Source organism: Pseudoalteromonas sp. SWYJZ19 (genome assembly GCF_015864375.1).
Taxonomy (GTDB): domain Bacteria; phylum Pseudomonadota; class Gammaproteobacteria; order Enterobacterales; family Alteromonadaceae; genus Pseudoalteromonas; species Pseudoalteromonas arctica.
In genome coordinates this window covers 1-57,671 of sequence record NZ_JADYXI010000014.1, presented here as the reverse complement: position 1 = coordinate 57,671, position 57,671 = coordinate 1, and the positions used below count along the sequence as shown (strand labels likewise).

Sequence of the window (57,671 nt, the reverse complement as noted above, 5' to 3'; positions counted from 1 at the left end):
AGCATTGTGTAGCTGTCTTTGCCGCCAGAAAGACATACCATTATACGGTCACCCTCTTCAATCATATTGAAGTCCATAACGGCTTGACCAGTTTGGCGACGTAAACGCTTTTGCAGCTTATTTAAGTTAAATTGAGCTTTAGCTTGATCTGAGTGTGACAATTACGCCCCCTAGTAAAACAATACAGCAAAGTTATTTGCTAAAAATAAAGGGGCGTATTATACCCAAACCACCTGAATATGCGAGTTTAGGATGTAATTAAAATTGATTTAAACATGCCTTATTAACACGTAAAAATAACTCGCTTATAACTTGCACATAAAGCTTAAAATTAATCCTTTGCCATAGGGCTCACGTAACCATCGGGTTTGAGTGCCAGTACATCACAGTCTAGGCTATCAATTACATGCTCTGCTGTATTACCTACAAGAGCGGCACTTAAGCCCGTGCGGCCTACAGTACCAATAACAACTAATTCGCTATTTAACCGCTTCGCTACATCAGGGATTACATCCTCTGGCAGGCCTTCTTCAATAAAACATTGCTCTGGGTTTAAATTAAACTCTGCAGCAAGTGCATTGGTTGATTCATGATGATGCTTTTTAACTGATTCGTTATAAAGTCCTGGGTTAAACTCAGGAATTTCGATGGCAATATTAATAGGAGTTGCAGGGTAGGCATTAACTAAATTAAGTTTTGCGTTGGCAAGTTCACATAAATATTGTGCGTCTTTAATAACGCGTTTATTAAGTGCTACATGTTCTTCGTTTTCACTAACCGCATTTACAGCAGCTAAAATATTACCGTTTGCTGGCCATGCCATTTCTTTTACAAATAATACCGGGGCTGGGCATTTGCGTACTAAGTGCCAATCGGTCGGGGTAAAAATAACTGATTTAAGTGCACCATGTTGATGTGTGCCTTTAATTACTAAATCGTACTTTTCATCAATGACAGTATCGATTATGGCTTCGTAAGGACGATTATGCCAAACCACTTGGGTTTCAATATTTATATCTTTGTAAGGGGACACTAAATCGTTTAGCCATAGCTGGCGATCTTTTAGTACGGCATCGCGCATTGCTTCGCGTTCATCGCCAGATAGCATAGTTGTCATTTCGTAAGAGAAGTCGTAAACCGTCATAAAGGCGGTAATACTTGCGCCAGATTTTTTAGCTAAATCTATTGAACGTGCTAAACCGTGTTGATCATCTTTGGTGGGGTCAATAACCGCAATAATGCGTTTAATAGTGTTCATATGCTACTCCATTTACCTAACGGGTGTACATTTAGTGTAACGTAAATATAAAACAGTTAAAGGGGTAGCATATAAATTGTTGTTCTAAATCAAACTATTTAATTTAGCGAGGCTTAACTATCGCCGCTGTTTTAGCCAAGGCATCATTATCTAAAATTGTAATAAATTTACCCTCTACTTTAATTAAGTCAGCTTTTTGAAAACGACTCAATAAACGACTAATGGTTTCTACTGTTAGGCCTAAGTAATTGCCTATTTCACCGCGAGTCATCGTAAATCTAAATTCCTTACGCGAAAAACCACGCTCACCAAAACGCTCCGACAAGTTATAAATAAAACTAGCTAAGCGTTCCTCTGCTGATTTTTTATTGAGTAATAACAGCATTTCTTGATCGTAAGTAATCTCGCTACTCATTAAACGCATTATTTGTTGGCGAAGTTTTGGTAATTTTCCTGATAGTTCATCAAGAGTATCGAATGGGATTTCGCACACCATTGACGTTTCAAGTGCTTGCGAAAAACTGGGATGAGTCATTTTACTTATTGCGTCAAAACCAACTAGGTCGCCCGCTAAATGAAAGCCGGTAATTTGCTCATCACCTCGCTCCGATAACGTGTACGATTTAAATGAACCAGAACGAACCGCATAAATAGCCTGTAAAGGTGCACCTGATTCAAATAGATAGTCGCCTTTATGGAGTGGTTTTTTTCGCTCAATAATTTCGTCAAGCTTGTCCATTTCTTGGCCATTGAGTGAAAATGGCAAACACAATTGACTAATACTGCAGTTATTACAGCTAATAGCACAATTACCTTTAGCGCGACTTTGAGAGAAATCCATAATTTAATCCGTTTAAATTTTTATACACGACTGCAAAATAACCTTAAAGGTTAATAATGCGAATAGATTAATGTACCAGTTTGTCAGTTGCAATAATCAATAAGTAGATACCATACCAAATTATAACACTGCCTAATACAATTCGGGTCCATGGATGGTTAATAATAGTATTTAGTTTTTGCGCGGTAATGCCTAATGTGATCATCGCGGGAAAAGTACCCAAAGCAAAGCAAAGCATAACTAAGGCACCGTCAAGGGCACTTGGGCTGGTCATCGCCCATGTAAGCGCTGAGTATACAAGCCCACAAGGCAGCCATCCCCACAAAGCACCATAACCTAGGGCTTTAAAAGGAGAGTTAATAGGCATTAAATATTTATTTAGTTTAACAATGTGTTGCCACACCAAGGTTTTACCAATTTTCTCTAACCATTGCAAAGTAGGGCCCAAGCGCATTATATACACGCCAACGAGGAGCATAAAAATAGCTGCAATGAACGAAAGTACTAAAGAGAAGGAGGTGTTTTGCCTTGCAAATTGGCTGCTAATACCAGCAACAAGTGCGCCAGCAGCCATATAGCTTAGTGCACGTCCAATATTATAAGCAAATGAATAGGTAAATGTTTTACGTTTGTCACTTGCTAGTTGTAATGAGCTTGCAATACCGCCACACATAGCAATGCAATGACCGCTACCTATTAGCCCCATTAAAAAAGCGCTGGTATAAAGAGGGTCAATCATTACTTTTTTTATGTTGCTCTTTGTCATCTTCAAACAAAATACTATGACCTTGCTTGTTTAAATCCGAAAACTGCTCGCTTTTCACTGCCCAAAAGAAAACACCAATAGCAATAATGACGAATAAAATGGCGATAGGGATCAAAATGTAAATTATGCTCATAACTTTAATAGCCTTAGTGAATTACTAATCACAATAATTGAGCTGGCAGACATGCCAATAACAGCCATCCAAGGAGCAACTAAGCCCAACGCTGCCAGTGGTAATATTGAAGCATTATACAATAAAGACAGCGCAAGATTTTGCTTAATAATACGTCTGGTTTGTTTTGCTACATTAAGTAAGTGACCAATGGAGGCTAAATCGCTATTAAGAAGCACTACATCGGCGCTATTTTTTGATATGTCTGCACCGGTTTCCATAGCAATAGATAAGTGCGCACTAGCAAATACCGGGCTGTCGTTTACACCATCACCTACCATTGCAACGACTTCATTTTGTGAAGACCATTGCTCAACGGCGGTTTGTTTATCTTGTGGAGAACATCCAAATTGCACACTTTCAAGTTTAAGTTGCTTTGATACTTTTTGCCCAGCATCTGACGCGTCACCGGTTAACATGTGACACGTTAAGTTTTGCGATTGAAGTGAGTCTATAAGCTTTTTAGCATCGCTTTTTACTTTATCAACAAAGTAAAAGCGTGCAACAACTTGCTTATTTATATACAAGCTCGCTTGTGCATTCGATTTTTTGCTATTAAACCAACCACTTTTACCAATTGCGTAATGATTAGTTGCATCTTGTGCGCTAATTCCCAGCCCTGGGTGTACTTCAACGTTATTAAGACTGCGGTGAGCTGGCGTAAACTCATCAAATGCACTGGCGATAGGGTGCTCAGAATAACGCTCTAGCATGGCTGCCATATCTAGCACTTGAGCTTTTGTATACTGTTTATCGATTATATCTACTTCATCAAGGCTAAATTTACCTTGCGTAAGTGTGCCTGTTTTATCAAATGCAAATAAAGTAATTTGTGAGAGCGTTTCGAGCACATGCGCTTGTTTTATTAATACGCCTTTGCGGGTAAGCGTTGCCACTGCACATGTGAGCGCGGTAGGTATGGCTAAACTCAGGGCACACGGGCAGGTAGCAACTAAAACCGAAATAGTGATCCAAAATGCATGTTCTGGGTCAATTTGATACCAGCCAATAGCTGTAAGTGAAGCAAATATAAGCAGGCACGCTATAAACCATTGCGCAACTTTATCTGTAATTTCAACCAGTTTAGGGCGCTTGGTTAAAGCGTTATGTTGCAGGCGTATAATTTGGTTTAAAAGCGTATTTTGACCAATTTTATTAATTTTTATTTCAATAACGCCGTCGTGGTTAACGCAACCAGCATAGACATTGTGACCAATAAATTTAGTGACAGGTTGGTGCTCCCCCGTCATCATTGACTCATCAACCGTGGTTTTGCCTTTAATAAGTTCGCCATCGGCAGGAATCGTTTCACCCGCTTTAATAAGTACTACGTCATTAAGTTTTAGTTTTTTAGCCGCAATTATAAGCTCTTCGCCACTTTCGTTAATGGTACGCGCTGTTAATGGCAGTAGTTTTTGTAAGTTGGCAGTAAATTCGCTCGCTTTTAAACGCGCTCTAAATTCAAGATATTTACCTAATAACAGTAAAAAGGTAAACATACACACAGATTCAAAATAGACCTCGCCCACTTGCATAAATGTGGCGTAACAACTTGCACCGAATGCGCCAAAAATAGCCAGTGATACGGGTAAATCCATATTGAGATGTTTTGCTTTTAAGCCATTTATAGCATTGGTCAGAAAGGGCAGTGCGCTGTATAAAACAACGGGAGATGCAAGTATTAAACTTATCCATCTAAAATACTGTTCAAAATTGCTATCCATACCCGAGAACATGCCAAAGTACATGGCAAATGCAAACATCATAACTTGCATGGTCATTAAACCAGCAACACCTAAGCGGCGAATATAGGCTTTGGCAGTTTGTTGTTTTTGCTGAGCTTCAACATCTGATTGAAACGGGTATGCTTTGTAGCCAATTTTAGCTAGGGAAGTAATAACTTCACTCAATGGAGTGTTGGTTTTATCCCATAGGATCATCGCGCGGTTGGTGGATGTATTTACATCAACCCGTTTTACAGTATTTAAGTTTAAAAGTTGTTTTTCGATAAGCCATGCACAAGCAGCGCAGGTTATACCTTCAACGCTCAGTAATACCTCTGAGATATTATCGTTAGTAGCTATAAATTCGTCTTGAATATCTTCGTTGTCATAACTTTTTATAAATGCGAGTTGCTCAGGTACTAGCTGTTCTACTTTACCGGCACGTACGGTGCGGTATTTATAATAATCGGTCATACCTTGATCAACAATATTTTGCGCAACAGCTTGGCAGCCAATGCAACACATTGGCTGAGCTTTATCGTCAATTATAACGTTTGCGTTAAATCCGTTTGGCACACTTTCAAGGCAATGAAAGCAAGAGTTAGACATAGTTATTACTACTTATAATTAGGAGTAACTAAAACGGTTTGTTCAGTTGGTAACGTTATATTTTCTTTCATTTTCCAACTGCCATCTATTGGCTCAATAAATACTGAGTAGGCGCCTTGTGTATACTCATTAAGTAATGCAGTAAATTCCTGATTGGCATTAGGAGTAAGTGTTGCTTCAAAGTCATGCGCTTTAATGGTGCGATGATAAAACGAGAGCTTTAATACATGCACGTTACTGCTGTCGCCTTTTGTAAACTTAAAGCTTACACGGTCGTTGGTTACATTTAATTCGCCATGTAAATAAAGTGCTTTTGCTTTTTCAAACTTAGTCAGTTCTAAGTTTATTGCTTTACCTTTTTTGTAGTAGTCGTCAACAACCATATCTGGACCGTTACCTATTGCCGTAATAAATAAGCTAATACAGCCAATAATGGCAACTAACGGAAAAAAGATTAAAAACCAAGGCCAAAAATTTTTATACCACGGAGTAGGTTGCATAGTGTCTCTAAAATTAGTTTAGGAAGCGTTATTTTATAGGAATTATACGTAAAAGACTAAAAAAAAGCCTCACAGTGGAGGCTTTTTTGATCTGGATTAATCTATTGAATTAAATAAATTAATTTATAAACATTTTATTAACCGCGTGCTTATTTATCTTGCGATAAACTGTAAACATAGGCAGTTAATAAGTGAATCTTATCTTCACCTAAAATGTCTTTCCATGCAGGCATTACACCGGCACGGCCGTGGTTAAGCGTTTCTTCAACAGCACGTTGAGAACCACCATATAACCAAATGTTATCAGTCAGGTTAGGCGCGCCAAACGGTAGGTTATGTGCAACCGACCCTTTACCGTCAGCACCATGACATGCGGCACACATTGCAAACTTAGCGGCACCTGCGTCTGCGTCTTTTTGGTTAACAGTACGACCAGAAAGGCTCAGCACATGTGCTGTCATTTCTTTAACGCCTTGTTCGCCAAGAGCAGGACCCCAAGCTGGCATTGCTGCAATACGACCATAAAGAAGTGTTTCTTTAATTTTGTCAGGTGTTCCGCCATATAACCAATCTTTATCAGTTAGGTTAGGGAAGCCAGTACCACCACGTGCATCAGAGCCATGACATTGCGCACAGTTTTGTGAGAATAAACGCTGACCAATTTCAATGGCTACTTGGCCATCTGTTTGCTCATGTTTATTATCATTATCAAGTGCTACTTGCTGCGCTGCATCACCTTCAAATTTAGAATTAACTAAATCTAAAACGGGTACTTGTGCAAGTTTATTAAAAATAGGACCAAAGCGCTCTTCTGCAGCTTCGTACTCTTTATCAAGTTTTACAAAGCGACCATCCGCTTTTGCCTCGGCAACTGCTTTTTTAGATTCAGCTAAAGACGTAATACCTTGATTAGAACTAGTCCATTTACCAAAACCTTCCCAGTTACCTAAACCTGGGAAAGCTGCAAGGTAATATACCGACCAAGCAAAAGTTGCGAAAAACATGTAAGTCCACCATTTTGGTAGTGGATTATTTAGCTCTTCAATGCCGTCAAATTCATGTCCACAGCTTTCACCTTCTTCTACGCCTGCATAGTTTTTTAAGTTCCAAACTAATAAGCCAAAGATGATGCATAAGCATGCAAGGGTTAATACAATAACCCAAATACTCCAAAAGCTAGTCATTTTTCAGACTCCTTTTCCTCGTTAGAGAGCGTGTTGTCATGTTTTTTTTCATCTTCAAAAATGGCATTAGCAGCGCTGTCAAAACGAGTTTTGCTTCGCTTGCTATATGCCCATGCAACAATCACAATAAACAATACTAAAATTACCAGAGTTAAAATACCTCTGTATGTTCCGTAATCCATAATTTTTTACTTCAAGTGGGTACCAAGTTGCTGTAAATACGCGATGAGAGCTTGGATTTCTGTTGCGCCTTTGCCATCATTCATAGCATTAACTTTATCAACATCTGCTTGAAGCTCTGCATCATCGCCATAACCTAAACCCGGATGTTTTGGGTTTTCTGGGTTAATAGCAAAAGTATCACGGAAAAGTTGTAGTTTTTTCAGAGTAAGGCTTGTATCAACCGTATTCTCTGCTAACCAAGGAAAGCCTGGCATGTTTGACTCAGGAACCACAGCACGTGGATCAACTAAGTGAGCATAATGCCAATCGTCCGAGTAGCGCTTACCAACACGAGCCAAGTCAGGACCAGTACGTTTAGAACCCCATAAAAACGGATGATCCCATACTGATTCGCCTGCTACAGAGTAGTGACCATAACGCTCAACTTCATCACGAAAAGGACGAATCATTTGTGAGTGACAGTTAGAACAACCTTCACGCACGTAAAGGTCGCGGCCTTCCATTTCTAAAGCGTTAAGAGGGCGTAAACCCTCCACTGGTTTAGTTGTATCGTCTTGAAACATTAGCGGAGTGATCTCAACTAACGCGCCAAAGCTAATAGCAAAAACAGTCAGAATAGCCATAAGGCCAACGTTCTTTTCTACTATTTCATGTTTGTTTTGTGAATTTTTCTTGCTCATCATCTCACTCCGTTATGCTAATTGTGCTTGCGCGTCTAGTTTCAGAGATTCTTTCTCAGCTGAAATAGTGCGGTAAACGTTATAAGCCATAACTAACATACCCGTTACGATGAATACACCGCCTACAAAGCGCATGATATAGAAAGGATGCGACGCTTCTAAAGACTGCACAAAGCTGTACATTAATGTACCGTCAGCATTCACTGCACGCCACATTAGACCTTGCATTACACCAGAAATCCACATTGCAACAATGTATAAAACAACACCTACAGTGTGTAACCAGAAGTGGGTATTAACTAATTTAACGCTATACATACGACCTTGCGCGAATAACGCAGGAATTAAGTGGTAAATAGCACCAATTGAAATCATAGCAACCCAACCTAGTGCACCTGAGTGTACGTGGCCGATTGTCCAATCTGTGTAGTGAGATAACGCATTTACAGATTTAATTGCCATCATTGGACCTTCAAACGTAGACATACCGTAGAAAGACAATGAAACAACTAAAAAGCGTAGTACTGGATCAGTTCGTAGTTTATGCCACGCGCCAGATAGCGTCATAATACCGTTGATCATACCACCCCAAGACGGTACGAATAGGATAATAGACATAACCATACCTAAACTTTGCGTCCAATCAGGAAGCGCTGTGTAGTGAAGGTGATGAGGACCAGCCCAGATATATAATGAAATTAGAGCCCAAAAGTGAACTACCGATAAACGGTATGAGTACACTGGACGACCTGCTTGTTTAGGTACAAAGTAATACATCATACCCAAGAAACCAGCAGTAAGTAGGAAACCTACAGCGTTATGACCGTACCACCACTGAACCATAGCATCTACGGCACCTGCATAGATTGAATATGATTTAGTTAACGACACAGGCACTGCCATGCTGTTTACAATGTGTAGCACTGCAACTGTAATAATAAAGCCAGCATAGAACCAGTTAGCAACATAGATGTGCGACACTTTACGCTTGATTAAAGTACCAAAGAATACAATAGCGTAAACAATCCAAACCACAGCGATTAAAATATCGATTGGCCATTCAAGTTCTGCATATTCTTTTGAGCTAGTAATACCTAACGGTAGCGTTATTACTGCTAATACAATAACGAGCTGCCAGCCCCAAAAAGAAAAGGCGGCGAGTTTGTCTGAGAAAAGACGCGTTTGACAAGTACGTTGTACGACGTAATAAGACGTCGCAAAAAGTGCACTAGTACCAAATGCGAAAATTACTGCGTTCGTGTGTAACGGACGTAGTCGAGAGTAAGTTAACCATGGTGTATCAAAGTTAAGTGCTGGCCAAGCTAATTGGGCAGCAATCAGAACCCCAATACTCATGCCAACGATGCCCCAAATCACTGTCATAATAGCGAATTGGCGTACAACCTTATAGTTATACTCAGTTTGTGATGCTACTGTTTGGCTCATTTTCTGGCTTCCGCTGCAATAAATGCGTTTAGAAATGAATTACCCACCTTTAAAAGTGGGGCCTACTATTTTCCCCAGGCGTGTTATCTAAAACTTTCAATACATGAAAGCTTCAGAAAAAAAACTTGAGAAACCCTTATTTTTTGCGGGTGAAATGATAAATTTTTTGGCCTAAAAAAGATAGGTCAATTACATAAAATTATGACATCAATCAATGTTTGTGAGCTTGTTGTTTATTTTTTGATACAGTTTGTGCCTTATTTGGCCTAATAGTAACACTCGCACTTGTTATTTATAGTCGTGATTATTAGTATTTGCTTTTCTTTAGTGCGAAATTGTTATGCTTATATATAGGTTAAGTTTACTTACTGCGGTGTTTTTTTTATTAACAGCGTGTGATTTTTCTAAAAATACAGATGAAAAATTTCTTAAAAATGGCATATGTGAAGCTAATTTGCCGTGTACTTTTTCAAATGATGTTAAAGTATGGTTAAGCGAGAAAACCCTTTCCCCCGAGACCCCATTTACTATTTTTAGTGATTTACCAGTAAACATTACAATTGAAGATGCCAAGCTTAAAGGCATTACCATGTACATGGGTTACATTCCCCAACAATTTAAAAAACATAATGATCTTTGGCAAAGTAATACTATGGTTGGTATTTGTTCCGAGCAAAATATGCTTTGGAATTTAGAATTAACTGTTAAAGATAATGCCACCTCTGTAATACAAACTCTCAATTATTCTTTTTACGTAACGTATTAAAGTTGCGGCTGCAAACTCTTGCAAACTCTTGCATACATCTTACATTTTTGATGTGAGTTCGTTTTCTTATACATACGATTATTTGAGTGACAAGATCAATAAAATTGCCTTTTTAGGTTTTGATACTGATAAAGCTTCAATGGTGAATGAGTGCTCTAAAAAAGTTCAACTTTAATTGCGACTGAATAAAAAATCTAATCAAAAAACGTCCTAAAGTAGCTAAATCAGACTATTTAATCGCTAAGCATGCATAAATATGGTTAGTAATTAACATTTAGTTTTGCGGTTTTAATAATGCACTGTGATTAACTTGTTAATTTATCTAAATTTGGTACATCATTCGATTAATTACATTTAATTACAAAGTGAGCCAGTTTGGTTTCATCTGTATTGTTTAAGTATCCGGTGGCTCCTAATTATTTGATACCAATGTGTATTTATTTGTTAACAATGAAACAACTTGTAACGTATGTTCCTAATAAAGTTGTTCTATTTTGTTGTAATATATAAAACAAACAGCTGTTAAGTTTTCGTTCAGTTAAAGGCGCCTAAGTTGCCCGTCTGACTCACTATTCTTATAACAAGTGAGCATTACCAATAAAGGTAAATTTTCAACAAGTAGGGTTCTTTCATGAAAAAATCAACTCTTGGCTTAGCTGTAATTACAGCGATACCAATGTTTTCAAGTGTGCAAGTTTTAGCGGCTGAAGAAGCAGTAAAATCAATCGAAAAAATTCAAGTGACGGGTTCTCGTATTAAGCGTTCTGACATGGAAACCGCTAGCCCAGTTACACTAATTGGTGCAGATGAGATCAGAGCTTCTGGCGCTACATCGGTTGATAGTGTTCTTCAGCAAATGACCGCTACTGGCGGCGCAATGACTAATCCAGGCGTTAACAATGGTTCTGGCGGTGGTGCATCAATAGATCTACGTGGTTTAGGTTCACAACGTACATTAGTACTTGTAAACGGCCGTCGTATGATTAACTCAGGTACTGGCGCAGCTTCTACAGTTGATTTAAACACTATCCCAGTTTCTATGATCAAGCAGATAGAAGTACTTAAAGATGGCGCATCTGCTGTTTATGGTACTGATGCTGTTGCTGGTGTTGTGAATATCATTCTAAAAAATGATTTTGAAGGCTTAGATTTAAACGTTAACTCAGCAATGACATCAAAGCACGATGCATCTGAAACATCTATCGACTTTACAGTTGGTACTTCATTCGATAAAGGTAATATTGTATTTGGCGCTCAGTACACTAATCGTGGAGAAGCTAGCCAAGGCGATCGTGGTTTTGCTAACTGTCCTTTATTTGAAGGTGAAAACGGTCTTTTCTGTGGTGGTTCATCATTTAGTGAAGGCGGCCATATCTATAACGTAAACACTACAGGTATTACTAATAGTGAAGGCGAAGTAGAGCAAAAAGGTTTAGCAAACGACAGCGGTTTAAGCAACCGTGGTGGTAGTTTACATCGTTTTACTGATGCAGCAGATGCTTACAACTACGCAGAGCAAAGCTACTTATACACGCCAATGGAACGTTTAAACCTTACTGGTATGGGGACTTATGAGTTAAGCGACGATACTAGCTTTTTCAGTGAGTTTACTTACACTAAACGTTGGTCAGAACAGCAATTAGCTCCACAGCCTATTAATTTTGGTTTTAATTATAACGAAAGTATGGGTAATAGTTTATTAGGCCAAACGTATGATAAACGTCAAGTTGCTAATGGTGCATTTGTAGAAGATGCTAATGGTAATTTTGTAACAACACCAACTAACTACGCTTACAATGACAATATTAGCTACCGTCGCCGTATGACTGAAAGTGGTGCACGTGGTTTATCTCAAACAGTAGATACAGTACGTATTGTTGTTGGTGCTGAAGGTGTGATCAGTGATTACTCTTGGGATTTCTCTGCTAACTTTGGTCGTAATGATTCAGTAGATAAATTAAGTAACCTACATAATGTTTCTGCTATTAATACTGCAATTTCAGCAGGTACATTTAATCCATTAAATGAAGCTGATTGGGCTTTATCTAATGTACAAGACTACATTTACACAGAGCAAAACTCAGGTGGGAGTCAGTTATTCATTTTGGCAGCATCACTTTCAGGTGAAATGTTTGAAATGCCAGCAGGTTATGCAGCGTTTGCTGCAGGCGTTGAGCGCCGTCAAGAAAAAGCGTTTTATACACCTGACTCAATTTCTGCACAAGGCTTAGGTAATGATCCTCGTGTTGATGCAACTAGCGGTGGATTTGATGTAAACGAAGCCTACGTTGAATTTGCAATTCCACTACTTGCTGATGCACCTTTTGCTGACGCAGTTGAGCTTAGTGCAGCTATTCGTGCATTTGATTACAGCACGTTTGGTTCAGACGAAACTTGGAAGCTAGGTTTAACATGGCGTGTAAATGACGAACTAATGCTACGTGGTGTTCGTTCAACAGCATTCCGTGCTCCTACAGTTGATGAGCTTTACTCTGGTAACGCTCCATCTTACGAGCAAGTTAGCTACCCAGGCGCAGATAGCCAAGCTGAAGTAACAGTCGGTGGCAACATCAATTTAACTCCAGAAGAAGCAGATACGCTTACTGTTGGTGTTGTTTACGAGCCAGAATGGTTGGATGGCTTCTCAATGACTGTAGATTACTACGACATTGAAATCGAAAACGCTATTTCTACTTACAATAACCAATATGTTGTTGATCAATGTATCGGTAATGCAAACAGCAGTACTAATGCAATTTGTACAAGTACTTCTGCTGTGTTCCAAGCTGATGGCCGTATTGTTTTCAATAACCAATTACGTAATATTGGTTCTGAGAAAACGTCTGGCATCGATTTAAACCTTACTTATGCGTTTGATGCATTAGGTTTAAGCTGGAAAACAGGCTTAGATACAACTTATTTAGATGAGTATGTTGTTGATACAGGCGCAGTAGTAGATTACTCAGGCTTTATCACTGGTGGTGCTGGCGGTTACGCAGATATTAAATCTAACTTTAACTTAAACGTTAAAGGTGACAACTGGGATGCTACATATGAAGCGCGTTATATTGCTGGAATGGACAGCTTTGCATGTATCGGCGATGATACCTGTTTAGCTCCTGAAACACCTTCAATTGTATATCACGATATTAGTGCTTCTTACATGATCAATGACGTGTTAACTGTTTCTGCAGGCGTTAATAACATGTTTGATAAAGAGCCACCGTACTACTCAGGTAATAATGATTCAAACACTGACCCGTACACTTACGACACATTAGGTCGTCGTTTATTTGCTGGTATCAATATTAAACTATAATATCTAGCACATTAATCGTATTAAGGCTCAGTATTTACTGGGCCTTTTTTATTGAACAAAACAAAGGAGACAAGTAAACTAAAACGATATTTTAGAAGGAGAACTGATTGTTAAAACAAGATGAAAACTTATCTTTTGTCATTGAACCAGAACTAACTCCTCGTTCTGAACAGCGCATAGATCTGTATTTTTCTATCCCTAATGAAATGGGGATTAATCCGCAAACGCTTACCGAAGAATCATATTTTAATAACCACTTCAAATCGCATTTAGCGTATAACGCGAATAATATACACTTGCCTTTAGTGCGAAGCCGCTTTGTGAGTAAAAATAAAGGTGAGCAACAAGATTATCGCCAAAACCTTAATTTATTTTGTTACCAAGTACGTTTAGCCCTTGATGCCGATATAAAAGACGCGTTAAAAATTGACGAAGCCGAAGACTTTTATAAACGTGCTAACGAAGTATATGAACAAAGTGAGGGGCTTTTAAAAAAGCTGCGCCGCTATACTCCAGATGACGAAAAGCTACTGCCATTTTTTACCAATGCTGATAACTATTTAAGTTGGCATGTTGAGCAATCTTTTTTAAAGCTTTTAGATGAAGGCCCCCGTAGTAGCGATTATGCGAAAGAACGTAACGATTTAATGCAGTTTTGTAAAAACGAAAATGCGTACCGGGCCGAAAAAAACTATAATTCTGAAACCACCATGCAAGACGCTAATCGAATAACAAATAAAATGCGCTTGCTACAACGCTTAATTGAGCATGGCGTTATATTACAACGCCAAACGCGGTTTCTTAATAGCTACCTTAAGCGATTAGTTAAGGGCACGGTAACAGCAGTTATAATGGCATTTGTGATGGTTGTAATACTTAATGCTCGCTCAACATTTACTGAAGTCACCGCGACGCTTATTTTAATATTAGGGGTTATTTACGGCCTACGAGAAATATTTAAAGAAGATATTACGCGTATGATTTGGCGAGCTATTGTACAAGGGCGACCCAAGTGGCGATTTAGTTTTAAAAATAGTATTACCAAAGACAAAATCGCGAGTCAGCTAATTTGGCTTGAATACACACGCTTTAAAAAAATCCCTAAAGAAGTAAAATCTATATTTTCAAAACGTCGACAGCAAAATAAACAAGCTGCGCAGTGGTTACATTTTGCAAGTGAAACGCGTGTAAGTGCTAAAGAGTTTTTACCCGGTTACGATACCTTGCAACAAACTCTGCAATTTAGTCTTGCGCCATTTGCGCGTTATTTAAAACGTGGTGAAGGGAAGTTATATCATTTAGACAGTAATAAAATATCTAAACAGGCGGTTGAGCGGCGCTACCAACTTAACATGGTGCTTGTGCTGACTGAGGAAGATAGAACACTTTATCAACGCTATAAAATAACGTTAAATCGCAGTAAAATCGTCAATATTGAGCTTATTTACTCGAAAAAGTAAGCTTATGAATAAAAAAGGGACTGATAAAATCAGTCCCTTTTTTATATTTATTTAGCTAAACCATGTTTGCTGTATAAAGTTACTTTGTTTGATACTAGCGTGATCTCGATATTTTTCGCTTCATCGCCCCACACACAATTAGTATGCAGTGTTTTTTCAACACAGTTATCTGCACTGCCCAAAATGGTTTCAACTTCAGTCTTATCCATACCTACTTTAATTTTTTCGTAGCTTTCAAGGCTTACTTTAGAACAAGCCGCAAGGCTTAATGTAGCTGCGATGATAAGGAGTTTTTTCATTGTTATATCCTACTTAGTATTAATGTTTGAATTTTCTGATTTGGACGATCATGCCCATTCGTGGGTGGTCAAAGTAATGTACTTCACCACTTATTACACGTCTAAACTGAGAAAAGCGGGCTGACTCTATGTCGCCATTTTCTAGCTTTTGGCTAATATCAAAATTAGCTGTAATGTATAAATAATGTCGTAAGTGTATTTTAAATAAACCGTCTAGTTCCCATTCTGCTTTTGATTGGTCTGGGTCGTTAAATAGTTCAGGTTGTGAATTTAATAAACTTACAAAATCAGGATTTGAATAGCTAGGGGTTACGTTGGAATCACTTTTAAGGTGTTTACCTGCTATTAAATGCATACTTGGAGCACGCGATTTACTTGCGCCTTCAAAGCGCCAGCCAGTATGTAGAATAGGTGTTAACCCTTTGCGATCTAGCTGTCGGTACTGCGCTTTAAATTGCAGTTGTTCTGGCGCTAATAAATAAGTTTGCTGCATATCATCTTTAGCGGGTGCTAGAGGTGTTACAGGTAGCTCATCGTAGCTTTGCAGGTAGTTTATACTGTCACCGCATACACCCGATTGCGGGTTTGAATTAACTAAGGAATCGGTGAAAGAGCGTTTTTGAAAACGCTCATCGCCATCTATACAGGCTTGCATTGCTTGCTCTGTGTAAAGTGGCGTCATTAAATCTAGAGAGTTTTTATCCTCAATAGCTTTGTGCTTAAGGGTAAAGTCTTCTTGTAAATATGGAGCAGGGCGCTGTTTAAATACCAGCACCTCAACCTCAAACCAACGCTCTGCAAATGCAGTGCTACTAAATAAGCAGCAGAAAATAACAAGCGATTTTTTTAGCAACATTAATGGCTAACCTTTTTTTCGAAATCTGCAATCATTGCAGTGACCATTTTTAAGCGTTCGCGGGCATTAGCCTCACTAATAGCAAAGCGCAGTTTATTTGCGCCATCCATTTTGTACACCTTAGGCGCACTTTGTATCAAACCTATAATGAAGCTAGGGTTAACCTTAGTATCTTGGCTAAACTCAAAGTAACCGCTTTTTGGATTAGCCTCAATTTTTGTTATACCCAAGTTACTGGCCTGCATTTTAAGCTGTTGTAAGCTAAACAAGTTTTTAGCGGCATCTGGCAGTAAACCAAAACGGTCTATCAACTCAACTTGCAGTTCATCCATGTCATCAAGGTTAGCACAACTTGCAACGCGCTTGTACATACCTAAACGTGCATTTACATCGTGTATGTAATCATCAGGTAATAGTGCAGCTAGTTTTAAATCCACTTCGGTTTGCTTTTTAAGTAGGTTTTCAAGTGTTGGTTCTTTACCTTCACGTAGCGCATTTACAGCTTGCTCGAGCATTTCCATGTACAAGCTAAAACCGATAGTTTGCATTTGACCTGATTGATCGTCGCCAAGTAACTCACCCGCACCACGAATTTCTAAATCGTGTGTTGCTAGGGCAAAACCTGCGCCTAAATCTTCTAACGATTCGATTGCTTGTAAGCGTTTACTCGCATCTTTAGAAAGTGCTTTAGGGTCACCTGTGAGTAAATAGGCATACGCTTGATGATGGCTTCGGCCAACTCGCCCACGTAATTGGTGTAACTGTGCAAGGCCGAGTTTATCTGCTCTATCCATAATAATGGTGTTGGCTGTAGGTACATCGATACCGGTTTCGATAATCGTGGTACATACCAACACGTTGTATTTTTGATGATAAAAGTCAGTCATTATTTGCTCAAGCTCTTGCTCGCGCATTTGACCGTGAGCTGAGGTTACGCTTGCTTCAGGCACCCATTCACTGATCTCTTGTGCAACACGCTCAATAGTTTCTACATTGTTATGTAAAAAGTAAACTTGACCACCGCGTTTAATTTCACGCAGTACCGCTTCGCGTATTAGTTCTACATCGCGTTGGCGTACAAAGGTTTTAACCGCTAAACGTTTAGCAGGCGGGGTCGCGATAATTGATAAATCACGCATGCCACTCATAGCCATATTAAGTGTACGCGGTATTGGTGTTGCAGTGAGTGTAAGTATGTCTACATCGGCACGTAGTGCTTTAATTTTCTCTTTTTGGCGTACACCAAAGCGATGTTCTTCATCAACAATGAGCAAGCCTAAGTCGTTAAACTTAATGTCTTGCTGAATAAGTTTGTGTGTGCCGATAACGATATCGAGCTTACCGTTGGCCATTTTCTCAAGCGTGTCTTTTTGTTCTTTAGTTGAGTTAAAACGCGAAAGTACACCAACTTCAATAGGAAAATCAGCAAAACGGTCTTTAAAGTTTTCAAAGTGTTGTTGAGCCAGCAAAGTGGTAGGCACTAAAATTGCCACTTGTTTATCATCGTTAACCGCTACAAAAGCAGCGCGCATGGCTACTTCTGTTTTACCAAAGCCTACGTCACCACACACTAAGCGATCCATGGCTTGCTTTGATTGCATATCACCTAACACTGCTTCTATGGCGCTTCGCTGATCGTCAGTTTCTTCAAACGGGAAGCTATCGCTAAATTGGCGATATGCAGGGGCGTCTAGAGTAAACTTATTACCGGGTTTTGCTTGGCGCTGTGCATAAATATCAAGTAATTCGGCGGCTACATCGCGGACTTTTTCAGCCGCACGTTTTTTAGCTTTTTCCCATGCATCTGAACCAAGCTTATGCAGCGGGGCACTGGCTTCTTCACCACCCGAGTAACGACTAAGCATATGTAATGCAGATACTGGCACGTACAATTTAGCTTCACTTGCGTAAGTAATCGTTACAAATTCAGTAACTACACCTGCAGCATCAATTGTTTGCAAACCCTGATAACGGCCAACACCATGATCGAGATGCACAACAGGCTGACCCTCCTTAAGCTCGGCTAAATTACGAATGAGCGCATCTTGGCTCGCTTCGTACTTGTGCTTGCGGCGTCTGCGCTGAGAGACTTTAATACCTAGCAGTTCTTGCTCGGTAATAATAGAAAGGCTGGGTTTAGTACCAAGTACTACACTTTGTTCAAGTGGGCTTACTATTAAACCTACATCACTCGCGCTTTTAGTAAATTGTTCGAGTGTTTCAAATTCTTTAAATTTTAAACCGCTTGGTTTTAAAATGCTCAGTAATGACTCGCGACGACCATCGGATTCAACACTGAGTAATATGCGGCCTTTTTTCTTTTTTTGTTCTGCTACATAATTTATAAACGCGGCGTAAGGTTCATGCTGCTTATGATCAATTCGAATAGCAGGCAGCTCGCTAACGCTTAAGTTTTTATTGCCCGCTTTAGTACCAAGCTTTGCAAGAGATAAACGAATACGTGCAAAATTGCCTAAATTAGAAAACAGCTCTTCAATAGGCTGATAAAGCGCATTGGGCTCTAGTAATGGGCGAAGTGGGTCAACTCTGCGGTTTTCATAGCGTACATTTACATCGTGCCAAAAGGTGTCTGCCGCATGCTCTAAATCGCCTAGTTGCATAACAGTTGTTGTATTTGGCAAGTAGTCAAAAATAGTCGCTAGCTTTTCAAAAAACAACGGCATGTAGTATTCGATACCGGCAGGCCAGTTACCTTTACTGACTTGCATGTATACCGAGTCTTGCTGTGAGCTTGCACCAAACTTTTCACGGTAGCTTATTCTAAAACGCTCAATATCGGCTTCATTAGTAGGAAATTCGTGTGCTGGAAGTAGCTCAATTTTATCTACTTTTTCATCAGAACGCTGCGTTTCTACATCAAATAAGCGAATAGTGTCGAGTTCGTCATCAAAAAAGTCGAGTCTAAATGGATGCGGGCTACCCATCGGGTATAAGTCAACAATAGAGCCGCGTATAGCGTATTCGCCGTGCTCCATTACTTGTTGAACATTTAGATAACCGGCTTGCTCTAAATTATCACGAAAGTTATGAGTGTCTAGTTTGTCGCCTACTTTAAAGTTGATTGTTGAACCATAAATAAATGAGGCTGGCGCTGTGCGCAACATTAAGGTAGATACAGGTACAATTAATACACTTTGTTGTTCTTTTTTTAAGGTGTTTAATGTCGCTAATCGCGCTGAAATAATATCTTGATGTGGGGAGAAATGATCGTATGGCAGAGTTTCCCAATCAGGAAATACCATTACTGGGTTATCGGGTAATAAATATTCTAATTCTGTTTCAAGGCGCAGTGCGCTTGGTGTATCAGGCGTAACAATTAAGACTAAGTTATCTTGTTGTTTAACGCCTTCAGCAATGGCAATACTTAAACCACTTCCGCTTAGCTGGCCCCATTGAATTTTATCTTTTTGAGATTTTACCCAAGGCAAGGCTGCCCATTGCTCAAACGCCATTTATTACTCCATTTATAGTTGGCTCTTAGCAAGTAAGAGCCATTATATTTGTGACCCAGAGTTCAGGTTACTTAGTCTCGGTATATTTTTGTTAGGTCTTTGTAGTGATCAATTCGTCGATCACGTAAGAACGGCCAAATACGTCTTACGTTTTCTGAGCGTTTTTGATCAATTTCTACCACTAAAATTTGCTCATCAGTATTATTAGCCTCGGCTAGTAACTCACCTTGTGGGCCTGCAATGAAGGAGTTTCCCCAAAACGCAATACCATCACTTTGTCCGCTTGGGTCACTTTCATGGCCTACGCGATTACAACTAATTACCGGCACACCATTGGCAACAGCGTGAGCACGCTGGGAAATAACCCACGCATCTTTTTGACGAGTTTGCTCAGCAACGTCGTCATTTATATCCCAACCGATAGCAGTAGGGTAAATTAATACCTCAGCGCCTGCCATTGCCATTAAACGAGCTGCTTCAGGGAACCATTGATCCCAACATACTAGCACGCCTAATTTACCTACCGAGGTTTGAATCGGCTCAAACCCGATATCACCAGGGGTAAAGTAAAATTTTTCGTAAAAGCCAGGATCATCAGGAATATGCATTTTGCGATATTTACCGGCAATGCTACCGTCTTGCTCTAATACAACCGCAGTATTGTGATAAAGACCCGTTGCGCGTTTTTCAAATAAAGAGGCCACAATTACAATGCTTAGCTCTTTAGCAAGCTCACCTAAGGCATTACTGCTAGGGCCTGGAATGGTTTCGGCTAAATCAAATACGTCAACATTTTCGGTTTGGCAAAAATAGAGGCTTCGGTGTAGCTCTTGGAGTACAACTAGTTTTGCACCTTTTTGAGCGGCTTCACGAATGGCATTGATTGATTTTGCCATATTTTGTTCAGCACTATCGTTGTTGCTTTGTTGCACTAATGCAACGGTTAATTTTGCAGGGCTTGTCATTGTGCTGCTCCAGCTAAAAATCCACGAGGTAATTGCATTGTAATACAGTGCAGGCTGCCAAATTGTTCAATTATTGGCTGGCAATTAACGCCAATAATAATGTGTTGTGGGTATGCTATTTGAACTTGCGCTAGAGCACGTTCATCATTGGCATCATTATACGTTGGCACAAGCACCGCATTATTAATAATTAAGTAGTTAGCGTAGGTAGCCGGTAAGCGTGTTTGCTCATCGTCATAAGCGGCTTTTGGCCACGGTAACTTAATTAAGTTATATGGGGTGTTATCGGCTGTTTTAAAGGTTTTTAGTTGTTTTTCCATCGCATCAAGTGCGCTGTAGTGCTCATCAGTTTCATCGTCGCACTTTACATATACAAGGGTATTATTTGGTGCAAAGCGCACTAAGGTATCAATGTGGCTGTCGGTGTCATCGCCCGCTAAATAGCCATGATCAACCCATAAAAAGCTCGTTGCGCCTAAGTGCTCTTTTAAAAGTACTTCTATGTCAGCTGGGTTTAAATCTGGGTTACGATTTTTATTGAGTAAACATTCGCTGGTTGTTAGCAACACACCATGCTCGTTTATTTCAATACCGCCACCTTCAAGCACCATATCGAGCGCTTGATATTGATTTTTTTTGCTACTTAGCTCTTTTACCAATGTACGATTAATTTGATTGTCTAATGCACTTTCAAACTTGTTGCCCCAACCATTAAAAGTAAAATCATAAATTTTTAATTGCTCTGGTGAGTCAATGGCGGCGCAAGTAAGCGGACCATGATCGCGTGCCCACGTATCGTTAGTAGGCGTTACTACAAAATGAACACGATTAAGAGAGATGCTAGCGCTATTTAGCAATGCTGTAATATGCATTTTTAAGGCACTGTTATGCGCCACAATAACAAGCTGTTGCTGCGTTGTTATATGTTTAGCAAGCTCAACATACACAGGTTCTACACGTGCTAAATTATCAGCCCAATCGGTGTCTTTATGAGGCCACGTAAGCATAACAGCGTCTTGCTGGGCCCATTCTGGTAAAAGTCTAAAGTTCATGAATTTTATATACTAATTAAGATGACACTAGTTTAGCATTTTACAAAAAGATGTCAGCTAATTATCGTTGTTTGAATCATCTTGGGCTAGTTCTAATTCTTGACGTTTTTTAAGTTGGCGGGTTTGAGCATGTAAACTCGCTCTAACAATTAGTTCTTGGTCAGTGGTTCTAATAGCGGTGAAAAGCAGGGTGTATTGATAATGTTCGCTATCTTGCTTTTCTACTGCCACAACTTCGGTGTAACAGTACACAGCAGAGGCTTCGTGGTGCAAAAATAGCTTAGTTCTGAATGATTGGCCAATTGAGTGTACTTCAGGAGAAGTAAAGCGAATACCACCGCCACCATAACTATCACATTGAATTGCGTTATCTTGGGCTTGTTCTGAGGCCAAAATATGGCTCATTATTAAATCTATTTTACGTGACTGCGCTTGTAAAAATGCAGCTAGCTCTTGTGCTATATCGCCTAAGTTACGCAGTGGGCGTAACGAGCTTTGCTCAAGCTCACTTACTTCATTAGCTAATCTAAATAATGGGGGGATGTCGTCTTCAAGCTCAAGCTGCGATTTAGGGACTTGTTCGTTCGATACGGCGAATAAATTCACTCTTATACTTTCATTAATTTGAAAGTACTGCTCAAACTCACCTAATCTTTCACTATTCATTATATTCTCCACCACGTATTTATTTAATAGTAGCGTTGTGAGTACTAAATTGCTAGCAGATAAAATAACTCATAACAGGCTAAATACTTTGTTTACATTCAATTTTTTAAGATTTGAATCTGCCAGATACTAATTATGAAAATAACCCACTAAAATTCTAAATAATTTTAACGGCCATAAAAAAGCGGCCAATGTCATCCTAACATTGGCCGCTTGGGTATTGATTCATCAGCGCATACTTATTTAAGTAGAGCGGCTAATTCATGTAAATCTTTCACAACGTGATCTGGCTTTTTAGCTAATGGGTAAAGTGCTTTACCTGGGCGAGCAATAAACGTAGTTTGTAAGCCAGCTTCTTTTGCGCCAGCAACATCCCAACCGTGCGCTGCTACCATCATTGCTTCATCAGGTGCTACGTTTAACTTTTTAAGTACCCACTCATAAGCACGTAAATCAGGTTTATAAATTTTAATATCTTCAATGCTGTAACGTGCGTCAAAGTAAGACATTAAACCTGCGCTTTCAAACTGTGCCTTTACACCCTTGTTTGAAGAATTTGTAAGGCTTACTAATTTATAGCCCTGTGCTCTAAGTTTTGCCAGTCCTTCTTTAACATCGCTGTGTGGAGGAAGCGTTAAAAGAGGCGTAACAATAGCTGTTTTAGCTTGTTCACTAGTAATATCAATATTGTTGTTTTGAGCAACCATAAGGAGTGACGCCACCCCGATTTGCCCAAAGTCGTGATAACTACCGCTTACTGTATCTACTAATGAATGGTGCAGCATAGTCGAAAACCACAGTGGTAATAAATCTTCACGCCCGCCTAGTGCTTTACCAATAGAGGTACGCATTGACGTTAAATCAAGTAGGGTTTCGTTTACATCAAAAATAAGCACTTTGGGCTTTGTTTGTTCTTTTGGTTCATCAGCGACTGCATAACCTGACACAAGGCTTGTGCCAACAAGTAGTGAAAGAGTAAGTGTTTTTAACGATTTTAAAATAGACATTAGTTATTCTCCGATTCAAGTGCTGCCATAACATCAGTAGGTTCTGCGCGTAGGGTGTAGTCTTCGTTTAAAAATGCGTATGTAATAATACCTTCTTGGTTTATCACATAAGTAGCCGGTAGCGGCAATTTAAAGCTTTTATCGCCGTAGTAGTGTTCAAAATCAATACCAAATTGTGTGTATAACGCTTGAATACGCTCATCGAGTGTAAACAATAAACCAAATTGCTCAGCTACTTTATTACTAACATCTGAAAGCACATCAAACTCAAGGTCGTTTTTTTGTGCAGTTGAGAGAGTTTCATCAGGCAGTTGTGGTGATATTGCGACTAACTGAGCATTTTGAGTTTTAAATTGCGGTAAGTAGTCATTAAGTGCTTTTAGCTCTAAATTACAATATGGGCACCAGCCACCACGATAAAAGCTAATAATTACCGGGCCTTTTTTTAATAAATCCGCAAGCTCAATCTTTTCGCCTTTATGATTGGCTAGGCTGAAGTTTTCTACTTTTTGACCAATTTGCAACGCATTGTCTTTAATATGCTGTGCAATAAGCTCTTCGTTTGTAGTGTTCATTAATGCTAAAACGTCAGCCGGTAACTTGGCATCTTTTTGTACGTTATAGGCATCTATTTGCGCTTTTAAACTCATGATTGAACCTCAATAATTAGACTATTTGCAATTATAGTGTTTTACATATTTAAATAAACATTGCAAAACTGAAAGCTTCATTCGAAAATGTTAAACATTAAAAAGTGCACAATGGCATCTTTATGTATAATTTAAGCGACCTAGAAACATTTATAGCAGTAGTTGAAAATAAAGGGGTGCTTGCTGCTGCGCGTGAGCAGCGTTTATCGCCTGCAACGGTAAGCCATCGCTTAAGTAAATTAGAACGTGAGCTTGCAACAGTACTTGTTTTTAGAGATAGCCGACGAGTACGGTTATCTCCCGCAGGTGAAATATTTTATACGCGAGTTGGCGCTATAATGGAGGCGCTGCACGACGCTGAGCATAGTATTGGTGCGCGTAGTTCATCTGTGAGTGGTTTATTACGCGTGACTATGCCCCCTTGGATTTTTTCAAAATACGTAATGCCAAGACTCAATGAGTTAGAGCAGGCCTATCCTGAACTAAAACTTGATTTTTTAATTACTGATCATTTTGTAAATGTGGTTGATGACGCACAAGATGTGGCAATTCGTGTAGGACAATTAAATGATTCCGGTTTACTGTCACGGAAAATAGTAAACAACAAACGTATACTTTGCGCAGCTCCTAGTTACATAAAAAAATATGGCATGCCTAAAAGCTTAGCTCAATTGAGCGAACACTATTGGGTTTGCCTGCCGTGGCAGCGCCAATTAAAGCTTTTTGATGAACAAGGTAAAACACATACTTTTAATGCAAGAACACGCTTTACTATTTCTAATTCCGACAATATGACTCAAGCAGCCATTGCAGGTCATGGCATTGCAATTAAATCAATGATAGCTATTCATGAAGATATTAAAAATGGCATTTTAGTTGAAGTTATGCCCGGTGTAATGGCACAAGATGATGCACCAGTTTGGTTTTTGCGTCCGCAAAATAGCTTAACTACCCGCAAAACCGATGTATTTTATGACTTTATGAAATCACTATTTTTGAGCTGCGAATAAGCGTTTAAATGAGCGTTTTACTCCAGTTAAAAACAAATAACCAGTAAGCTCGGCAAGTAAGGCAACTATAATAGCTGCAACAATGGCGGCTATAATAGAGTCTTTTTTTAAAATGATTTGACCTTCAAAGCGTTGCCACACTTGTTGCTTTACATCGCTCATGCCACTGATCATAGTAAAAATATATGGAGATTGCGCAAACCTATTTACAGCGATTTGTAAGTCTTGTTGTCGTGTGTAAAGTGTACTGATATTACTTGCACCTTTATTCACAATCCCATCATCAATATTTTTATAGTGTTTAATTAGCTTATTTAAATCATTATTAAAATACTTAGCTGCATCGTTTTTAAAAGGTGCAATGGCACTATTAGCTTCAATTAATTGGGCTGATAATGCTTGGCCAAAATCGCTTATAAATGCAGGGATTTGCACTCCAAGTAGTAAACCGAATGCAAAGAAACTAAGTCGGATATAATCTAAAAATTTACTCATTTATCTTCCTATCCATTTAAATAACCCAGAATTAACATTTGAGCTTGTTTTTATATCAAAAACTCGTAATCTAATGGGGCGTGTTGACCTTTGTGGATTGAAATTTGTTCAATCTAGGTACGATTTAATCGCGGCGCGAGGTTTGTAACCTAGCGGGCTAAGTCAAAACCGAGCAACAAAGAGTTAATCGTCCCTAGAAAGAACCCAACGGGCAGCGCATGTTTGGCATTTATGCTGCGTTATCACCTATTTATGGGGAATAACCACACTACATAGGCTCTGCCTTGCCTAAATACCAAACGTACTGCTGCAAATTCAACCACGAAAGGCCAACACGCCCTAATAATAAAAATAACAACAGGTGGATGTTAAGGATGACGAAAAAAGTAAAATTCACGTCAACATTTGTTGATATATCTAAACAGCTCAAACGTTTTGTATCGCGCATTGTTCAACCCGACGATGTAGAAGATATTGTGCAAGAAACTTTTGTAAAAAGCTACGAAGCTGATTTAAAGCAAGATATACAGTTTACCCGCAGTTACATGCTTAAAACAGCAAAACACCTAGCACTTAACCATATAGCTAAGTGGGACAACAAATTTAATGATTCGTTAGAAAACGATAACGAATTACCCGTATTACTCAAATCAATGAAGCTTGAGGATGAATACACATCTAAAGAGCGCTTTTTACTTTTTTGTAGAGCTACTGAGCAACTAAGCTCATCGATTCGTAAATGCTTTATATTAAAAAAAGTTTACGGCATGAGCCAAAAAGAGATCGCAGACCAAATGCAGTTAAGCCAAAGCACTGTTGAAAAACACATTGCCAAAGGATTGTTACAAACCATGTTGTACATGCGTGAACATGAGCAAAGCCCTCAAACAAACCCTAAAGCTCAAGCACACCCTATATCAGTTAAGAGGGTCGCAGAATGAGTAATGTTCATCAATTTAATTCAAAAGATTTAATTTTAGAAAAGTCATGTGATTGGATAAGCGCGATTGATCGTGGTTTAACTGATGATGAAAAAGAGCAATTTAAATTATGGATGATGCAAAGCACCGCCCATCAAGACTCTATATACGAGCTTGCTCAGCTTTGGGATGAGCTTTCGGTGTTAAATGAATTAAGTCATTTATTTCCTCAGCGTAACAATACTAAAGCATCAAAAAATAAGTGGATGTTTTCTTACTCAATTGCAGCGAGTTTATTTGCAGCACTAATGGTATGCAGCTACTTATTAATTAATTTAGAAAACGGCTATAACCAAGAGCTTGCAAAAGTTAACTACACTAAAATTTACAAAACAAAAGTAGGCGAGCAAGCAACGTATGTATTGCCAGACGGCACTATAGTGCAGCTTAATACTAATAGCTTACTAGAAGTTGCTTATAGCAAAGGCCGCAGGCAGTTGTTACTTAGTCGAGGAGAAGGGCGTTTTAATGTAGCAAAAGATGCCACGCGTCCGTTTAGTGTAATGGCCGGCGACAAAAGCTTTACCGCACTCGGTACCGTGTTTAATGTACAGCGTAATACCTCATCAGATTTAGAGCTTGTTGTTACCGAAGGCAAAGTGATGATCACCGACCCTAGTGTAGCGGTTGACGCAAATGACTTTAAAGATTATCAGCTTGCAGATAACAGCACGCAAAAAATTCGTCAAATTAATGCCAATATTGTTACCTCAGGCGAAAAGGTAGTTATAAAGCAGAGTGTTACAAAGCCAATTACCCAGCTTTCAATGAACGACGTACAACGCGATTTGGCATGGCAAAATGGCATGCTTATTTTTAATGGAGAAGAGTTAAGCGATGCTTTAAATGAAGTAAGTCGCTATACCGCAACACGTTTTGAACTTTCATCAGCCGAGCTTGCCAGTATTAAAGTAGCTGGGGTATTTAAAGCGGGTGACGTTGAAGGTTTACTAGAAAGTTTACAAACTAATTTTTCGATTGATCATGAGCGTTTAGGTGAGCATGTAGTAACGCTAAAACACCATACAGAATCATAAGTAGACATTATGCAAATCAAACTAATGTTAGATAAAGTTGCATCAATAAAGATTGAACGTAAAAAAAACATTAAAAAAAAGAAACAAAACCATAGAGGATTTTTGTTTGTCAGCTGTTTATATAAGTTGCGCAGTAACCAAACGCATTTATTGAGTGGATTTAGTGTGCTTGTACCGGCTATTTTTAGCTTGAGTGTACAAGCAGCAACTCAAACCACTGGGCAAATGGTGCAATTTGATATAAAAGCGCAGCGAGCAGACAAAGCCTTAATTGAATATGCTAAACAAACAGAGCAAACCGTGGTGTTTTCTTATGAGTTGGCAAAGCAGTATGACGCAAATTCAGTTTATGGATTTTACACTCAGCTAGATGCTCTAGAGGCATTATTAGGTGGGACTGAGCTCGATGCGGTTGTTGATCAAAATGGTTTACTGAGTATAAAACTCAAACAAATCAACAGGAATGATAACAACATGATGAAGCTTTCAGCGGTCAGTGCAGCAGTATTACCAGCTTTACTTGCAGTAAATTCGCAAGGTGTAAACGCAGCAGAAGAAGTCGCTCAAGAAAAAATTGAAAAAATTGCTATTGTCGGTAGCCGTGTAGCAGGACGTTCAGTTGAAGATTTACCCGTTCCAGTAGATATCTTAAGTGCAGAAGCGCTTGAAAATACAGGCCAAACAGAAGTTGGTCGTATGCTACAGTCTATCGCCCCTTCATTTAACTTTTCAAGCTCTGCAATTAGTGACGGTACTGATGCTTTAAGACCTGCGACACTTCGCGGTTTGGGCCCCGATCAAACATTGGTTTTAATTAACGGCAAACGTCGTCACCAAGCAAGTATTATTCATATTAATGGCTCTGTTGGGCGTGGTACCGCAGGTACTGACATGAATGCAATTCCAGCCTCTGCGATTAAACGCATTGAAGTATTACGTGATGGCGCTGCTGCTCAGTATGGTTCTGATGCAATTGCAGGTGTTATTAATATTGTGCTTAAGGATGGTAGCGAAGGTGGCAAAGCGGCTATTAACTACGGTCAATATTCTGAAGGCGATGGCGAAACCATTAACCTTGATTTTAATAAAGGCTTTGCGCTAGGTGATGACGGTTATTTAAATACAACTATCAATTACCGTGACCGTGCACCGACTAACCGTGCAGGTTTACATGGCTCTTGTCAGTTTTATGGTTGTACAGAACTAAGTGACGGTACTTTACTTGCTGGCGATCCGCGTGAGCTGACAGCCGATCGTGATACATTCAGAATTGGTGATGCTGATTCTCAGCAGTTTGGTTTAACAATTAATACCGGTTACGAGTTAGGTGATGGCGAGCTTTACGGCTTTATTACTTACTCAACACGTGAAAATGAGTCGGCTGCATTTTTCCGTCATAATGCAAATGCAGGTGGTAACCCAGTACTACAAGATAATGATGCGACGATTCCGCTAGGTTTCTTACCAAAAATTAATACAACTATCGACGATATCTCGTACAACTTTGGTTATAAAACTGAGTTTGATAACGATGCAAGCCTTGATTTATCTTACACCTATGGTGAAAACAGCATTGATTACACGACAAGTGACACTATCAATGCCTCATACGCTAACTTTTTACGTTATGACCAAGGTTTAAGTGCTGCTGATATTCGTACAACTATCCCACGTGAAGCGTACGCTTACGGCATGGAATTATCACTGCAAACAATCAATATTGATTTTACGCAAAACTTTGATGATTATTCTTTAGCAATGGGTGCAGAAATCCGTACTGACGAATATCGCATTTTAGAAGGTAATGAGTACGCATACCGCGATTACGATACAACCAACGGTGTAAGTATTTACAACGGCTTAAGTGGTGGTGTTGGCTCTGAAGATGCATCAGGTGGTTCACAAGGTTTTGGTGGTTCAGCTCCTGCATCATCAGTTGATGAATCGCGTGATGTAATTTCATTTTACATAGATGCAGAAGCTTATGTGATTGAAGATGTAATTTTATCGGGTGCACTTCGCTACGATAACTACAAAGGCTTTGGTGATACAGTAAACTTTAAGCTTGCTGGTAACTGGTCTGTAACCGACGATATTTCACTACGTGGTGCATTAAGCTCAGGTTTTAGAGCGCCTTCAATGCAGCAGCTTTACTTTAATAACGTAAGTACGCAATTTGTTGTTGGTACTAATGGTAATTTAGTTGCAGAAGAGGTTGGTACATTTAGAAATGATTCAACACTTGCGCAAAGCTTAGGTATTCCAAAGCTTAAAGAAGAAAAATCACAAAACCGTAGTTTAGGTATTGTATATAACGTTACAGATAATATTAATGTAACCGTTGATTACTACTCAATTGATATTGACGACCGTATTGTAATTAGTGACCGCTTAGGTAAAGGTTTATCTACAAGCCTTGATGCTGCACTAAATAGTGCGGGTGCTGGCGTAGGTCAGTTCTTCTTAAATGGTGCTGATACAGAAACTCGTGGTGTTGATTTTGTAGCAACGTGGAACACTGAAGGTTTAGGCGGCACGCTTGATTTTACACTTGCAGCTAACTTTACTAAAACAGATGTTGTATCGTTATTTTCGCCTGCTGGCTCAAGCCTTGAGACAGTAAACGTAGAAGATATATTTTCAGCTGAAGACATCTCTATTATTGAAGAGTGGCAACCAGAAGATCGTATTAACTTAAGTGCGCTTTATCAACGTGACGATTGGACAGTTAACCTGTCACTTAATCGCTTTGGTGAGTACACAGTAGAAGATGGTGGTCGTCAAACGTATGGCGCAGAAATTTTAACTGACGTTAAAGTTAACTACTTCGTTACTGAAGATTTGTCGGTAAATATTGGTGCAAATAACTTGTTTGATGTTTACCCAGATAAAAACGAAATAGGTAACTCTCGCTCAGGTACTATTGTGGATGCTAGTGGCAACACAGTAATAAGTAGCTCAGGTGTGTTTGACTACTCACGTCGTTCTGCTCCATTTGGATTTAACGGTGCTTACTACTACGTAGGCGCAGAATACCGTTTTTAATTAATAACCTCCCTTTCGTTATTTAACTCAAAGGGCCGTAAGGCCCTTTTTTTGGTTTTATATTGGGCTGTTTTATTTAGAAATCAAACTTATTGAATAATCATCGTATTGCTTAATATTATTCATTACACTCATTAAAGTATTATGTGTACTGTTTTCGTCTGCGGTTATAAGTACCGAACTTATTTCATATTTAGCCGCGAACATCGCTAAATTAGTCGCAACTTGCTCTAAATCAATTAACCTCCCTGAAAAATATACTGCGTTACTTTCATCAATTCTAAATAAAGCATTTTTAACAGGCTTATCTATTTGAGGGCTGTCGAGTGGTCGGTTTAATTCAATAGCCACAGGTTTTACAAAAGATGTAGTTACAATAAAGAAAATTAGTAATATGAACACTATGTCTAACATCGGGGTCATATCTACATCAGCATTATTTTGCAGTTTAGTTAGTTTACTTTTCATATTGGACCTTATTTTTAATTAAATGCTGCGGCGCCACAGCAAGGTTTTAGGTACCTATTAACAAAATTAGCACAGCAAAAATAAAGCGTGGTTAAATAAATATTCTAATAACATTAAATATTTGTATTCATTATGTATTTAAAATGTGGCGAAATAAGGTGGTGTTTGTAGCAATCTGCTTATATGGGGTCTATATGGCATCGTTATAGTGTGATTTAATTCGTTAAATTGCTTAAAGATTTATGCAGATTGGTATTAGAGGCAATAAAAAACCCAGCGCTAGGCTGGGTTGTATTTATGCGTTATGTAAGCTTACTGCTTTTGCATACGGCTCATTTCTGCATGGCAGCTTTGCATTGTTAATAATGTTTTAGCCAGTGCAGCTTCGCAATCAGCCGGTTGTGGTTTATCCATAGCGGCTTTAATTTCTACAAGCGTTTTATCTTCTACTTCTTCAAGCTCTTTTACATACGTGCTGTCGTTATGTGAGGTGAATGTAGTAAGTAAGGCTGTGTATGCACGTCGTGCTTCAACTGCGAAAGATGAACCATCTTCGCGTTCGCCTTTTTCATTAATTGCATATGGCTGCAAGCGCTCAACACTCACTTTTCGGGCATCTATCATGCGCTGAAAAAGTGCGCCAATAGCAGGGTCTTCAACTTTTTCCTGTGCTTTTTGATAAAAATCGATGCCGCTGTTCATAACTTGAATGATGTCAGTAATATGATTTACTTCTGATCCTTGATGGGTGTTCATAATGACCTCTTTAATTAAATGAATGTATAGTTCAATTTAATTAAAGCAAGGTGTGTTCCAAGTTCATGACTTGTTTTAAGCTCATGTTTATTAACGGTTTGTTTTTTATTTTTGGAGTTGCTAAGTTAATAGAGTAGGTATTAACCTAGCAATTTTTACATTATATTGTGTAATAAAGTTATTTTAGCTCTTCAGCTACTTCAGCTACTTTTTGGCGTAACCAGATGTGGCTCGCATCGCGATGTAACAGTGGGCTCCAAATCATATCAAGCTCAAAAGGAGGAATTGGAAACGGTGGCTCTAAAATTTTAAGCCCCGGATCATCTAAGTATATATTTGCGGCTTTTGAAGGAAGGGTCGCAATCAAATTTTTCTCTTTAGCTAAATGAATCGCTACATGGTAGTTACGCGTAAAAGTGGCAATGTTACGATGTTTACCAAAGTGGGCAAGTGCTTCGTCAACCCAACCAAGTTTTTGCACATCTTTAGGGTCCATGCCCACGCCTACACCAAAACCTGTTTTACTCACCCATATATGGCGCGCTTTTAAGTAGCTGTCGAGGCTAAAGTTTTCAATAATAGGGTTGTCGGCCTTAACTAAGCAGCAAAAACTGTCTTTCCAAATACGTTTATGATGAAAAGACTGAGGTAAGTTTTCAAAACGGTTGATTGCCATATCTACTTTACCGTTTTCTACGTCATGAAAGGTTACATCACTTGGTGTGAGTATATCTAAAGTAGTATCGGGGGCTTCTTCGTGTAGTTTACTTAAGAGCTTTGGCGCTAACGTACTTGCAGCGTAATCACTGGCCATTATTCTAAATACACGTTTACTCTGGCTTGCCTCAAATTCTCTATTAGGTGCTAGGGTTTCTTCAAGCGTCATTAATATGCCACGAATAACGGGTTGTAACTCTAAAGCGCGCTCTGTCGGGACCATACCATCGCTGGTACGAACTAAAATAGGGTCGTTAAATAAGTTACGAAGACGTTTAAGGCCATTACTCATTGCGGGCTGCGTAATACTCAATTGATTAGCAGCGCGTGTTACATTGCATTCTCGAAGCAATGTATCGAGATAAACGAGTAAATTTAAATCTATTTTACTTATATTCATTGTGTGTCCTTTGCGTCTACCAGTGATGGATAAATCGCTGTGCTGTCGGGTAAGGGTAAATATGACTTACCTGCCCATTTTTTATATTTTGTTGAGCCTGCTTCCAAAAGCTAACATCTATAAGCTCTGGATGAGTGCTGAGGAAAAACTTTTTATACATAGGATTAGGCATTACAAATGTACATAACTGCTCTGGGAATACATCTTGTGGTGCAACAGAGTAACTTTGTTCATCCATTAAATAATCGTCGTAGCTCTTTGCTTTTGGTAATGCTCTAAAGTTCATATCTGTTAGGTATTGAACTTCATCGTAATCGTAAAAAATAATACGTTTGTGCTTACTTACACCAAAGTTTTTTAAGAGCATATCGCCAGGAAATATATTAACGGCAATCATTTCTTTTAGAGCTTGCCCGTATTCTTCAATCGCGTCTGCGGCACTTTCTTCATCAGCATTTTCTAAAAATAAATTGAGTGGTGTCATGCGCCGTTCAATATATAAATGCTTGATGATCAACCATTCGCCTTCAATTACCATTGATGAGCCAATTGTTTTATGTAATTGCGCAAGTAAATTACTATCAAAACGTGCCAAAGGAAATACGACGTTAGAATACTCTATGGTATCGGCCATTCTGCCAACGCGATCATGGTTTTTTACTAGTTGATAACGCTTTAATACGGTATCACGGCCGAAGGGCTTACTTTCACCAAATTTGTCTTTTATTACTTTAAAAACATAACCAAATGAGGGAAGGGTAAATACCATCATCACCATACCGGGAGTACCCGGTGCAATTGTAAACTCATCATTAGAGTGAGATAAGTGATTTAAAAACTCTCGATAAAACTCAGTTTTACCCTGCTTATGAAAACCCACTGCGTTATAGAGCTCAGCAAGTGTTTTGTTTGGCATAAGCTGATTCAAAAACCGGACAAGTGCTGAAGGTGCATGAGTCTCTACCATAAAGTAGGCGCGGGCAAAGCCAAAAATGACACGCATTTGAGACGATTTAGTTAAAAGTGCATCTAAATATAATCCGTTATCTTCATCGTGCAATACGGCGATTATAAAAGGCTGAACCCCACTTTTTGAAACAACACGACCAACAATATAAGCTGCTTTATTACGATAAAAAGGTGTGTGCAAAATATCAAAGCGCATTTGCCAAGGTTGGTGATGTGTATCGGGTGCTTGTTTATAAAAAGCTTTAACAAGAAGGCGAATATCACGCTCTAAATTTACAAATGGGGCTTTAAAATCAAAATGATTAATAATGCGTTTTATTGTTGGCTTTAGGCCATCAACTACTGGAAAGTATGTCCTATATTCGGCCTCAACAGGTACTGAAGGAGCATCTTTCAAAGTTGCTTCTACAAATATAAAGTCATTATGAAAATAGCGCCTATGGTACAGCCGGCAAAATACAGAATTATAAAAGGTTTCGGCGAGTTCTGCTTGAGGGTGGAAACATAAAAAGTGCTGATATATCTTTTTAACTTCGAGCCATAGGCTTTCATCTAATTGCTCTGTTGGGGTTTCTTTTTTTAGCGCTTGTGTGGTTTCGTTAACACGATCATCATAATAGCTGATACGCAAACGGCTGATATCATTAATTGCTTGCCAATCTTTTTTTGCAAAGGCGAGAGGGGCTTTGGCCGTTGTTTTTTGAAATAGCTGATAGTGCCTTTTAAAACCCGTTAAAATTAATTCAGCAATATGGCGAGGCTGCATTTGCACTCCTTAATAGTCCCTAGAGCTTATACTCTATTGTGTTAAGGGTATGTTATTTTAAGTTTAAAACCAAGATAAATATTACTTGCTAATTAACAGTGATTTATTGGTATTGAGCTATCTTTTTTTCGAGAATTTTAATTTGTTTAGTAATAACCAATACATCTTTTTTGTACTCTTTATTAATTATTTTTAGTTTTTTAGTAATGTCTTTGGTAATACGCTTTTTATCATCAATGGCTAGAATATGATTTAATCGTTCTTGTTGTTTATATTCGGTACGCTGCTTATTACGATCAAGTATTGTTAGTTTATGGTTATTACTGCGAAGCTCTGCCTGTAAGCCAGATAGAAGCCTTTCACGTTCAAGCTCATTCAGTTGTTTAGTGTAGTCAACCTTAGGACCAGAATACTGATTACCCGTCGTGTTAACTTTATAAGTCGTTGCTTCGTCGTCACACGGCAGTTGAGAGAAGATTGTGCCTTTTTCTGTTACACATTTGTAGTAAGTGGTATCGCTAAAGCTAAAAAAACTGATAAGTAAAAAGCTAGAATGGAGAATATAACGAGAAGTTTTAAACATACGTGTCATCCTTGGTTTTTATATCTAACAACAATATAAAACTATAACCTAGCTTGGTGGTATATCAAGCTAGGTTAGGATAACTGTTATTGGGTAAAGGTTTTGAGCTTTTTAATACTCTGTACTAAAAATGGTATATCTAAACCTTGTTCAATAGAAAAACCTTCAGCGGCAGAGATGTTTTTAAAGTTACCATCTGAATCTATTAAGGTAATCCTATCTTTTTTATAGGCTATAACGACACCCTGAGAGTAGTTAACGCCCATATCATCTTTTTTCTTGTATAAATTAACGCCCAGCATTGTTTGCTTAGCAATGGCTTTACAATTTAAATATTGGCCAACACTTGTTGCAATTAAATCGCTAGGTTGAATAAGTCCATCTACTTTAGAAATACGTTTGTCGGAGCTATATAAAGTTGATGTTGTTACTACTTCTTGCTTGTTATTGGCAAGACTAAAAGCAAAAACCTGTGTTTTATCATCTCGTACAACGGCGTTATCGCTACTTTTAATAACTCTAATTGCGCTAGAACTATGTGCTTGATCATTTATAAAACTAAGTTCTTCCACGCCGGTTACTTCAATGCTGCGGCGCTGACTTTGCCATGCGGGAAGAGTTTGATCTCTTAAAATTGCTGCTTTATAAAAAGCTGGCAAACCATACACTAAGCTAAATAGCATATCGTCGTGATTAGTTGGCTGTAAAAACTGCTCTGTTTTGTGTAAGTTTTTATTATCGGCAACAAATTTAGCGAGTTGTTGCTGGGTTTCAAATACAAAAATATCTACATTGGCTTGTGTGTAGTCCTCGCACTTATCAAGCGGGCTTGGCATTTGATAACTAATGTTTTGGTTATTAATTTTTACGTTATGTGCTTGCTTATAGCTTTCTATATCAAGCAGGTCATTTTTAGCTAATAAACTTTTAGCGGTAGTAGGGTATGACAGTGGTAGTACATTATCTTGCTTCGTTACGTCAAAGTTTAAATTTGCGTCAGCCCAAATATGAATACTGTGACTAAGTGAAAAACACACTATTAAAAATGAAATTGCGTAACGTGCAAATTTATATTGTTTTAAGCGCTCAAGGTGTTGCCATGTGTAATTACTCACAAGTAGCTGAAAGCCTAAAATAAGTAATACAATCCCACTGGCTAAAATGGTTGTTAAAGCAGGTGAACTGGTTAAACGATGCCACAACAATGAAATGATTTCAGGCAAGGCAGATATACTTAGATGATAACCCAAATTAACGTAAACATAAGCATCAAGGGTAAGCAGTGAAGCGCCTAGTGTGGCTATAACAGCCGCCATGCCTCGTATATGTCGTGGGTAGGGGAATATTAAACTAAGCGGAAATACCGTCAGCACAAACGCTAAAAAGGCGATAAAACTAGTGTGGCTTAACCACGTTACTAGCATATAAGTAATGCCCATAAAGCTTGTTGGTGGCGAGTCGGCAAATAAGTAGCTTAAGCTAATAAATAGCGCCAAGCCAATATTGGCAAAAGTAAACCAATGGCCCCAGCTTAATAGCTGACTCGCTTTTGATGAAAACTGATTGTGCTGCGATAAATTCATAGAGTTTATTTAACCGACTGTGATAGAGCTTTTGCAAAGTTCTCAGTTACGGCTTGTCTTTTCCCTGTTGGTACATGCTCTTTTAAGATATGCGTGATAGAATTTCCTAAACACATAAGGCTTAAATCTACCGGCGCATTGTGTTTAGTTAGCACATCAATAAGCTGATCGACGATTTGTTCTACTTCTTCATTAGAGTATTTTGATAAGATTGGCATCAGTTGGTTCAATAAAATAGTTATATTCTCGTATTTTAACACTAGAGGCGTGAAAAACAAAGATGACAACAGACGTTAAAAAATTAGTCGTTCATTATGTAGACAAAAAAGACGACGATACGCAAATTCACCTTCGAAATGATGAGATGGTAATTAACGATAAAGTAGCCGTTTTTATCGAACAATTACATCATGCATATAATGGTAAGCCAGGTAAAGGTTACTGTGCTTTCAGTGGTGATAAAAACAGCGTTGTAGCATCTGCAATGCAAAGCTACCGTAACGATGAGTTAGGCTTTTGGCATATGACCGAGCAAGCCTCAACGGTTTTAAAAGAAGAGCTTGATAAGTATGCATTTAGTGAAACAGGCTATTTAGTATTTTGTCATTATCAGTATGTTGCTACCGATTACATGTTAATTGCGATGATTAACATTAAAGAGCATTACTCTATGACCTCTGAGCTTGATTTAGCGGCTTCTCGCCATTTAGATATATCTCGCATGCAACTCGCTGCTCGTATCGATTTAACAGCATGGGATACGCAAGCAGAAGATAATCGTTATATTTCGTTTATCAAAGGACGTGCGGGTCGTAAAGTTGCTGACTTTTTCTTAGACTTTTTAGGCTGTGAAGAGGGTATTGATTCAAAACAGCAAAGCCAAGTAATGCTTAGCGCAGTAGAGGATTATTTATCAGAGCAACAGTTTGATAAATCAGAAAAAGACGATTTACGTAAACAAGTATTTGATTACTGTAATGATTGCGTAACCACAGGCGAAGATGCAAGTGTGAGCGATCTTTCAGCAACGCTTACAAAAGGCGATGACAGCCCGTTTGATAGTTTTTGCAAAGAGCAAAACTATGACTTGGAAGAAACTTTCCCCGTTGATAAAAAAACCGTAACCAGTATGGTTAAGTTTTCAGGCCTTGGTGGGGGTGTAAGTGTAAGTTTTGAACGTAAACACTTAGGTGAGCGCGTAACGTACAACGAAGCAACCGATACACTAGTGATTAAAGGCATTCCGCCAAACTTAAAAGATCAGCTACAACGTTTTATGGAAAATGAAAAAGAGTAAACTCATTTGAGCGAGTTGAAAGTTGATTTAAGAGCGCGATATTTATATCGCGCTTTTTTATACCGGTATCTAAATTTGTTGCATCGGAACAAAGCTACTAAAATATCTATTGCAAAAATAGAAGTGAAAGAAGAGTAAGTGAGAAAACACAAGCCATGCTTTATTAGCAAGACTTAGCCTTATTACTACCTCTAAAAGCGCAGCGTCTCTTAACCTCTTTGTGAATAAGTCGCTTATTACGGACGTTACTCGTCACGACAATAAGTTGTGCTTCTACAGGTTAATTTGTACTTGATATTTAATTTCGGCTGTAGGCGTGAAGTTTGCTTACGCAAGAAGCATCGCTTCTGTTTACTTAATTTCTTTGCTAACAAAACCACTTAAAGATCTATTTCACAAAGAGAAGTGAAAGAGGAGTAAATGAGAAAACACAAGCGATGGTTTATTTGCGGAGCTTTTTCAATTTAGCTTTATTGTTACCTCTAAAAGCGCAGCGTCTTTTAACCTCTTTGTGAACAAATTACTTTTTACGGGCTTTGCCCGTCACGCCAACAAATGGTGCGTCTACTCGTTAATCTTATTCACGGTGTTAAATTTCGGCTGTAGGCGTGAAGCTTGCTTACGCGAGAAGCACCGCTTCTGTTTATTTAATTTCTTTGTTAACAAAACCACTTAAAGATCTATTGAACAAAGAAGGAGTAAATTAGAAAACACAAGCCATGCTTTATTAGCAAGACTTAGCCTGATTACTACCTCTAAAAGCGCAGCGTCTCTTAACCTCTTTGTGAATAAATCGCTTATTATGAGCGTAAAGAAACTTTAATAATTATTCAAAGCATGTAAACAAAAAAGCCCCGCTATTTATCAAATAGCGGGGCTTTTTAATAAGTGTTAGTTATTAATCAACACTCATTGTTTTAGTCGTTGCAGAGCTTGCACGACCAGCAGGTTTGATAGAACCTGCACGTAAACCACTGTCTGGCACTAGTTCACGTTTATCGTGAGCCATTGCTACAGATGTATGTTTTACTTCGCTATCAGCTACAGGAGTAGGTTGTGCCATTGGCGCACTTGCAGACCCTTGAGTTACCGCTGTTTTAACATGCGGTGCTGATTTTTCAGTTTTCACTTTTGCTTCAACTTTAGCTGGCTCTTCAGTTACTACTGGCGTTTCAACTTTAGTTGGTTCTTCAGTTACTACTGGCGCTTCAACTTTAGCTGGCTCTTCAGTCACTACTGGAGTTTCAACTTTAGCTGGCTCTTCAGTTACTACTGGCGCTTCAACTTTAGCTGGCTCTTCAGTTACTACTGGCGCTTCAACTTTAGCTGGCTCTTCAGTTGCTACTGGAGTTTCAACTTTAGTTGGCTCTTCAGTTGCTACTGGAGTTTCAACTTTAGCTGGCTCTTGAGTTACTACAGGCGCTTCAACTTTAGCTGGCTCTTCTACAGCTTCAACTTTTGCTAAGTCTTCAACGGCAACGGCTTGTTCAATTTGCTGCGCTGCATCCACAGGTGTTTCTTCAGATTTCGCTTTCAGTTCTGCTTCATATTCTGCAGCTGCTTGATCAGCAACTGGAACAAATGCAGGGGCTTCATCAGATTTAACTTCTGCTTCACCTTCAGGACGTCGACGACGTTGACCAGATGCACGAAGATGACGAGGAGAACGGCGTGAGCGTGTACGTGTTTGCTCTTGCTCGTCTTCTGTAGTTGCTGTTTCATCGTTAGAATCAACAGTTTCAACGTCAACTTTTTCCTCTTTAATATGCGCTGTTTTTTCTGCCGGAGCTTGCGTTTGCTTTTCTACAACAGGTGCTTGCTCTTGAACTTGTGGAGTATCAATAACTACAGCTTGTTCAGGTGTTTGCTCTGTTGAGTTAGCTTGCTCAGCGTTTTCATCTTGCAGACGTACTTTTTTACGTATGTTACGACGTTGACGGCGAACTTTAGGCTTTTGCTCTTTAGGCTCTACAGCTTGAGCTGGCTTAGAATCAGTTTCTACTTCTACTTCTGCTTTTACAGGGGCTTCAGTTTTAACTTGATCTTTTTCTTCGCTTTTATGCTCTGGGCGCTTACGAGAGTTAGGGTTACGACGACGCTTATTGCGGTTCTCGTTTCTCTCTTGAGTCTCGGTACTTGTTGCTGCTGGTGAGTCTGTTTTAACTTCCTCTTCAGCTGCAGGGCGCTCATTGCGTGGTTTATTAGTGCGCGGGTTATTATTACGACGACGTTGGTTGTTATTACGACGACGATTATCGTTACCACGGCGAGCGTTATTACGCGCTTCTTGCTGCTCTTTTTCTACAGCTTCTTTTTTCTCTTCTACTGTTTCGCTTGCAAATAATGATTTAAACCATTTAGTGATTGCTTCAAACAAGCCACCTTCAGTTTTAGTCTCTGTTACTACAGGCTGAGCTACTGGTGCAGGCGCTGCTTGTGGAGCCGGTGTAGAAGGCATTACAACACCTTTTAGCATTGGCTCTTCACGTACTGGTGCACTTGGTGATTTTGACATCTCAAATGCTTCAGGTTCAGGCGCAACAACTTGTCCGTAACTTACCGTTTCAAGTGTTTCGTCTTTACGTAAACGCATAACTTCGTAATGTGGTGTTTCCATATGTTGATTAGGAATAATCACTACGTCACATTTATGATGTTTTTCAATGCGATGAACACTACGACGTTGCTCATTTAATAAATAAGCGGCAACGGCAACAGGCACTTGTGCATTTACTTGTGCTGTGTTGTCTTTAATTGCTTCTTCTTCAATTAAACGAAGAATAGAAAGCGCGATTGATTCGTTTGAACGAATAGTACCTTGGCCACTACAACGTGGGCATGGGCCTTGGCTTGCTTCACCTAATGAAGGACGCAAACGCTGACGCGACATTTCAAGTAAACCAAAGCGTGAAATTTTACCAATTTGAACACGAGCACGATCTGGACGAGCAGCATCTTTTAAACGATTTTCTACTTCACGTTGATGACGCGGAGGTGTCATATCGATAAAGTCGATAACAATTAAACCACCTAAGTCACGAAGACGTAATTGACGTGCAATCTCATCGGCCGCTTCTAAGTTAGTATTAAGTGCTGTTTCTTCAATATCGCCGCCTTTAGTTGCTTTAGACGAGTTGATATCGATAGACGTTAGTGCTTCAGTTGGGTCAATTACAATTGAACCACCAGAAGGCAAGCGTACTTCACGCTGGAACGCAGACTCAATTTGGCTTTCAATTTGGTAATGCGTAAATAAAGGAGTGTCACCTTGATAAAGCTTAACACGGCTCATAAAGTCAGGACGAAAACGCTCAATGTGCGCTTTAGCTTCTTCAAAAACACGTGGTTTATCAATTAAAATTTCGCCAATATCACGACGTAAATAATCGCGTATCGCACGGAATATTACATTGCTTTCTTGGTGTATTAAAAATGGCGCTTTAGCACTATCGGCTGCTTGTCTAATTGCTTCCCAATGTACTAATAATGCTTTTAAATCGTAGTTTAATTCTTCAAACGATTTACCAACACCCGCTGTACGAACAATTAAGCCCATACCTTTAGGAAGTTCTAAACGACCCAATGCTTCTTTAAGTTCAGTACGTTCATCACCTTCAATGCGACGAGAAATACCGCCAGCACGTGGGTTGTTAGGCATAAGCACTAAGTAGCTACCAGCAACACTGATAAAAGTAGTTAACGCAGCGCCTTTTTGGCCACGCTCTTCTTTATCAACTTGTACTATTACTTCTTGACCTTCTTTGATCACGTCGCGGATGTTAGGGCGACCATGAAAAGTGTAACCTGCAGGGAAGTAAGTACGGGCAATTTCTTTTAAAGGAAGGAAACCATGGCGGTCAGCACCGTAATCAACAAATGCTGCTTCAAGAGATGGTTCAATGCGAGTGATTTTGCCTTTATAAATATTGGCTTTTTTCTGTTCGTGACCTGGGCTTTCGATATCTAAATCATAAAGGCGCTGGCCATCAACCAGTGCTACGCGCATTTCTTCTTGCTGCGTTGCATTGATTAGCATACGTTTCATATTGTTACTCTACTTATTTATGTCGCTGACATGACGATGTTTTTCTCGCCTGTTCAGTTGTCCCTATTTTTAGAATGTGCAGCCTCACGACTGGGTCTTTAACGGAACGGCTCTGTTTCTCGTATGCAGTATTTTAAATGCTGGCAAACAATAGCAATTATTATCGCTATTAAATTCTTAATGGTGCTAAAACTGTCGGCTTTTCAGCTACGTTTACAAGTTTTACCCAGAAGTCGGCCTGTCATATTAATCTTACTAAATATCATTCATATTAGGCGCGTAGGGCTCATTAAGTTGGTGAGCAATACATACTGATGTATCGCTAATATCCGTTTTAAGAGCAAAAATCGCTGCCGATGTTAATGAACGCTTATTTATTAGATTTTTTTAGTTCTAAATAAGCTGCTATACGGTACTACAATAATTGAGCTAGTGCTGAACGACGTTTTTTACGTCGTCACTATCAGACAAATTATCTGTTCATTGCTTTCTCTAGCACGTTAAAAATCGCTTCATGTTCAAACTTAACCAGCAATATATTACGCGCATTGCCGTTAATTGATCGCACGTGTTAACTGAGGAGGCATAAAAGCTTTGGAAAACTTAACTCGGATCTGTATGATCGGCTACCCAGAATGTGCATCACGAATGTTTTAATGTGTTAAAAAGCACCGTTGTTATTTGCAAATACTAAATATTTGCGCTGCTGATTATCCCACTATTATTACAGTGTTAGCAACTAAATTATTTTACTTAAATTAGTGATTAGGCAATGTCAGAAAAAAACGACTTACAAGTAACTTATGTCACGATCAACGAAGACCATTTAGGTCAGCGTATTGATAACTTTCTTATTACCCATTTAAAAGGGGTGCCTAAAAGCGCTATTTATAAACTTTTGCGCAAAGGTGAGGTACGCGTTAATAAAAAGCGTATTAAGCCTGTATATAAACTACAGCTTGAAGATGTACTTCGTATTGCACCTATCAGAGTTGCTGAGCGTGAAGAATTTGTTCCATCAAAGTTAGACAAAGTAACACGCCTTGAAAACGATATTTTATTTGAAGATAAATACCTCATCGTTATCAATAAGCCATCAGGTATGGCTGTTCATGGTGGCAGTGGCTTAAGTTATGGTTTAATTGAAGCACTACGCGCACTTCGCCCAGAAGAACGTAGCCTTGAGCTAGTTCATAGGCTTGACCGTGATACATCGGGTTGTTTACTTATCGCGAAGCGTCGTTCGGTGTTAACCGCATTGCATGAACAACTTCGTGAAAAAACAATGGAAAAAAATTACTGGGCGCTTGTAGAAGGGCAGTGGGACTCTAAAACTAAAAACGTAACCGAAGGGCTGCGTAAAAACACACTTAAATCGGGTGAGCGCGTAGTACGCGTAGATAACACTGAGGGTAAACCTTCACATACTCGCTTTAAAGTATTAGAGCGCTTTAACGATTGCTCATTGGTACAAGCATCACCTGTTACAGGACGTACGCACCAAATTCGTGTGCATACGCAATGTAAAGGCCACCCAATAGCATGCGACGATAAATATGGCGATCAGGGTTTTGACGATTCTATGCGTAAAGTTGGTTTAAACCGATTATTTTTACACGCACACGATTTAACTTTTTATCATCCTAAAAACGAAACAACGATGCGAGTAGAAGCACCGCTGGATAAAACGCTTAAAAATACATTACTAAAATTACGTGATGCAAAACTATGATTAAAGCAGTACCAATTAAAAAATATAAGCTCGTTATTTTTGATTGGGACGGCACAGTTATGGATTCAGTCACTAAAATAGTTAACTGTATTCGTAGTAGCGCCGAGTTACTTAATATTGTGCCGCCAAGCGACTTAGCAATTAAGAATATTATTGGGATGTCGCTTGAAAAAGCAATTGACGTTTTATTTCCCAATAATGCAGCGCAGCATCAAGCGTTAATTTCTGCTTATAAGCATCAGTATAGTGTGGATACCACACCTACTCCTGTATTTGATAATGTTGCCAGCGTTTTAGGTACCTTAAAAGAGCAGGGCATTGTTTTAGCCGTAGCAACGGGTAAAGGTAGGGATGGATTAGATCGTTTACTTGAACAAAGTAAATTGCGCCACTTTTTTAGTGCAACGCGTACTAGCGACGAAGCGCAATCTAAGCCCTCTCCAGATATGTTGTATCAATTACTAGAAGAACTTGGCATAAGCGCTAATGACGCTGTAATGATTGGTGACACTCAAATAGACATGAACATGGCAAAAGCCGCTGGCATGGATAGAATTGGTGTAACTATGGGTGTACACAACGCTCAGCAACTAAATGAGCTTAGCCCTATTGCAACTGCAGATAATTATCTGCATCTGCAACAGATTTTGCTTGGCTAATTTATTTAACTAGAACTTGTCCTGAGCAGTAAGCACGTCAATACCAAACTCAGCCAGTAATTGGCTGAGTTTAATTAATGGTAATCCTATTAAACTATTAGGATCGTCACCCGTTAGTTTTTCAAATAAACAAATACCCAACCCTTCGCTTTTAAAACTACCAGCACAGTTATAAGGCTGCTCTGCGTCGCAATAAGCACTAATTTGTGCATCACTAAGTATTTTAAAAGTAACATCAAAGGGTTCAACACTCGTTTTTTTAGTGCCAGTTACAATATCGTAAACACAAAGCCCTGTTAAAAATGTTACAGTATTGCCGCTAAATAAATTTAGTTGTTTTACGGCATTTTGTTTATTATGTGGTTTACCTAAAATTTGATTGTTAAACACAGCGACTTGGTCTGATCCAATAGCTAACCCTTTGTTAAAGTGTTTATTAGCCGCTGAGGCTTTTAATTCACTTAAACGCTTAACCAGTTCAGTAGGTGTTTCGGCTTCAAGTGCTGATTCGTCAACATCCGGTGAAAACGTATCAAATGGTAAATTAAATTTTTGTAATAAAGACTGCCTAAAAGGCGAGCTTGACGCTAAAATAAGTGGGTGCTTCACGGACTGTTTTCCTTCAATAATTCAGATTGAGTTAGGATAAATCAGATCCGAGAGTAAAACACGTTAAAAACCAAGTAAAAATGGTTTTTTACTTTGACTAACAAACTAACTATCTATATGATGCAGCCCCTATGCAAAAGGTGAAAATTCCCATCACTCTTCATCCAGGCAAAGCAGCGCAGCACCGTTTAAAGTATGACGGAATTGTACCGCTTGAAAAACTTACTCGTTTAGAGAAAGTTGTGCAGGAAGAAGTAGGTGAAATAGCGGTAAAAATACATTGCAAAAACGATGATCAAGGTTTCGCTGTGATTAGAGGCAATTTGTCCACACACGTTACTGTCATTTGTCAACGTTGTAATGGTGATTTAGGGTTGGATTTGGTTCAAGACTTTGCATATTCACCAGTAGGTGAAGATACAGAGTTAGATATTTTTCCAGAAGACTACGATGAAGTAGCGCTTGATGAAAATGGTGAAGTTAACGTTTTTAATTTAATTGAAGACGAACTAATTTTAGCAATTCCATTAGTAGCTACCCACAACGAAGCTTCATGCAGTTATTCAGCAAAGCCTGCCAGCTTTGGTGTATTAAAGGCGGAAGATGATAAACCTAATCCATTTGATATTTTGAAACAACTTAAGAAAGATTCTTAGGAGAAGACTATGGCTGTACAAAAAAGCAAAAAGTCTCGTGCAAGACGCGGCATGCGCCGTTCACACGATGCGATCAGTGGTCCAACTTTAACTGTAGATCAAACATCTGGTGAGACTCATCGTCGTCACCATGTGACTGCAGATGGTTACTACAAAGGCGTTCAAGTAATTTCTAAATAAGAGATTACTTATATGCTGAAAGATCTAACCATAGCGTTAGATATGATGGGGGGCGATTACGGCCCCCGTTCATCTATTCCTGCTGCTGTTTGTGCGGTAAATGCTCATGCCAATTTAACTCTCATTTTATGTGGCAATGAACACGTTATATCTAAAGAACTCGAATCCCTCGATTCTCTACCTCATCCTAGACTCATAATTCGTCACTGTAGTGAAATAGTCACTAATGCCTGTGAACCAGCAATTGCTGTGCGTTCAAAAAAAGATTCATCCATGCGTGTTGCCCTAGATTTAGTTAAATCGGGCGAGGCTCAAGCATGTGTTAGCTCAGGTAATACCGGCGCTCTATTTTTTATGGCTCACTATGTATTAAAAATGCTGCCAGGTGTTAAACGTGCCGCACTCATTTCATCTGTTCCTACAGAGCTTAAAAACCCAGTATATTTACTTGACTTAGGTGCTAATGTGCATTGTGATGCGCAAATGTTGTATCAGTTTGGCATTATGGGCTCTATTGTTGCTGGACAAGCACTTGGTTTGGATAATCCTCGCGTTAGTTTATTAAATATTGGCGCTGAGGACATTAAAGGCCACGACGACATTAAACAAGCTGCACAATTAATGCAGCAAAGCCCACATATAAATTATATTGGTTACAGCGAAGGAAGTGATATTTTTTCGGGTAAGGCTGATGTAATTGTATGCGAAGGGTTTGTTGGCAACGTAGCACTTAAAACATGTGAAGGCATTGCCAAGCTTATTATGAATAAGTTTACAACCGCACTCGAAAAGCACCTTTTATATAAATGTATGGCGTTTATATTGCGCCCAATAATAAAAAAACTCTATAAAAGGGTGAACCCCGACCAGTATAACGGTGCTTCTCTGGTAGGATTGCGCGGTATTGTCGTTAAAAGTCATGGAAATGCGTCAGCTAAAGCATTTCAAGCAGCAATTGATGAAGCGGTAAAAGAGGTTGAACGTCAACTTCCTGATAAAATAGCCGCTATTTTCGAAAAAACACATTCTAAAGACACGGCGGTTAATCAATAATTGATGTGCCGTGTATTTCATTATTTATTTGTTTAATTAAAAAGAGCAAAGTATGGCACAAAAAATTGCACTTCTATTCCCAGGTCAAGGCTCGCAAAGCGTTGGTATGTTACAAGAACTACTAGAGAGTTCTGACATTGTTAAAGCAACATTTGCAGAAGCGTCAAATGCACTGGGTTACGACTTAGCAGAGCTAGTTCTTAATGGCCCAGAAGAAAAATTAAATCAAACCCACCGCACACAACCTGCATTACTAACTGCAAGTGTTGCTATTTACCGTGATTGGTTAGCAGCTAACCCTGATACAGACGTTGTTATGGCGGGTCACAGCTTAGGTGAATACTCAGCGTTAGTATGTAGCGATGTATTAAGCTTGAGCGAAGCCGTAAAGCTTGTTGAAAACCGTGGTTTATACATGCAAGAAGCCGTGCCAGCAGGCGTAGGTTCAATGGCTGCTATTATTGGCTTAGGCGATGAAGAAATTAAAGCGGCTTGTGCTGCCTCAGCGCAAGGTGAGGTTGTATCTCCAGTTAACTACAACTCTCCTGGTCAAGTTGTTATTGCAGGCCATAAAGCGGCAGTAGATAGAGCATCGCAAGCATGTAAAGATGCCGGTGCTAAACGTGCATTACCACTTTCTGTTAGCGTACCGTCACATTGTGAGTTAATGAAGCCAGCAGCTGACAAGCTAGCAGCAGACTTAGCCGCTTTAATATTTAATACACCTAAGTGTGATGTAATTAATAATGTTGATGTAAAAGCTGAAACGTCAGCTGATGCAATTAAAGATGCACTAGTACGCCAGCTTTACAGCCCAGTTCGCTGGACAGAAACAGTACAAGCCTTGGTTGCACAAGATGTAACACAAAGCTACGAATTTGGTCCTGGTAAAGTATTAACAGGACTTGCTAAACGAATTGATAAAGCAATGGTTTGTGGTTCGGTAAACGACGCCGCTTCAATCGCTGCAGCTAAATAAGAGTATATAAAATGTCTAATTTATTTTCTTTAGAGGGCAAAGTTGTCCTAATTACTGGCGCCAGCCGTGGTATTGGTAAAGCAATTGCAAACACATTAGTTGCACAAGGCGCTAAAGTTGCAGGTACTGCAACAAGTGAGTCAGGCGCTGCTAAAATTAGTGAGTACCTAGGTGAAAACGGTAAAGGTTATGCATTAAACGTAACCGATCCTGCATCTATTGAAGCAACACTTGCTGCAATAAAAGCTGATTTAGGCGATATTGACGTACTTGTAAATAACGCAGGTATTACACGCGATAACTTATTAATGCGTATGAAAGAAACTGAGTGGGACGATATTATTGACACTAATTTAAGCTCAGTTTTCCGTTTATCTAAAGCGGTACTTCGTCCAATGATGAAGAAAAAGAAAGGCCGTATTATTAACATTGGCTCAGTAGTGGGTACTATGGGTAATGCAGGTCAAGCTAATTATGCAGCGGCTAAAGCGGGTGTAATTGGTTTTTCTAAGTCACTTGCGCGCGAAGTTGCATCACGCGGTATTACAGTTAACGTAATCGCACCTGGTTTTATTCAAACAGACATGACTGATAATTTAACTGATGAGCAAAAAGCAGCAACACTTGCAAATGTTCCAGCAGGGCGTTTAGGCCAACCAGACGAAATTGCTGCTGCAGTATGTTATTTAGCATCTGACGCGGCTGCGTATGTATCAGGCGAAACTTTGCATGTAAATGGCGCGATGTACATGGTTTAATCGCCATTGTACCTAGATTGCTACTTGATAAAGTTAAGTAAGTTACCTCAAAAACATTGAATTATTTGTGAACTTGCTTTAAACATACTTGAAATCGCTGCGAAAATAAGCGATAAAAGACAAAACACACACTCAGAGGTTTGACCAGACAATTATTTATGGTCAAATCATTGAATCAGAGAATTATGCGGCGTAAACTACGCCGCAATCTGAAAATAACGCATTGGCGTTTTTAATAAAGGAAAGAAGAATGAGCGATATCCAAGAACGCGTAAAGAAAATTATCATTGAACAACTAGGTGTTAAAGAAGAAGAAGTTAAAAATGAATCTTCTTTCGTAGATGACCTAGGTGCAGATTCTCTTGATACTGTTGAACTAGTAATGGCTCTTGAAGAAGAGTTTGATACTGAGATCCCAGATGAAGAAGCTGAGAAGATCACTACAGTACAAACTGCTATCGATTACGTTACAGCACACGCTGAGTAATTAATCGCACGTTAAAGGCAGCATCCGCTGCCTTTAATTTTTTATATCCAAACCACCTCAAAGTTCGTGATTCAAAACTTAAATCTCAATGCTCAATTTTAGCTAAAAATTAATTTTGATTGTGTTATGCGTTTTTAATCTATTTTGGGACTAGCACTTTGAGGTAGCTTGGGTATGATCATCCCCTTGTAAAATTCCCCTTATTGGAGGCAAACCGTGGCTAAACGTCGAGTTGTCGTAACTGGCTTAGGAATGTTGACGCCGCTAGGTAATGATGTTCAATCAACCTGGCAAGGCTTATTAGATGGTAAAAGTGGCATTCAAACAATAACGCACTTTGATACATCAAAATTTGGTACTAAATTCGCTGGTTTAATAAATGACTTTGATGCAACTGCATACATGTCAGCGAAAGATACTAAAAAAATGGACTTGTTTATTCAGTACGGTATTGCAGCGGGTGTTCAAGCCTTTAAAGATTCAGGCCTTGAAATTACTGAGCAAAACGCAGCACGCATTGGTGTAGCCGTGGGCTCTGGTATTGGTGGCTTAACACTTATTGAAGAAAATCACATTAAGCTATTAAACAGTGGTCCTCGCAAGTTATCGCCATTTTATGTGCCGTCTACCATTATTAATATGATCTCAGGTCATTTATCAATAATGCATGGACTTCGTGGTCCTAATATTTCAATTGTAACTGCTTGTACAACTGGTTTGCATAATATTGGCCATGCAGCGCGTATGATTGCCTACGGTGATGCAGATGCAATGGTTGCTGGCGGTGCAGAAAAAGCCTGTACCCCAATTGGTATGGGTGGCTTTAATGCTGCACGTGCACTTTCAACACGTAACGACTCGCCACAAGCTGCTTCTCGTCCTTGGGATAAAGACCGCGATGGCTTTGTGCTTTCTGACGGTGCTGGTGTTGTTGTAGTAGAAGAGTACGAACATGCTAAAGCACGTGGCGCTAAAATTTATGCTGAGCTTGTAGGCTTTGGTATGAGTGGCGATGCGTACCACATGACGTCACCACCAGAAGATGGTGCGGGCGCGGCACTTGCAATGCAAAACGCACTAAACGATGCGCAAGTAAACGCTGAGCAAATTGGTTACATTAACGCACACGGCACATCTACAAATGCAGGCGATAAAGCAGAAACTGCGGCTGTTAAGTCTATTTTTGGTAATGCAGCTAAAGATGTAATGGTAGGCTCGTCTAAATCGATGATGGGTCACTTGTTAGGTGCTGCAGGTTCAGTTGAATCGATTATTTCGATTTTATCACTGACAGATCAAAAAGTGTCGCCAACTATCAACCTTGATAACCCAGACGAAGGGTGTGACTTAGATTATATTGCTCACACTGCACGTGATGCAAAGTTAGACTTTGCACTGTGTAACTCGTTCGGTTTTGGTGGTACTAATGGCTCGTTGCTATTTAAAAAGGTATAATCTTTTTTAACAACGAATCAAATTATAAGAGCTCAGTTGTTTAACTGGGCTTTTTTTATATGCCAAACAAAATGCAAACAATAATAGCAGTAGATCAAAACAGCACTTTAAGCACGCGTGACAGGGGCTTAAATTACGGTGATGGCTTTTTTACAACCGCTAAGGTTGTTGATGGGCAAGTACAGTATTGGGCTCATCATAAAGCGCGTTTGATTGAATGCGCACAGCGCTTGGGTTTTCCTGAGTTAGACTTTAATAGCCTTGAAAATCGAATTGCTTTGCATATAAACGCTGCACCACTAAACGTGCTTAAAATACTTGTAACGCGAGGCGAAGGCGGGCGTGGTTATGGGCTGCCAAGTGAGTGTAATGTCACTATTTTATTGAGTGTATTAGATTACCCGAGTAATTACAGTGAGCTTGCTAAAAAGGGTGTAAATCTCGAAATAAGCCCCATTAAGTTAGCGACACAGCCTTATTTAGCAGGCCTCAAAACATTAAACAGGCTCGAGCAAGTGCTAATTAAAAAAGCAATGCAAACACAAGACTGCGACGATGTGTTAGTGCTTGATTACAATAACAATGTAATTGAAGCTTCAGCAGCTAATATTTTTGCGATTAAAAATAAGTGTGTGTTTACGCCATTGCTTGATGAGTGCGGAATAAAGGGCGTTTATCTACAATCGTTATGTGATAAATTGCCTGTTGAATTTAAACGCGTGAAAGTAGAAGATTTAACCCAAGCAGACGCCGTATTTGTGTGTAATAGCTTAATGGGAGCAGTACCCGTTAAACGTATTGAGCAACAGGTATTTAATACAGACGACAGCAACGCATTACTAACTAAATTATTAGCCAAGGAGGCTGAGTGTTAAAAGTTATTTTATCGGTACTTTTTTTAGCTGTTATAACCACTGCTATTGGTTACCAGCAATTACAAGCAACAACAAATAGCCCGCTAAAAGTAACTGAAAACACACAATTTGAAGTTAAGCATGGCACTGGCTTTAATAAGTTATGTCAGCAGTGGCAAGCTAATAACTGGGTAGAGAGTTGCTGGCGTTATCAGGTAATTGCAAAATTAGACCCAACACTTACCGATTTAAAAGCAGGGCTTTACGAGTTAACAGCCGATAGTGTTATCAACAACGTAAAAAAAATTAACCAAGGCCAGCAAATCAATTTTAGTTTTACCATTATTGAAGGGCAAAACTTACGTGAAGTACTAAGTGCTATTAAAAAGGCCAATAATTTACAAAACGATCTAAAAAGTGATGAACTAAGTACCCAAATACTGGGTAATAATACGCACTTAGAAGGTTGGTTATTTCCCGACACTTACCATTATCATAATAACGATACCGCAAGCGGTGTATTAAAACGTGCCGCACAAAAAATGCAGCAAACGTTAGACGATGCTTGGCAGCAGCGCGCAGTTGATCTCCCTTACAAAACAGCATACGAAGCACTTATAATGGCCTCAATTATTGAAAAAGAAACAGGCCTTGCTAGCGAACGTCCGTTAATTGCATCAGCGTTTGTTAATCGATTAAACACCAATATGCGCTTACAGACCGATCCAACCGTAATATACGGATTAGGCGCTGATTTTGATGGCGATATTAAACGCAAAGATTTACGCGATTATACGCCTTACAATACGTATCGTATTAATGGTTTACCACCAACACCGATTGCAATGCCTTCAAAAGCCGCTATTTTAGCTGCAGTTAATCCGCCTCAAAGTGAATACGTTTACTTTGTAGCAAAAGGCGATGGTACCGGTAGCCACCAATTTTCAACCACGTTAAAGCAGCATAATGCGGCGGTTAAAACGTATATATTAAATAAAAAGAATTAATTGTTTATGAAACCAAAATTTATAGTAATAGAAGGGCTAGAAGGCGCGGGTAAATCAACCGCTATTTCGTTATGCCAAGACTTTTTAAACAAACAAAAAATAGACTTCATTAACGTCCGCGAACCTGGCGGCACACCGCTTGCTGAATCGCTTCGTACGCTTGTAAAAGCAGAGCACGAAGAAGAAATTGCCTTTGAAACCGAGTTGCTTATTATGTACGCAGCACGTTCGCAATTAATGCACAATGTTATTACCCCAGCGCTTGATAAAGGCCAATGGGTACTTGCCGATCGTCATGACTTATCGTCTCAGGCGTATCAAGGTGGTGGGCGTGGTATTAGCTCAAATACATTAGCTTCACTTTCGTCAATGGTATTAAAGGGCTTAAAGCCTGATTTAACTATTTACCTTGATATTGATCCAGTGATAGGCCTTGAACGTGCAAAAGGACGTGGTGAGCTTGACCGTATTGAACAAGAAGCCATTGAGTTTTTTCAGCGTACACGTATGCGTTATGTTGAACTTGCTAATGACGACAACACAATTAAAACGGTTGATGCAAACCAAAGTATTGATAAAGTACATCGCGATATAACCAATGTACTGCATTCATTTTTTGAAGGCCTAAAATAATATGCCATTGCCGTGGCTACATGATACCCAAGCACGTTTAGCGCAAAGTTATCGCGCAGAGCGTTTTCATCATGCGCAATTATTTTGTGGGCCTGTTGGCGTAGGTAAATTTGAGTTAAGTGATGAGCTTGGTAATGCTTTGTTATGCCAAAATATTGCTAAGCAGGTAGTAGCGCCAAATAGTATGCTAAAACCTTGCGGGCAGTGTAAAAGCTGTTTACTTACTCTTGCGGGTACTCACCCCGACAAGCGCTTAACGCAGGTAGATGGGCAAAGCATAGGCGTAGACGATATACGTGGCATTAGTGATTTTATGAATCACTCAGCTGCGCAAAATGGTAATAAAGTCGCGATAATCGAAAATTGCGAAAAAATGACTACAGCCGCAGCTAACGCATTATTAAAAACACTTGAAGAGCCAACTAATAGCCGCTTTTTAATATTAACTACAAGCCAACCAGCACAGCTCCCTGCAACTATTTTAAGTCGATGTGCTAAAAGTGATGTAAAAATAACAAATACAGCACTTGCTCAGCAATGGCTAGAGACATTAGATATACCCAACTATAGTTGGTTAGCACTTTTTTATAACCAACCGCTGCAAGTAAAGCATTGGCAACAGCAAGACCAACTAAAAAATATTGATACACTGTATAAGTTTGCAACTGAGTTTAAACAAAGCCATAATTTCAAAGTGTTAGTCGATATAATAAATAAACAGCCTGAACTTGTTCGTATATTTACTTTGTTTTTAAGTGTGCAACTAAAGCAGCAATTACTGCAAGGTATGAGTTTTGACGCTTATAAAAGTGCTCAAAATGCATTAGGCGAGTTTTTACAAAATAACACACAAGTACTTGGCCTTAATTTATCGCTTGCTGTATCGCGATTAGCATACACATTGCGAAATTCTTAAAAGGATTAATCATGCAAGAACTACTAGTAGACATAGACGATTTAGACGAGTTATACCGTTGTTATATGCCTTACTTAAAAAAAGGTGGCTTATTTGTACGTACTAATATGCGTTACGAAGCAGGGCATTCATTAGCACTTAGAGTTACCTTGCCCGATGCCTTAGAAGATGATGTAGTAACAGGTAAAGTGTCGTGGATCACGCCACAAGGGGCACAAAGCTCTAACCCTCCAGGTATTGGTATTAGCTTTTTAGACGATAAAACAAACCTAAACGCTAAAATCGAAAAGCTACTTGGGACTATGTTAAACTCAGGCGATCAAACATATACCATGTAGTTATAGGGTCGGTTTTTCATTGAGATTAACGCCGCCCTATATTGGGTTCTTTTAATTATTAACATAATAAATTAAACGAACAAATTTAAACCCTGAACATAATACAGGCCTTATAGTGATTGTAGATTCTCATTGCCATTTAGATCGTCTTGATTTTGATAAACTAGACTTAAACCTTGACCAAGTTCTTGATAAAGCGCGTGCAAAGCAAATAGAGCACTTTTTATGTGTAAGCGTAACGCTTGATCAGTTTCCAAGCATGCTTGATAAAATTAAGCATTACGACGATGTCTCAGCCTCATGTGGTGTACATCCACTCGATCAAAAAGACGCCCTTAATAAACAGCAACTAATTGACTTAGCCTCACACGAAAAAGTCGTTGCTATTGGCGAAACGGGCCTTGATTACTACTATTCAAAAGATACTCACGCAGTGCAGCAAGCCAGCTTTGTTGGGCATATTGAAGTAGCTAACGAATTACAAAAACCGTTAATTATTCACACCCGTGATGCCCGCGCCGACACCATTAATTTAATGCGCGAGCACAAGGCCGAAAACTGCGGTGGTGTGCTACATTGCTTTACTGAAGACTGGGATATGGCTAAAAAAGCCATAGACATGGGCTTTTATATCTCTATTTCGGGCATTGTTACCTTTAAAAATGCTATTGAGCTAAAAGAAGTAGTAAAACAAATACCGCTAGATAGATTACTAATAGAAACTGACTCGCCTTATTTAGCACCAGTACCGTATCGTGGGCAAACAAACCAGCCAGCGTACGTAGAAGATGTTGCTTATTACATTAGCGAACTTAAAGGCATTAGCTTTAATGAACTGGCTAAAGCGACTACCGAGAACTTTTATTCTTTATTTAAATTAGCAGCTAAAGGCTAAATACATGATTACTCACACGGTAAACCTTCCTATTTTACTAATGGGGCCAATGGTGCGCCGTGCAGAGCAAACTGGAGTCTGCATTCAGTTTGCTACCTCCAAATCGGCTAGCTGCCAAATAAACTTATTAAATGTAGAGTGTTATAGCGAACAACAAACTATCGCTTTAGGCCAGCACTTATACCTGCATTTTATTGTTATAAAATCAGTAGAAAATCTGTTTCCTGTAGATAAATTATTAAGTTATGAGCTCATCATTGACGATGCAATAATTGATTTATCGCCTTGGTGCTATAGCAATCAAACAACGCCTGCATTTGTAATCCCCAATAAACTCAGTGATATTTTGCATGGCTCGTGTCGTAATGCACATCACCCAGCAAAAGATAGCTTAGTGTCTGCAAGTCACTGGCAAAATACTCAGCGCGGTAATAATAACCAAGGTGCACAATTGTTATTACTGAGCGGCGATCAGGTTTACGCCGATGACGTAGCAGGCCCCATGTTATTAGCTATTCATCAGTTAATTAAAGCGTTAGGTATTTATAAAGAGCAACCACTTGCCATTGAGCTACCCGCCGACATAAATGAGCAACTTTATAATCGTCATTTGTTCTTACCAAAAACGCCTTGGCAAAAGCGCTCAAAGTTAGGTGTGGGTTATTGGCTAAAAAAAGACGAACCGCATTTTTCAAGTGTAAAAGCGTATAATCACCTTATCCACTTTGAAGAATATATAGCACTTTATTTATTAAACTTTAGTGCTGCCGCTTGGCAATGCGTCGATATACAAAACACAGCATATTTAGGTCAAAGCGAGCAAAATAAAACTATTTTTAACGCTGAAAAATCAGCGTTGATTGACTATGCAAAAGGCTTAAGTGAAGTAGAGCGGTTGTTTGCCAATGTATCTACGCTAATGATGTTTGACGATCATGATGTAACCGACGATTGGAACCTCACCGCTGGGTGGGAGCAAGCTATAAATGAAAACCCAAGTAGTAAACGGATCATTAATAACGGTTTAATTAGTTATTGGCTTTTCCAAGGGATGGGGAACGATGCACTAAATAAAACAGGCGAGCTACTTACACCTTTCAAGCAAAGCCGTACTGCTAATAATTTATGGCAGTTTAAAGCATTTGATAAACCACTAAACGATTTTAGTTTTTGGCATTACGAGTTAACGACAATACCCAAAGTAGTGGTGCTAGATACGCGTACGCACCGCTGGCGAAATGAGCAAAACTTTAATGAGCCGTCAGGTCTACTTGATTGGGAACGTCTCACTGAGCTTGAGGAAAGCCTATTAAGCCACGACCAAGTTATTATTGTATCGCCAGCTCCCGTGTTTGGTGTTAAATCAATAGAAGCCATACAGGCTGCTTTTAATATATGTGGTCAACCGCTCATGGTTGACGTAGAAAACTGGATGGCGCATGAAGGCTCGGCCAAAAAGTTACTCAATACGTTTAGGCGAACCGATACCCCCAACGAAACGCTAATTTTATCGGGAGACGTACATTACTCATTTTGCTTTTCGGTGCAAAAGCGTTTTGGCGATCACCCCAATCGAATTTGGCAACTAACCGCCAGTGGTATTAAAAACGAATTTCCGCGTAAATTAATAAACATACTCGATAAGCTAGATTCAATTTTATACGGCCCAAAAAGCCCCTTAAACTTTTTTACTAAACGCTGGCACATGGAAGTAGATAAGCACCAAACAATAGGCGAAGGGCAAAAATACTTAGTAAGCGACTCAGCTATTAGTTTAATAACACTAGAGCAAGGAAATTTAGCCCGCTATCAGCTTATACACGGTGAAGGGCATTTAACTGAGTTTGATTTAGAAGAACAGTAATTCTTAATCAATTGTTGAATAAATTAAAGATCTATTTTCACAAAGAGAAGCGAAAGAGGAGTAAATGAGAAGACATAATACTAATAAAAACTGCGTTTGGTTTTTATTTTCTTCTCTAAAAGCGCAGCGCCTCATACCCTCTTAGTGAATAAATTACTTACACGGGGTAAGGTTGTCACGAAAGCAACGCTTAATTTATTTAAAAATCAGCTAAAAATCTATTTGCACAAAGAGAAGCGAAAGAGGAGTAAATGAGAAGACATAATGCCAATCAGGATATATTATCGGTTTTATTTCTTCTCTAAAAGCGCAGCGCCTCTTAACCTCTTAGTGCATAAATTACTTATTACAGGCTTTGCTTGTTACGAAAGCAACGCTTAATTTATTTAAAAATCAGCTAAAAACCTATTTGCACAAAGAGAAGCGAAAGAGGAGTGAATGAGAAGACCGGAGTTTTTCAAGTTAGTTGTCGCATCAAATTAAATTTTATGCCGCCCGCATTGCTTCTTTTTTCTCTGGATTTAAATTTACTTCATTGATCATCGTCCAATCTCGAGACTTTCCTGACC

General features: G+C 39.2%; 53 protein-coding genes (1 of these 53 running past the window's edge). 24 read left to right on the top strand and 29 right to left on the bottom strand.

The window, feature by feature from the left end:
* From ttcA to ccoN, 11 genes are all read right to left on the bottom strand, one after another.
* On the bottom strand, positions 1-161 hold the 5' end (the start) of the coding sequence (gene ttcA / locus I6F45_RS14360; RefSeq protein WP_007585631.1) for a tRNA 2-thiocytidine(32) synthetase TtcA. 754 nt of this gene lie to the left of the window's left edge; only the first 161 of its 915 coding nucleotides appear in the window; the start codon lies at positions 159-161; the stop codon falls past the left edge of the window.
* Positions 162-331: 170 nt separating this feature from the next.
* A complete protein-coding gene (uspE, locus tag I6F45_RS14355; protein ID WP_007585634.1) occupies positions 332-1,258 on the bottom strand; it encodes a universal stress protein UspE in 927 nt (308 codons plus the stop codon).
* A 103-nt stretch (positions 1,259-1,361) separates the two neighbouring features.
* Positions 1,362-2,099 (bottom strand): FNR family transcription factor, encoded by a 738-nt coding sequence (locus I6F45_RS14350; RefSeq protein ID WP_007585636.1) that lies wholly within the window; start codon positions 2,097-2,099, stop codon positions 1,362-1,364.
* Between the two features lie 67 nt (positions 2,100-2,166).
* The gene (locus tag I6F45_RS14345) at positions 2,167-2,838 is read right to left on the bottom strand and encodes a sulfite exporter TauE/SafE family protein (RefSeq protein WP_007585638.1); all 672 of its coding nucleotides are present in this window, start codon (positions 2,836-2,838) and stop codon (positions 2,167-2,169) included.
* Entirely contained in the window at positions 2,831-2,998 is a 168-nt protein-coding gene (gene ccoS / locus I6F45_RS14340; RefSeq protein ID WP_121954920.1) for a cbb3-type cytochrome oxidase assembly protein CcoS, read from the bottom strand. Before ccoS ends, I6F45_RS14345 begins: the two co-directional genes overlap by 8 nt.
* Entirely contained in the window at positions 2,995-5,370 is a 2,376-nt protein-coding gene (locus tag I6F45_RS14335; RefSeq protein WP_197160868.1) for a heavy metal translocating P-type ATPase, read from the bottom strand. Before I6F45_RS14335 ends, ccoS begins: the two co-directional genes overlap by 4 nt.
* Positions 5,371-5,378: 8 nt before the next feature.
* Positions 5,379-5,870, bottom strand: a complete 492-nt coding sequence (locus tag I6F45_RS14330) for a FixH family protein (RefSeq protein ID WP_101216175.1) — start codon at positions 5,868-5,870, stop codon at positions 5,379-5,381.
* 149 nt (positions 5,871-6,019) lie between these two features.
* Positions 6,020-7,054: a cytochrome-c oxidase, cbb3-type subunit III gene (ccoP, locus tag I6F45_RS14325; protein ID WP_165722272.1), complete on the bottom strand. Its 1,035-nt coding sequence runs from the start codon at positions 7,052-7,054 to the stop codon at positions 6,020-6,022.
* Positions 7,051-7,236, bottom strand: coding sequence for a cbb3-type cytochrome oxidase subunit 3 (locus I6F45_RS14320; RefSeq protein WP_010554061.1), 186 nt, complete (start codon positions 7,234-7,236; stop codon positions 7,051-7,053). The genes ccoP and I6F45_RS14320 overlap by 4 nt, the downstream gene beginning before the upstream one ends.
* 6 nt (positions 7,237-7,242) lie before the next feature.
* On the bottom strand, positions 7,243-7,917 hold the full coding sequence (gene ccoO / locus I6F45_RS14315; protein WP_010554062.1) for a cytochrome-c oxidase, cbb3-type subunit II: 675 nt from the start codon (positions 7,915-7,917) through the stop codon (positions 7,243-7,245).
* A gap of 12 nt (positions 7,918-7,929) precedes the next feature.
* Positions 7,930-9,363 (bottom strand): cytochrome-c oxidase, cbb3-type subunit I, encoded by a 1,434-nt coding sequence (gene ccoN / locus I6F45_RS14310; protein ID WP_007585649.1) that lies wholly within the window; start codon positions 9,361-9,363, stop codon positions 7,930-7,932.
* Positions 9,364-9,703: 340 nt separating this feature from the next.
* Here ccoN and I6F45_RS14305 point away from each other — a divergent pair, with 340 nt between their 5' ends.
* The 3 genes from I6F45_RS14305 to I6F45_RS14295 all read left to right on the top strand — a co-directional run bounded on the left by I6F45_RS14305 (position 9,704) and on the right by I6F45_RS14295 (position 14,908).
* On the top strand, positions 9,704-10,129 hold the full coding sequence (locus I6F45_RS14305; protein WP_197119464.1) for a hypothetical protein: 426 nt from the start codon (positions 9,704-9,706) through the stop codon (positions 10,127-10,129).
* A gap of 631 nt (positions 10,130-10,760) precedes the next feature.
* Complete coding sequence (locus tag I6F45_RS14300; protein WP_197119465.1) at positions 10,761-13,448, top strand: TonB-dependent receptor; 2,688 nt, start codon at positions 10,761-10,763, stop codon at positions 13,446-13,448.
* A 107-nt stretch (positions 13,449-13,555) separates the two neighbouring features.
* Complete coding sequence (locus I6F45_RS14295; RefSeq protein ID WP_197160866.1) at positions 13,556-14,908, top strand: hypothetical protein; 1,353 nt, start codon at positions 13,556-13,558, stop codon at positions 14,906-14,908.
* Between the two features lie 47 nt (positions 14,909-14,955).
* On the opposite strand, the gene I6F45_RS14290 is transcribed toward I6F45_RS14295, so the two are convergent.
* The 8 genes from I6F45_RS14290 to I6F45_RS14255 form a co-directional block, all read right to left on the bottom strand.
* Positions 14,956-15,207, bottom strand: a complete 252-nt coding sequence (locus tag I6F45_RS14290; RefSeq protein WP_197119466.1) for a DUF3862 domain-containing protein — start codon at positions 15,205-15,207, stop codon at positions 14,956-14,958.
* A gap of 19 nt (positions 15,208-15,226) precedes the next feature.
* Positions 15,227-16,063 carry a peptidoglycan binding protein CsiV gene (locus tag I6F45_RS14285; RefSeq protein WP_197160864.1) on the bottom strand — a complete coding sequence of 279 codons (837 nt, stop codon included), beginning with the start codon at positions 16,061-16,063 and terminating at the stop codon, positions 15,227-15,229.
* Positions 16,063-19,536: a transcription-repair coupling factor gene (gene mfd / locus I6F45_RS14280; protein WP_197160862.1), complete on the bottom strand. Its 3,474-nt coding sequence runs from the start codon at positions 19,534-19,536 to the stop codon at positions 16,063-16,065. Before mfd ends, I6F45_RS14285 begins: the two co-directional genes overlap by 1 nt.
* 71 nt (positions 19,537-19,607) lie before the next feature.
* Positions 19,608-20,501, bottom strand: a complete 894-nt coding sequence (locus I6F45_RS14275; RefSeq protein ID WP_197160860.1) for a carbon-nitrogen hydrolase — start codon at positions 20,499-20,501, stop codon at positions 19,608-19,610.
* Positions 20,498-21,553 (bottom strand): agmatine deiminase family protein, encoded by a 1,056-nt coding sequence (locus I6F45_RS14270; protein ID WP_197119470.1) that lies wholly within the window; start codon positions 21,551-21,553, stop codon positions 20,498-20,500. Before I6F45_RS14270 ends, I6F45_RS14275 begins: the two co-directional genes overlap by 4 nt.
* A 57-nt stretch (positions 21,554-21,610) precedes the next feature.
* Complete coding sequence (locus I6F45_RS14265) at positions 21,611-22,219, bottom strand: PilZ domain-containing protein (RefSeq protein ID WP_197160858.1); 609 nt, start codon at positions 22,217-22,219, stop codon at positions 21,611-21,613.
* A gap of 239 nt (positions 22,220-22,458) precedes the next feature.
* On the bottom strand, positions 22,459-23,226 hold the full coding sequence (locus I6F45_RS14260; RefSeq protein WP_197160856.1) for a haloacid dehalogenase type II: 768 nt from the start codon (positions 23,224-23,226) through the stop codon (positions 22,459-22,461).
* Positions 23,226-23,876, bottom strand: coding sequence for a peroxiredoxin-like family protein (locus tag I6F45_RS14255; protein WP_024594381.1), 651 nt, complete (start codon positions 23,874-23,876; stop codon positions 23,226-23,228). Before I6F45_RS14255 ends, I6F45_RS14260 begins: the two co-directional genes overlap by 1 nt.
* Before the next feature lie 122 nt (positions 23,877-23,998).
* On the opposite strand from I6F45_RS14255, the gene I6F45_RS14250 reads away from it, so the two are divergent.
* Positions 23,999-24,886 carry a LysR family transcriptional regulator gene (locus tag I6F45_RS14250; protein ID WP_007585683.1) on the top strand — a complete coding sequence of 296 codons (888 nt, stop codon included), beginning with the start codon at positions 23,999-24,001 and terminating at the stop codon, positions 24,884-24,886.
* On the opposite strand, the gene I6F45_RS14245 is transcribed toward I6F45_RS14250, so the two are convergent.
* Positions 24,866-25,381 (bottom strand): DUF2937 family protein, encoded by a 516-nt coding sequence (locus I6F45_RS14245; RefSeq protein ID WP_024594382.1) that lies wholly within the window; start codon positions 25,379-25,381, stop codon positions 24,866-24,868. The two genes, I6F45_RS14250 and I6F45_RS14245, sit on opposite strands and share 21 nt — an antisense overlap.
* A gap of 374 nt (positions 25,382-25,755) precedes the next feature.
* On the opposite strand from I6F45_RS14245, the gene I6F45_RS14240 reads away from it, so the two are divergent.
* Genes I6F45_RS14240 through I6F45_RS14230 form a run of 3 tightly spaced genes read left to right on the top strand, consistent with a single transcriptional unit; the run spans position 25,756 to position 30,443 of the window.
* Entirely contained in the window at positions 25,756-26,322 is a 567-nt protein-coding gene (locus I6F45_RS14240; protein WP_002961494.1) for an RNA polymerase sigma factor, read from the top strand.
* Positions 26,319-27,398: a FecR family protein gene (locus I6F45_RS14235; protein WP_197160854.1), complete on the top strand. Its 1,080-nt coding sequence runs from the start codon at positions 26,319-26,321 to the stop codon at positions 27,396-27,398. The genes I6F45_RS14240 and I6F45_RS14235 overlap by 4 nt, the downstream gene beginning before the upstream one ends.
* Before the next feature lie 9 nt (positions 27,399-27,407).
* Positions 27,408-30,443 (top strand): TonB-dependent receptor plug domain-containing protein, encoded by a 3,036-nt coding sequence (locus I6F45_RS14230; RefSeq protein ID WP_197118204.1) that lies wholly within the window; start codon positions 27,408-27,410, stop codon positions 30,441-30,443.
* A gap of 72 nt (positions 30,444-30,515) precedes the next feature.
* Here the strand turns inward: I6F45_RS14230 and I6F45_RS14225 are convergent, their stop codons facing one another.
* The 7 genes from I6F45_RS14225 to I6F45_RS14195 all read right to left on the bottom strand — a co-directional run bounded on the left by I6F45_RS14225 (position 30,516) and on the right by I6F45_RS14195 (position 36,903).
* Entirely contained in the window at positions 30,516-30,911 is a 396-nt protein-coding gene (locus I6F45_RS14225) for an ExbD/TolR family protein (RefSeq protein ID WP_169060096.1), read from the bottom strand.
* 312 nt (positions 30,912-31,223) lie between these two features.
* Positions 31,224-31,667, bottom strand: a complete 444-nt coding sequence (locus I6F45_RS14220; protein ID WP_007585695.1) for a ferritin-like domain-containing protein — start codon at positions 31,665-31,667, stop codon at positions 31,224-31,226.
* A 178-nt stretch (positions 31,668-31,845) separates the two neighbouring features.
* Positions 31,846-32,784, bottom strand: a complete 939-nt coding sequence (locus I6F45_RS14215; protein ID WP_002961484.1) for a LysR family transcriptional regulator — start codon at positions 32,782-32,784, stop codon at positions 31,846-31,848.
* Between the two features lie 16 nt (positions 32,785-32,800).
* Entirely contained in the window at positions 32,801-34,519 is a 1,719-nt protein-coding gene (gene aceK, locus I6F45_RS14210) for a bifunctional isocitrate dehydrogenase kinase/phosphatase (protein WP_165739723.1), read from the bottom strand.
* A 103-nt stretch (positions 34,520-34,622) separates the two neighbouring features.
* Positions 34,623-35,102 (bottom strand): DUF4124 domain-containing protein, encoded by a 480-nt coding sequence (locus I6F45_RS14205; protein WP_197160852.1) that lies wholly within the window; start codon positions 35,100-35,102, stop codon positions 34,623-34,625.
* 86 nt (positions 35,103-35,188) lie between these two features.
* Positions 35,189-36,685, bottom strand: coding sequence for a DUF3413 domain-containing protein (locus tag I6F45_RS14200; protein WP_007585701.1), 1,497 nt, complete (start codon positions 36,683-36,685; stop codon positions 35,189-35,191).
* Positions 36,686-36,690: 5 nt separating this feature from the next.
* Entirely contained in the window at positions 36,691-36,903 is a 213-nt protein-coding gene (locus I6F45_RS14195) for a DUF1414 domain-containing protein (RefSeq protein ID WP_007375276.1), read from the bottom strand.
* Positions 36,904-36,965: 62 nt separating this feature from the next.
* Between I6F45_RS14195 and yejK the strand changes: the two genes are divergently transcribed.
* A complete protein-coding gene (yejK, locus tag I6F45_RS14190) occupies positions 36,966-37,982 on the top strand; it encodes a nucleoid-associated protein YejK (RefSeq protein WP_197160850.1) in 1,017 nt (338 codons plus the stop codon).
* An 898-nt stretch (positions 37,983-38,880) separates the two neighbouring features.
* On the opposite strand, the gene rne is transcribed toward yejK, so the two are convergent.
* The gene (gene rne / locus I6F45_RS14185; protein WP_165740123.1) at positions 38,881-42,027 is read right to left on the bottom strand and encodes a ribonuclease E; all 3,147 of its coding nucleotides are present in this window, start codon (positions 42,025-42,027) and stop codon (positions 38,881-38,883) included.
* Between the two features lie 772 nt (positions 42,028-42,799).
* Here rne and rluC point away from each other — a divergent pair.
* Positions 42,800-43,759, top strand: coding sequence for a 23S rRNA pseudouridine(955/2504/2580) synthase RluC (rluC, locus tag I6F45_RS14180; protein WP_024593397.1), 960 nt, complete (start codon positions 42,800-42,802; stop codon positions 43,757-43,759).
* The gene (locus I6F45_RS14175) at positions 43,756-44,418 is read left to right on the top strand and encodes an HAD-IA family hydrolase (protein ID WP_024593396.1); all 663 of its coding nucleotides are present in this window, start codon (positions 43,756-43,758) and stop codon (positions 44,416-44,418) included. Before rluC ends, I6F45_RS14175 begins: the two co-directional genes overlap by 4 nt.
* Positions 44,419-44,427: 9 nt before the next feature.
* Here I6F45_RS14175 and I6F45_RS14170 read toward each other — a convergent pair whose 3' ends face one another.
* On the bottom strand, positions 44,428-45,027 hold the full coding sequence (locus tag I6F45_RS14170; protein WP_024593395.1) for a Maf family protein: 600 nt from the start codon (positions 45,025-45,027) through the stop codon (positions 44,428-44,430).
* 131 nt (positions 45,028-45,158) lie between these two features.
* On the opposite strand from I6F45_RS14170, the gene yceD reads away from it, so the two are divergent.
* The 14 genes from yceD (at position 45,159) to I6F45_RS14100 (ending at position 57,102) form a co-directional block, all read left to right on the top strand.
* Entirely contained in the window at positions 45,159-45,683 is a 525-nt protein-coding gene (yceD, locus tag I6F45_RS14165) for a 23S rRNA accumulation protein YceD (protein WP_007585727.1), read from the top strand.
* Between the two features lie 9 nt (positions 45,684-45,692).
* Positions 45,693-45,863 (top strand): 50S ribosomal protein L32, encoded by a 171-nt coding sequence (rpmF, locus tag I6F45_RS14160; RefSeq protein ID WP_002962381.1) that lies wholly within the window; start codon positions 45,693-45,695, stop codon positions 45,861-45,863.
* 12 nt (positions 45,864-45,875) lie between these two features.
* Entirely contained in the window at positions 45,876-46,916 is a 1,041-nt protein-coding gene (gene plsX, locus I6F45_RS14155; RefSeq protein WP_007585728.1) for a phosphate acyltransferase PlsX, read from the top strand.
* A gap of 52 nt (positions 46,917-46,968) precedes the next feature.
* Entirely contained in the window at positions 46,969-47,895 is a 927-nt protein-coding gene (gene fabD / locus I6F45_RS14150; protein WP_165740125.1) for an ACP S-malonyltransferase, read from the top strand.
* A gap of 11 nt (positions 47,896-47,906) precedes the next feature.
* The gene (fabG, locus tag I6F45_RS14145) at positions 47,907-48,653 is read left to right on the top strand and encodes a 3-oxoacyl-ACP reductase FabG (RefSeq protein ID WP_165740127.1); all 747 of its coding nucleotides are present in this window, start codon (positions 47,907-47,909) and stop codon (positions 48,651-48,653) included.
* A 250-nt stretch (positions 48,654-48,903) separates the two neighbouring features.
* On the top strand, positions 48,904-49,140 hold the full coding sequence (acpP, locus tag I6F45_RS14140) for an acyl carrier protein (RefSeq protein ID WP_002962377.1): 237 nt from the start codon (positions 48,904-48,906) through the stop codon (positions 49,138-49,140).
* A 216-nt stretch (positions 49,141-49,356) separates the two neighbouring features.
* Positions 49,357-50,595 (top strand): beta-ketoacyl-ACP synthase II, encoded by a 1,239-nt coding sequence (fabF, locus tag I6F45_RS14135; protein WP_165740129.1) that lies wholly within the window; start codon positions 49,357-49,359, stop codon positions 50,593-50,595.
* A gap of 59 nt (positions 50,596-50,654) precedes the next feature.
* Positions 50,655-51,470, top strand: a complete 816-nt coding sequence (gene pabC / locus I6F45_RS14130) for an aminodeoxychorismate lyase (RefSeq protein WP_165740131.1) — start codon at positions 50,655-50,657, stop codon at positions 51,468-51,470.
* Complete coding sequence (gene mltG, locus I6F45_RS14125; protein ID WP_197160848.1) at positions 51,464-52,456, top strand: endolytic transglycosylase MltG; 993 nt, start codon at positions 51,464-51,466, stop codon at positions 52,454-52,456. Before pabC ends, mltG begins: the two co-directional genes overlap by 7 nt.
* 6 nt (positions 52,457-52,462) lie before the next feature.
* Positions 52,463-53,089, top strand: coding sequence for a dTMP kinase (gene tmk / locus I6F45_RS14120; protein WP_002962371.1), 627 nt, complete (start codon positions 52,463-52,465; stop codon positions 53,087-53,089).
* Between the two features lies 1 nt (position 53,090).
* Positions 53,091-54,005, top strand: a complete 915-nt coding sequence (locus I6F45_RS14115; RefSeq protein ID WP_165740136.1) for a DNA polymerase III subunit — start codon at positions 53,091-53,093, stop codon at positions 54,003-54,005.
* Between the two features lie 11 nt (positions 54,006-54,016).
* Positions 54,017-54,343: a PilZ domain-containing protein gene (locus tag I6F45_RS14110; protein ID WP_002962367.1), complete on the top strand. Its 327-nt coding sequence runs from the start codon at positions 54,017-54,019 to the stop codon at positions 54,341-54,343.
* Positions 54,344-54,458: 115 nt separating this feature from the next.
* Positions 54,459-55,238, top strand: coding sequence for a TatD family hydrolase (locus tag I6F45_RS14105; protein WP_007585741.1), 780 nt, complete (start codon positions 54,459-54,461; stop codon positions 55,236-55,238).
* A 4-nt stretch (positions 55,239-55,242) separates the two neighbouring features.
* Complete coding sequence (locus I6F45_RS14100; RefSeq protein WP_197160846.1) at positions 55,243-57,102, top strand: alkaline phosphatase D family protein; 1,860 nt, start codon at positions 55,243-55,245, stop codon at positions 57,100-57,102.
* Positions 57,103-57,671 lie beyond the last annotated feature (569 nt).

Bases quoted from the DNA above. Each gene is read 5' to 3' on its own strand.
- uspE (WP_007585634.1), bottom strand. From the start codon at position 1,258: ATGAACACTATTAAACGCATTATTGCGGTTATTGACCCCACCAAAGAT.
- I6F45_RS14350 (WP_007585636.1), bottom strand. From the start codon at position 2,099: ATGGATTTCTCTCAAAGTCGCGCTAAAGGTAATTGTGCTATTAGCTGT.
- I6F45_RS14345 (WP_007585638.1), bottom strand. From the start codon at position 2,838: ATGATTGACCCTCTTTATACCAGCGCTTTTTTAATGGGGCTAATAGGT.
- ccoS (WP_121954920.1), bottom strand. From the start codon at position 2,998: ATGAGCATAATTTACATTTTGATCCCTATCGCCATTTTATTCGTCATT.
- I6F45_RS14335 (WP_197160868.1), bottom strand. From the start codon at position 5,370: ATGTCTAACTCTTGCTTTCATTGCCTTGAAAGTGTGCCAAACGGATTT.
- I6F45_RS14330 (WP_101216175.1), bottom strand. From the start codon at position 5,870: ATGCAACCTACTCCGTGGTATAAAAATTTTTGGCCTTGGTTTTTAATC.
- ccoP (WP_165722272.1), bottom strand. From the start codon at position 7,054: ATGACTAGCTTTTGGAGTATTTGGGTTATTGTATTAACCCTTGCATGC.
- I6F45_RS14320 (WP_010554061.1), bottom strand. From the start codon at position 7,236: ATGGATTACGGAACATACAGAGGTATTTTAACTCTGGTAATTTTAGTA.
- ccoO (WP_010554062.1), bottom strand. From the start codon at position 7,917: ATGAGCAAGAAAAATTCACAAAACAAACATGAAATAGTAGAAAAGAAC.
- ccoN (WP_007585649.1), bottom strand. From the start codon at position 9,363: ATGAGCCAAACAGTAGCATCACAAACTGAGTATAACTATAAGGTTGTA.
- I6F45_RS14305 (WP_197119464.1), top strand. From the start codon at position 9,704: ATGCTTATATATAGGTTAAGTTTACTTACTGCGGTGTTTTTTTTATTA.
- I6F45_RS14300 (WP_197119465.1), top strand. From the start codon at position 10,761: ATGAAAAAATCAACTCTTGGCTTAGCTGTAATTACAGCGATACCAATG.
- I6F45_RS14290 (WP_197119466.1), bottom strand. From the start codon at position 15,207: ATGAAAAAACTCCTTATCATCGCAGCTACATTAAGCCTTGCGGCTTGT.
- I6F45_RS14285 (WP_197160864.1), bottom strand. From the start codon at position 16,063: ATGTTGCTAAAAAAATCGCTTGTTATTTTCTGCTGCTTATTTAGTAGC.
- mfd (WP_197160862.1), bottom strand. From the start codon at position 19,536: ATGGCGTTTGAGCAATGGGCAGCCTTGCCTTGGGTAAAATCTCAAAAA.
- I6F45_RS14275 (WP_197160860.1), bottom strand. From the start codon at position 20,501: ATGACAAGCCCTGCAAAATTAACCGTTGCATTAGTGCAACAAAGCAAC.
- I6F45_RS14270 (WP_197119470.1), bottom strand. From the start codon at position 21,553: ATGAACTTTAGACTTTTACCAGAATGGGCCCAGCAAGACGCTGTTATG.
- I6F45_RS14265 (WP_197160858.1), bottom strand. From the start codon at position 22,219: ATGAATAGTGAAAGATTAGGTGAGTTTGAGCAGTACTTTCAAATTAAT.
- I6F45_RS14260 (WP_197160856.1), bottom strand. From the start codon at position 23,226: ATGTCTATTTTAAAATCGTTAAAAACACTTACTCTTTCACTACTTGTT.
- I6F45_RS14255 (WP_024594381.1), bottom strand. From the start codon at position 23,876: ATGAGTTTAAAAGCGCAAATAGATGCCTATAACGTACAAAAAGATGCC.
- I6F45_RS14250 (WP_007585683.1), top strand. From the start codon at position 23,999: ATGTATAATTTAAGCGACCTAGAAACATTTATAGCAGTAGTTGAAAAT.
- I6F45_RS14245 (WP_024594382.1), bottom strand. From the start codon at position 25,381: ATGAGTAAATTTTTAGATTATATCCGACTTAGTTTCTTTGCATTCGGT.
- I6F45_RS14240 (WP_002961494.1), top strand. From the start codon at position 25,756: ATGACGAAAAAAGTAAAATTCACGTCAACATTTGTTGATATATCTAAA.
- I6F45_RS14235 (WP_197160854.1), top strand. From the start codon at position 26,319: ATGAGTAATGTTCATCAATTTAATTCAAAAGATTTAATTTTAGAAAAG.
- I6F45_RS14230 (WP_197118204.1), top strand. From the start codon at position 27,408: ATGCAAATCAAACTAATGTTAGATAAAGTTGCATCAATAAAGATTGAA.
- I6F45_RS14225 (WP_169060096.1), bottom strand. From the start codon at position 30,911: ATGAAAAGTAAACTAACTAAACTGCAAAATAATGCTGATGTAGATATG.
- I6F45_RS14220 (WP_007585695.1), bottom strand. From the start codon at position 31,667: ATGAACACCCATCAAGGATCAGAAGTAAATCATATTACTGACATCATT.
- I6F45_RS14215 (WP_002961484.1), bottom strand. From the start codon at position 32,784: ATGAATATAAGTAAAATAGATTTAAATTTACTCGTTTATCTCGATACA.
- aceK (WP_165739723.1), bottom strand. From the start codon at position 34,519: ATGCAGCCTCGCCATATTGCTGAATTAATTTTAACGGGTTTTAAAAGG.
- I6F45_RS14205 (WP_197160852.1), bottom strand. From the start codon at position 35,102: ATGTTTAAAACTTCTCGTTATATTCTCCATTCTAGCTTTTTACTTATC.
- I6F45_RS14200 (WP_007585701.1), bottom strand. From the start codon at position 36,685: ATGAATTTATCGCAGCACAATCAGTTTTCATCAAAAGCGAGTCAGCTA.
- I6F45_RS14195 (WP_007375276.1), bottom strand. From the start codon at position 36,903: ATGCCAATCTTATCAAAATACTCTAATGAAGAAGTAGAACAAATCGTC.
- yejK (WP_197160850.1), top strand. From the start codon at position 36,966: ATGACAACAGACGTTAAAAAATTAGTCGTTCATTATGTAGACAAAAAA.
- rne (WP_165740123.1), bottom strand. From the start codon at position 42,027: ATGAAACGTATGCTAATCAATGCAACGCAGCAAGAAGAAATGCGCGTA.
- rluC (WP_024593397.1), top strand. From the start codon at position 42,800: ATGTCAGAAAAAAACGACTTACAAGTAACTTATGTCACGATCAACGAA.
- I6F45_RS14175 (WP_024593396.1), top strand. From the start codon at position 43,756: ATGATTAAAGCAGTACCAATTAAAAAATATAAGCTCGTTATTTTTGAT.
- yceD (WP_007585727.1), top strand. From the start codon at position 45,159: ATGCAAAAGGTGAAAATTCCCATCACTCTTCATCCAGGCAAAGCAGCG.
- rpmF (WP_002962381.1), top strand. From the start codon at position 45,693: ATGGCTGTACAAAAAAGCAAAAAGTCTCGTGCAAGACGCGGCATGCGC.
- plsX (WP_007585728.1), top strand. From the start codon at position 45,876: ATGCTGAAAGATCTAACCATAGCGTTAGATATGATGGGGGGCGATTAC.
- fabD (WP_165740125.1), top strand. From the start codon at position 46,969: ATGGCACAAAAAATTGCACTTCTATTCCCAGGTCAAGGCTCGCAAAGC.
- fabG (WP_165740127.1), top strand. From the start codon at position 47,907: ATGTCTAATTTATTTTCTTTAGAGGGCAAAGTTGTCCTAATTACTGGC.
- acpP (WP_002962377.1), top strand. From the start codon at position 48,904: ATGAGCGATATCCAAGAACGCGTAAAGAAAATTATCATTGAACAACTA.
- pabC (WP_165740131.1), top strand. From the start codon at position 50,655: ATGCCAAACAAAATGCAAACAATAATAGCAGTAGATCAAAACAGCACT.
- tmk (WP_002962371.1), top strand. From the start codon at position 52,463: ATGAAACCAAAATTTATAGTAATAGAAGGGCTAGAAGGCGCGGGTAAA.
- I6F45_RS14115 (WP_165740136.1), top strand. From the start codon at position 53,091: ATGCCATTGCCGTGGCTACATGATACCCAAGCACGTTTAGCGCAAAGT.
- I6F45_RS14110 (WP_002962367.1), top strand. From the start codon at position 54,017: ATGCAAGAACTACTAGTAGACATAGACGATTTAGACGAGTTATACCGT.
- I6F45_RS14100 (WP_197160846.1), top strand. From the start codon at position 55,243: ATGATTACTCACACGGTAAACCTTCCTATTTTACTAATGGGGCCAATG.